General features: G+C 63.0%; 52 protein-coding genes and 1 pseudogene (2 of these 53 cut by a window edge). 29 read left to right on the top strand and 24 right to left on the bottom strand.

Going from position 1 to position 56,987, the window contains the following annotated elements; translation table 11 throughout:
- The 8 genes from phaZ to L9B60_RS09575 form a co-directional block, all read right to left on the bottom strand.
- Positions 1–361: the beginning of a poly(3-hydroxyalkanoate) depolymerase gene (gene phaZ, locus L9B60_RS09610; RefSeq protein WP_249678255.1), read on the bottom strand. It extends 497 nt beyond the left edge of the window; 361 of the gene's 858 nt are visible here — the first part of the coding sequence; its start codon is at positions 359–361; its stop codon lies beyond the left edge, outside the window.
- Positions 362–415: 54 nt separating this feature from the next.
- On the bottom strand, positions 416–2,095 hold the full coding sequence (gene phaC / locus L9B60_RS09605; protein WP_249678254.1) for a class II poly(R)-hydroxyalkanoic acid synthase: 1,680 nt from the start codon (positions 2,093–2,095) through the stop codon (positions 416–418).
- 248 nt (positions 2,096–2,343) lie between these two features.
- Entirely contained in the window at positions 2,344–2,721 is a 378-nt protein-coding gene (locus L9B60_RS09600) for a gamma-butyrobetaine hydroxylase family protein (RefSeq protein WP_249678252.1), read from the bottom strand.
- Positions 2,722–2,858: 137 nt separating this feature from the next.
- On the bottom strand, positions 2,859–4,190 hold the full coding sequence (gene hslU / locus L9B60_RS09595) for an ATP-dependent protease ATPase subunit HslU (RefSeq protein WP_249678251.1): 1,332 nt from the start codon (positions 4,188–4,190) through the stop codon (positions 2,859–2,861).
- Positions 4,191–4,262: 72 nt separating this feature from the next.
- Positions 4,263–4,793 carry an ATP-dependent protease subunit HslV gene (gene hslV / locus L9B60_RS09590; protein WP_249678250.1) on the bottom strand — a complete coding sequence of 177 codons (531 nt, stop codon included), beginning with the start codon at positions 4,791–4,793 and terminating at the stop codon, positions 4,263–4,265.
- A gap of 172 nt (positions 4,794–4,965) precedes the next feature.
- Positions 4,966–5,661 (bottom strand): SPOR domain-containing protein, encoded by a 696-nt coding sequence (locus tag L9B60_RS09585; protein WP_249678249.1) that lies wholly within the window; start codon positions 5,659–5,661, stop codon positions 4,966–4,968.
- Between the two features lies 1 nt (position 5,662).
- A complete protein-coding gene (gene argS / locus L9B60_RS09580; protein ID WP_249678248.1) occupies positions 5,663–7,399 on the bottom strand; it encodes an arginine--tRNA ligase in 1,737 nt (578 codons plus the stop codon).
- A 201-nt stretch (positions 7,400–7,600) separates the two neighbouring features.
- Positions 7,601–9,820, bottom strand: coding sequence for a primosomal protein N' (locus tag L9B60_RS09575; protein WP_249678247.1), 2,220 nt, complete (start codon positions 9,818–9,820; stop codon positions 7,601–7,603).
- A gap of 177 nt (positions 9,821–9,997) precedes the next feature.
- On the opposite strand from L9B60_RS09575, the gene rpmE reads away from it, so the two are divergent.
- Entirely contained in the window at positions 9,998–10,216 is a 219-nt protein-coding gene (rpmE, locus tag L9B60_RS09570; RefSeq protein WP_249678246.1) for a 50S ribosomal protein L31, read from the top strand.
- Between the two features lie 239 nt (positions 10,217–10,455).
- Positions 10,456–11,724, top strand: coding sequence for a malic enzyme-like NAD(P)-binding protein (locus tag L9B60_RS09565; RefSeq protein ID WP_249678245.1), 1,269 nt, complete (start codon positions 10,456–10,458; stop codon positions 11,722–11,724).
- A 155-nt stretch (positions 11,725–11,879) separates the two neighbouring features.
- Here the strand turns inward: L9B60_RS09565 and L9B60_RS09560 are convergent, their stop codons facing one another.
- Complete coding sequence (locus L9B60_RS09560) at positions 11,880–14,306, bottom strand: penicillin-binding protein 1A (protein ID WP_438866135.1); 2,427 nt, start codon at positions 14,304–14,306, stop codon at positions 11,880–11,882.
- A gap of 184 nt (positions 14,307–14,490) precedes the next feature.
- Between L9B60_RS09560 and L9B60_RS09555 the strand changes: the two genes are divergently transcribed.
- The 24 genes from L9B60_RS09555 to L9B60_RS09440 all read left to right on the top strand — a co-directional run bounded on the left by L9B60_RS09555 (position 14,491) and on the right by L9B60_RS09440 (position 41,673).
- Entirely contained in the window at positions 14,491–15,555 is a 1,065-nt protein-coding gene (locus L9B60_RS09555; RefSeq protein WP_249678243.1) for a pilus assembly protein PilM, read from the top strand.
- Positions 15,555–16,121 carry a PilN domain-containing protein gene (locus tag L9B60_RS09550; protein WP_249678242.1) on the top strand — a complete coding sequence of 189 codons (567 nt, stop codon included), beginning with the start codon at positions 15,555–15,557 and terminating at the stop codon, positions 16,119–16,121. The genes L9B60_RS09555 and L9B60_RS09550 overlap by 1 nt, the downstream gene beginning before the upstream one ends.
- Positions 16,118–16,741, top strand: a complete 624-nt coding sequence (gene pilO / locus L9B60_RS09545; protein ID WP_249678241.1) for a type 4a pilus biogenesis protein PilO — start codon at positions 16,118–16,120, stop codon at positions 16,739–16,741. The genes L9B60_RS09550 and pilO overlap by 4 nt, the downstream gene beginning before the upstream one ends.
- Positions 16,738–17,265 carry a pilus assembly protein PilP gene (locus L9B60_RS09540; protein WP_249678240.1) on the top strand — a complete coding sequence of 176 codons (528 nt, stop codon included), beginning with the start codon at positions 16,738–16,740 and terminating at the stop codon, positions 17,263–17,265. The genes pilO and L9B60_RS09540 overlap by 4 nt, the downstream gene beginning before the upstream one ends.
- Before the next feature lie 34 nt (positions 17,266–17,299).
- Entirely contained in the window at positions 17,300–19,384 is a 2,085-nt protein-coding gene (locus L9B60_RS09535; protein ID WP_249678239.1) for a type IV pilus secretin PilQ, read from the top strand.
- Positions 19,385–19,388: 4 nt separating this feature from the next.
- Positions 19,389–19,907, top strand: a complete 519-nt coding sequence (gene aroK, locus L9B60_RS09530; RefSeq protein ID WP_249678238.1) for a shikimate kinase AroK — start codon at positions 19,389–19,391, stop codon at positions 19,905–19,907.
- Between the two features lie 59 nt (positions 19,908–19,966).
- On the top strand, positions 19,967–21,064 hold the full coding sequence (gene aroB, locus L9B60_RS09525; RefSeq protein WP_249678237.1) for a 3-dehydroquinate synthase: 1,098 nt from the start codon (positions 19,967–19,969) through the stop codon (positions 21,062–21,064).
- 16 nt (positions 21,065–21,080) lie between these two features.
- Positions 21,081–22,685 carry an AAA family ATPase gene (locus tag L9B60_RS09520; RefSeq protein ID WP_249678236.1) on the top strand — a complete coding sequence of 535 codons (1,605 nt, stop codon included), beginning with the start codon at positions 21,081–21,083 and terminating at the stop codon, positions 22,683–22,685.
- Positions 22,686–23,047: 362 nt separating this feature from the next.
- A complete protein-coding gene (gene gltB, locus L9B60_RS09515; protein ID WP_249678235.1) occupies positions 23,048–27,496 on the top strand; it encodes a glutamate synthase large subunit in 4,449 nt (1,482 codons plus the stop codon).
- Positions 27,497–27,607: 111 nt separating this feature from the next.
- A complete protein-coding gene (locus L9B60_RS09510) occupies positions 27,608–29,026 on the top strand; it encodes an FAD-dependent oxidoreductase (RefSeq protein WP_249678234.1) in 1,419 nt (472 codons plus the stop codon).
- Positions 29,027–29,247: 221 nt separating this feature from the next.
- Positions 29,248–30,699 (top strand): lytic polysaccharide monooxygenase, encoded by a 1,452-nt coding sequence (locus L9B60_RS09505; protein WP_249678233.1) that lies wholly within the window; start codon positions 29,248–29,250, stop codon positions 30,697–30,699.
- A gap of 6 nt (positions 30,700–30,705) precedes the next feature.
- Positions 30,706–31,119, top strand: coding sequence for a type II secretion system protein N (locus L9B60_RS09500; RefSeq protein ID WP_249678232.1), 414 nt, complete (start codon positions 30,706–30,708; stop codon positions 31,117–31,119).
- 111 nt (positions 31,120–31,230) lie between these two features.
- The gene (gspD, locus tag L9B60_RS09495) at positions 31,231–33,057 is read left to right on the top strand and encodes a type II secretion system secretin GspD (RefSeq protein WP_438866083.1); all 1,827 of its coding nucleotides are present in this window, start codon (positions 31,231–31,233) and stop codon (positions 33,055–33,057) included.
- Complete coding sequence (gene gspE, locus L9B60_RS09490; protein WP_249678231.1) at positions 33,054–34,508, top strand: type II secretion system ATPase GspE; 1,455 nt, start codon at positions 33,054–33,056, stop codon at positions 34,506–34,508. The genes gspD and gspE overlap by 4 nt, the downstream gene beginning before the upstream one ends.
- A gap of 2 nt (positions 34,509–34,510) precedes the next feature.
- Complete coding sequence (gene gspF / locus L9B60_RS09485) at positions 34,511–35,707, top strand: type II secretion system inner membrane protein GspF (protein ID WP_249678230.1); 1,197 nt, start codon at positions 34,511–34,513, stop codon at positions 35,705–35,707.
- Positions 35,708–36,145, top strand: coding sequence for a type II secretion system major pseudopilin GspG (gene gspG / locus L9B60_RS09480; protein WP_249678229.1), 438 nt, complete (start codon positions 35,708–35,710; stop codon positions 36,143–36,145).
- A gap of 2 nt (positions 36,146–36,147) precedes the next feature.
- Complete coding sequence (gspH, locus tag L9B60_RS09475; protein ID WP_249678228.1) at positions 36,148–36,615, top strand: type II secretion system minor pseudopilin GspH; 468 nt, start codon at positions 36,148–36,150, stop codon at positions 36,613–36,615.
- Positions 36,605–36,928: a type II secretion system minor pseudopilin GspI gene (gene gspI, locus L9B60_RS09470; RefSeq protein WP_249678227.1), complete on the top strand. Its 324-nt coding sequence runs from the start codon at positions 36,605–36,607 to the stop codon at positions 36,926–36,928. Before gspH ends, gspI begins: the two co-directional genes overlap by 11 nt.
- Entirely contained in the window at positions 36,925–37,458 is a 534-nt protein-coding gene (locus L9B60_RS09465; RefSeq protein ID WP_249678226.1) for a type II secretion system protein GspJ, read from the top strand. Before gspI ends, L9B60_RS09465 begins: the two co-directional genes overlap by 4 nt.
- Entirely contained in the window at positions 37,455–38,234 is a 780-nt protein-coding gene (locus L9B60_RS09460; protein ID WP_249678225.1) for a type II secretion system minor pseudopilin, read from the top strand. Before L9B60_RS09465 ends, L9B60_RS09460 begins: the two co-directional genes overlap by 4 nt.
- Positions 38,231–39,298, top strand: a complete 1,068-nt coding sequence (locus L9B60_RS09455) for a type II secretion system protein GspL (RefSeq protein ID WP_249678224.1) — start codon at positions 38,231–38,233, stop codon at positions 39,296–39,298. The genes L9B60_RS09460 and L9B60_RS09455 overlap by 4 nt, the downstream gene beginning before the upstream one ends.
- The gene (locus L9B60_RS09450) at positions 39,295–39,723 is read left to right on the top strand and encodes a type II secretion system protein M (protein ID WP_249678223.1); all 429 of its coding nucleotides are present in this window, start codon (positions 39,295–39,297) and stop codon (positions 39,721–39,723) included. The genes L9B60_RS09455 and L9B60_RS09450 overlap by 4 nt, the downstream gene beginning before the upstream one ends.
- Positions 39,724–39,796: 73 nt before the next feature.
- Entirely contained in the window at positions 39,797–40,861 is a 1,065-nt protein-coding gene (gene hemE / locus L9B60_RS09445) for a uroporphyrinogen decarboxylase (protein ID WP_249678222.1), read from the top strand.
- Between the two features lie 305 nt (positions 40,862–41,166).
- Entirely contained in the window at positions 41,167–41,673 is a 507-nt protein-coding gene (locus L9B60_RS09440; protein WP_249678221.1) for a cytochrome b, read from the top strand.
- Between the two features lie 6 nt (positions 41,674–41,679).
- On the opposite strand, the gene L9B60_RS09435 is transcribed toward L9B60_RS09440, so the two are convergent.
- On the bottom strand, positions 41,680–41,955 hold the full coding sequence (locus L9B60_RS09435) for a hypothetical protein (protein ID WP_249678220.1): 276 nt from the start codon (positions 41,953–41,955) through the stop codon (positions 41,680–41,682).
- Positions 41,956–42,442: 487 nt separating this feature from the next.
- Positions 42,443–43,720, bottom strand: a complete 1,278-nt coding sequence (locus L9B60_RS09430; protein ID WP_249678219.1) for an MFS transporter — start codon at positions 43,718–43,720, stop codon at positions 42,443–42,445.
- A gap of 123 nt (positions 43,721–43,843) precedes the next feature.
- On the opposite strand from L9B60_RS09430, the gene L9B60_RS09425 reads away from it, so the two are divergent.
- The 3 genes and pseudogenes from L9B60_RS09425 to L9B60_RS30680 all read left to right on the top strand — a co-directional run bounded on the left by L9B60_RS09425 (position 43,844) and on the right by L9B60_RS30680 (position 46,461).
- Positions 43,844–44,743 carry a LysR family transcriptional regulator gene (locus tag L9B60_RS09425; protein WP_249678218.1) on the top strand — a complete coding sequence of 300 codons (900 nt, stop codon included), beginning with the start codon at positions 43,844–43,846 and terminating at the stop codon, positions 44,741–44,743.
- Positions 44,744–44,838: 95 nt separating this feature from the next.
- Positions 44,839–45,603: pseudogene (locus L9B60_RS30685) on the top strand (MCP four helix bundle domain-containing protein); the annotation flags it as partial.
- Positions 45,598–46,461 carry a methyl-accepting chemotaxis protein gene (locus L9B60_RS30680; protein WP_438866134.1) on the top strand — a complete coding sequence of 288 codons (864 nt, stop codon included), beginning with the start codon at positions 45,598–45,600 and terminating at the stop codon, positions 46,459–46,461. The pseudogene L9B60_RS30685 and the gene L9B60_RS30680, both read left to right, overlap by 6 nt.
- An 86-nt stretch (positions 46,462–46,547) precedes the next feature.
- Here the strand turns inward: L9B60_RS30680 and L9B60_RS09415 are convergent, their stop codons facing one another.
- The 13 genes in view from L9B60_RS09415 to L9B60_RS09355 are tightly spaced (at most 24 nt apart) and all read right to left on the bottom strand, a layout consistent with a single transcriptional unit that may run on beyond the window.
- A complete protein-coding gene (locus L9B60_RS09415) occupies positions 46,548–46,994 on the bottom strand; it encodes an excinuclease (protein WP_249678216.1) in 447 nt (148 codons plus the stop codon).
- A gap of 24 nt (positions 46,995–47,018) precedes the next feature.
- Complete coding sequence (locus L9B60_RS09410; protein ID WP_249678215.1) at positions 47,019–48,245, bottom strand: beta-ketoacyl-ACP synthase; 1,227 nt, start codon at positions 48,243–48,245, stop codon at positions 47,019–47,021.
- Positions 48,245–48,973: a 3-oxoacyl-ACP reductase FabG gene (gene fabG / locus L9B60_RS09405; RefSeq protein WP_249678214.1), complete on the bottom strand. Its 729-nt coding sequence runs from the start codon at positions 48,971–48,973 to the stop codon at positions 48,245–48,247. Before fabG ends, L9B60_RS09410 begins: the two co-directional genes overlap by 1 nt.
- On the bottom strand, positions 48,966–49,436 hold the full coding sequence (locus tag L9B60_RS09400) for a hotdog family protein (RefSeq protein ID WP_249678213.1): 471 nt from the start codon (positions 49,434–49,436) through the stop codon (positions 48,966–48,968). The genes fabG and L9B60_RS09400 overlap by 8 nt, the downstream gene beginning before the upstream one ends.
- Positions 49,433–50,629: a beta-ketoacyl-[acyl-carrier-protein] synthase family protein gene (locus L9B60_RS09395; RefSeq protein WP_249678212.1), complete on the bottom strand. Its 1,197-nt coding sequence runs from the start codon at positions 50,627–50,629 to the stop codon at positions 49,433–49,435. The genes L9B60_RS09400 and L9B60_RS09395 overlap by 4 nt, the downstream gene beginning before the upstream one ends.
- Positions 50,626–51,111: a hypothetical protein gene (locus tag L9B60_RS09390; RefSeq protein WP_249678211.1), complete on the bottom strand. Its 486-nt coding sequence runs from the start codon at positions 51,109–51,111 to the stop codon at positions 50,626–50,628. The genes L9B60_RS09395 and L9B60_RS09390 overlap by 4 nt, the downstream gene beginning before the upstream one ends.
- Positions 51,108–51,848, bottom strand: a complete 741-nt coding sequence (locus L9B60_RS09385; protein WP_249678210.1) for a methyltransferase domain-containing protein — start codon at positions 51,846–51,848, stop codon at positions 51,108–51,110. Before L9B60_RS09385 ends, L9B60_RS09390 begins: the two co-directional genes overlap by 4 nt.
- Complete coding sequence (locus L9B60_RS09380) at positions 51,845–53,089, bottom strand: NAD(P)/FAD-dependent oxidoreductase (RefSeq protein WP_249678209.1); 1,245 nt, start codon at positions 53,087–53,089, stop codon at positions 51,845–51,847. The genes L9B60_RS09385 and L9B60_RS09380 overlap by 4 nt, the downstream gene beginning before the upstream one ends.
- On the bottom strand, positions 53,076–53,243 hold the full coding sequence (locus L9B60_RS09375; RefSeq protein WP_249678208.1) for a hypothetical protein: 168 nt from the start codon (positions 53,241–53,243) through the stop codon (positions 53,076–53,078). Before L9B60_RS09375 ends, L9B60_RS09380 begins: the two co-directional genes overlap by 14 nt.
- Positions 53,240–55,564 (bottom strand): MMPL family transporter, encoded by a 2,325-nt coding sequence (locus tag L9B60_RS09370; protein ID WP_249678207.1) that lies wholly within the window; start codon positions 55,562–55,564, stop codon positions 53,240–53,242. Before L9B60_RS09370 ends, L9B60_RS09375 begins: the two co-directional genes overlap by 4 nt.
- Positions 55,554–56,144 (bottom strand): outer membrane lipoprotein carrier protein LolA, encoded by a 591-nt coding sequence (locus tag L9B60_RS09365; RefSeq protein WP_249678206.1) that lies wholly within the window; start codon positions 56,142–56,144, stop codon positions 55,554–55,556. Before L9B60_RS09365 ends, L9B60_RS09370 begins: the two co-directional genes overlap by 11 nt.
- Entirely contained in the window at positions 56,141–56,566 is a 426-nt protein-coding gene (locus L9B60_RS09360) for an acyl-CoA thioesterase (protein WP_249678205.1), read from the bottom strand. The genes L9B60_RS09365 and L9B60_RS09360 overlap by 4 nt, the downstream gene beginning before the upstream one ends.
- Positions 56,559–56,987: the 3' portion of an HAL/PAL/TAL family ammonia-lyase gene (locus L9B60_RS09355; RefSeq protein ID WP_249678204.1), read on the bottom strand. Its footprint extends 1,116 nt past the window's final position; only the last 429 of its 1,545 coding nucleotides appear in the window; its start codon lies beyond the right edge, outside the window; the stop codon is at positions 56,559–56,561. Before L9B60_RS09355 ends, L9B60_RS09360 begins: the two co-directional genes overlap by 8 nt.

The raw sequence follows: 56,987 nt of genomic DNA, 5'->3' as shown, positions 1-56,987 counted from the left end.
TTTTGCAGCGCTCGGGGTGGTCGTAGGCAAACTGCTGGGCCAACGCGCCGCCCCAGGACACGCCGATCACGTTGACCTGCCCGTAGTTCAGGTAGTCCAGCATCCGTGCCGTCAGCCGCGCCAACCCGGGAAACCGGTACGGCGTGCGCGGCGTGGACGAGCCGCCCACGCCCGGTACGTCGAAGGCAATCACTTCCAGGTCCGGGTCCAATGCCTGGACAAACGGGAACACCAACTCCAGGTTGGCGCCGATCCCGTTGAACACCAGCAATGGCGTCAGGTGCGGTTTGCCGGGGCGTACCGCGGTGCGGATCATCTGACCGTCGATGTTCACGGTTCTGAAGACGTACGGTAGCGGCATGCACGAAGCCCTATTAATAATCGTGTGATGGGCCGCAGCCCAGGGCCCTATGCATCAACGCTCATGCACGTAGGTCCCGGGTGCAGCCTCGCCTGCGGTAAACGTCTTGTCGCCCAGCGTGGTGGGTGCCTTTTTCAGCTTGCCCGAGCGCTCGGTCAACCAGCCGGCCCAATGCAACCACCAGGAATCGGTGTGCTTGTTGGAGTTTTCCTGCCAGTCCTTGGGGGTTGAACTCATTTCGGAGTTGGTCATGAAACGCGCCTTGGGGTTGCCCGGCGGGTTCAGGATGCTCTGGATATGGCCACTGTTGGATAGCACGAACTCGACTTTGCCACCAAACAGCTGTGCCGACTTGTAGCACGAAGTCCACGGGGTGATGTGGTCGTTGGTGCCGGCCAGGGAAAAGATATCGCAGGTGACTTTTTTAAGGTCGATTGGCGTGCCGCACACTTCCAGTGCGTCGGCACGGGTCAGTGGGTTGTTCTTGAACATCTCGATCAGGTCGCCATGGAAGGCGGCGGGCAGGCGCGTGGTGTCGTTGTTCCAGAACAGGATGTCGAAGACCGGCGGCTCGTTGCCCAGCAGGTAGTTGTTGACCCAGTAGTTCCAGATCAGGTCGTTGGGGCGCATCCAGGCGAACACCTTGGCCATGTCGCTGCCTTCCAGCACGCCGGCCTGATAGGAGTGGCGCTTGGCCGCCTCCAGGGTCTGCTCGTCGACGAACAGCGCCACCTGGGTATCCATGGTGGTGTCCAGCACGCTCACCAGCAGGGTCAGGGCGTGGACCTTTTTCTCGCCCAAGGCGGCGTAGTGGCCCAGCAGCGCGGTGCAGGTGATACCGCCCGAGCAGGCGCCGAGCATGTTCACATCCTTGCTGCCGGTGATGGCGATCACCGCATCCACCGCTTCTTTCAAGGCGTCGATGTAGGTCGACAGGCCCCATTCGCGTTGCGCCTTGGTGGGGTTGCGCCAGCTGACGATAAAGGTCTGCACGTTGTTGCGCAGGCAGAAGCGCGCCAGGCTTTTTTCCGGGCTCAGGTCGAACACGTAGAATTTATTGATCTGCGGCGGCACCACCAGCATCGGCCGCTCCAGCACCTGCTCGGTGATCGGCCGGTACTGGATCAGCTCCAGCACGTCGTTGCGGTACACCACCGAGCCCTCGCTGGTGCCCAGGTTCTTGCCCACTTCAAAGGCGTCCATGTTGACCTGGCTGGGCATGCCACCGTTGTTGACGATGTCCTTGGCCAGGTGCGAAAGGCCGTCGAGCAGGCTCTTGCCGCCGGTTTCGAAGAAGCGTTTGACCGCCGCCGGGTTGGCCGCGCTGTTGGTGGGGGCCATGGCCTCGGTCATCAGGTTGATGACAAAGTGCCCGCGGGCGACATCCTGTGGCGACAGGCTGCTTTCATCGATCCAGGAATGCAGCTCTTTGCGCCACGCCAGGTACGTTTGCAGGTAGCGGCGGTACAGCGGGTTTTGGCTCCAGGCGGGGTCTGCGAAGCGGCGGTCATCACCCTCCGGTTGCAGGGCCGACTTGCCGAAGATCACATTCTTCAGTTCCACGCCAAAATGGGCGACGTGCTTGGCGCTGTGCAGCGGTTGCTTGAGCGCCTGACGCAACACCATCCTGGCCGAGGTCAGCAGGTCTTTGCGACGCAAGCCGATAATAGGGTTCATGCCCAGGGTGTTTTCCGAGGCTTGATGCTTCAGCTCATCGCTGTTCTTGTTGCTCATCTACGACGCTCCGTTGTCCTGAGACGAGTACTGCCATGTGCTCTGCACTGTCACATGCCCAGTACTACTGCTCGGGTGACCAGTGATAGCGAACAGTTGTGTAGCTCTCCTGTGATGCAGAGAGCTTGCCACTTGCATTGGTTACCCGACTTTCTTGCAAACCGCAAGGAAGCCCATGGCGGCTCCCTTGCCAAGGCATTCAAGCAAATAGAATTAGAAAATGCCCTCTAGAAAATAAGGGGTGCGGGCTAGAGCATCAGCTTGACGATGGATTCGGCAGGATCGCGGGATTTTCCGGCGCTTCTCAACTCTTCCAAATAATCCGCCCACAGGGATTCCTGACGAACAGCCAACTGATAGAGGTAGTCCCACGTGAACAATCCTGAGTCATGGCCGTCATCGAAGGTCAATTTCAGTGCGTATTGCCCGGCGGGTTCGATCTTGCTCAGGCCGACATTGAGCTTGCCGTATTGCAGGATGGGTTTGCCGTGGCCTTGGACCTCGGCGGAAGGCGAGTGCACGCGCAGCAGTTCGGCGGGCAAGTCATAGACTTCGTCAGGCCCGTAGGTGAGCGTGAGGGTTTTCGAGGCTTTGTGCAGGTTGATCGCGGTGGGGAGTTTGGTCATGGCAGGCATCTCTGTAACAACGCCCTACCTTACTGTAGGAGCGGATTGATCCGCGAAAAGGCCGCTGCGGTTTTACTGACGCAGTGCGGCGATCCCTTCGCAGATGAATCCGCTCCTACACGGGAGCGGGCTGAGGCTTACAGAATATAACGAGACAGGTCTTCGTTCTCGGCCAATTCGCCCAGGTGGCTGTTGACGTACTCGGCGTCGATGCGGATCGGCGCTTCGCTGTGGGCGCTGGCCAGGTCGCCGGCGCTGAACGAGACTTCTTCCAGCAGGCGCTCAAGCAGCGTGTGCAGGCGACGGGCACCGATGTTCTCGGTTTTCTCGTTCACCTGCCAGGCGATTTCGGCCAGGCGCTTGATGCCTTCCGGAGCGAACTCGATCTGCAGGCCTTCGGTCTTCAGCAGCTCGCGGTATTGCTCGGTCAACGAGGCGTGCGGTTCGCTGAGGATGCGTTCGAAGTCTTCCGGGCTCAGGGCCTTGAGTTCCACGCGGATCGGCAGGCGCCCTTGCAGTTCGGGCACCAGGTCGCTGGGCTTGCTCAGGTGGAAGGCGCCAGAGGCAATGAACAGGATGTGGTCGGTTTTGACCATGCCCAGCTTGGTGTTCACCGTGCAGCCCTCGATCAGTGGCAGCAGGTCGCGCTGCACGCCTTCGCGGGACACATCGACGCCGCCGGAATTGCCGCGCTTGGCCACTTTGTCGATTTCGTCGATGAACACAATGCCGTGTTGCTCGACAGCTTCCAGCGCTTTGGCCTTGAGCTCTTCGTCATTGACCAGGCGGCTGGCCTCTTCGTCGCGCACCAGCTTGAGCGCTTCCTTGACCTTGATCTTGCGGCTTTTGCGCTTGCCCTTGCCCATGTTGGCAAACAGGTTTTGCAGCTGGTTGGTCATTTCTTCCATGCCCGGCGGCGCAGAGATATCGACCCCGGCGACGTCAGCCACTTCGATCTCGATTTCCTTGTCGTCCAACTGGCCTTCGCGCAGGCGCTTGCGGAACAGCTGACGGGTATTGGAGTCGCTGGGCGCCGCTTCTTCGCTGAAGCCGCGTGCCGGTGGCAGCAGGGCGTCGAGGATGCGCTCTTCGGCGGCGTCTTCGGCGCGATGCTTGACCTTGACGATCTCTTGCTCGCGCAGCAGCTTGATGGCAGCGTCGGCCAGGTCGCGAATGATCGATTCGACGTCACGGCCCACGTAGCCCACTTCAGTGAACTTGGTGGCTTCGACCTTGATGAACGGCGCGTTGGCCAGCTTGGCCAGGCGGCGGGCGATCTCGGTTTTGCCGACACCAGTCGGGCCGATCATCAGGATGTTCTTGGGGGTCACTTCCACGCGCAGCTCTTCGGGCAACTGCATGCGGCGCCAGCGGTTGCGCAGGGCGATGGCGACGGCGCGCTTGGCATCGTCCTGGCCGATGATGTGGCGGTTGAGTTCGTGGACGATTTCGCGGGGGGTCATGGACATGGTGTATGCGGCCTCTAGCAGATCAACAAGCGTGGGAAAGCCCGCAGTGGCTGCGGGCGCCAGAACAGCTCGTTATTCGGCGAGGTCCTGCTCCTCGATGGTGACGTTGTGGTTGGTGAATACGCAGATGTCGCCGGCAATGCCCAGCGCGGTTTCGGCAATTTCGCGGGCCGAGAGGTCGGTCTTCATCAGCAGGGCGCGCGCGGCGGCCTGGGCGAAGGCGCCACCGGAGCCCATGGCGATCAGGCCGTCTTCAGGCTCGACCACGTCGCCGTTGCCGGTGATGATCAGCGAGGCATCTTTGTTGGCCACGGCCAACATGGCTTCCAGGCGGCTGAGGGAGCGGTCGGTACGCCACTCCTTGGCCAGTTCCACGGCGGCACGCACCAGGTGGCCCTGATGTTTCTCAAGTTGGCCTTCAAAGCGCTCGAACAGGGTGAAGGCGTCGGCAGTGGCGCCGGCGAAACCGGCAATCACCTGGCCGTGGTACAGGCGGCGCACTTTTTTGGCGTTGCCTTTCATCACGGTATTACCGAGGGAAACCTGGCCGTCGCCGCCCATGACGACTTTGCCGTGGCGACGAACTGAAACGATGGTGGTCAAGGGAGAATCTCCACGCAGCGAGGCGAAAATGCCTGTATGGAAACTCATATGGGGGTGGGGAGGGGGATTTCAAGCGCTGCGGATGGACGGCGAAACCGAGTCGGCCTTTCCCGGGCACGCCTGGTCCCACAAAATAATGGGGGACCGGGCGTGCCCGGGAAACAGGCGCCGCTTACTGGCGGGTCTGGCGTTGTTGTAACAGCAGGTTGCTGAAGCCGCTGCCAGCCAGTTGCTTCTGGGCGGTGCTCAACTGTTCGCGGTTGCTGAACGGGCCGACCAGCACGCGGTACCAGGTTTCATCTTTCACCGTGCCCGACTCCACTGCCACGGCTTGGCCCAGCAGGATGATCTGCGCGCGCACCTTGTCGGCGTCGGTTTGCTTGCGGAACGAGCCGGCCTGCAGGAAGAACTGCGTGGTCGCGGCCGGCTTGATCACCGCCGGCGGCGGCGGCGGGGTCTGGCCGCTCAGGGCTGCCTGGGCTCTGGCCGTGTCGATCTTCGCCGCTTCCGCCGGGGTCACTGGCGGTTGCGCCGGGATCGGCGGGGTTTTCTCAGGCACCGCTTCCGGTGGCACGATCACCTCGGACTCCGGCAGCAGGGTGTAGAAGTCGTATTTGGGCTTCACCGGTTGCTGCGGGCTTGGCGGCGTCTTGTTGGCCTCGGCGATACGGTCAGCCTTTTGCTGGGCCTCGGGCTTGACGCGCTTGATGTCGTCACCTTTGCCAGGGTCCAGCTTCATCAGGAACACGATGAAGGCGCCGACCGTGAGGCCGACCGCCATCCATACCCATCCCGGGATCGGCTGTTTTGCAGGAGCTTGGTAACGGCTGGCGCCACGCTTGGGAGCAGGTTTTTTCTTGGCAACCAACTTACATACGCTCCAATGTTTCCAGGCCCAGCAACTCCAGGCCTTGCTTGAGGGTACGACCCGTCAGGGCAGCCAGGCGCAGGCGGCTCTGCTGCTGCTCGGGCGAGTCGGCGGAGAGGATCGGGCAGTTCTCGTAGAAACTCGAGAACAACCCGGCCACATCGTACAGGTAGCTGCACAGCACGTGGGGGGTACCTTTCTCGGCGACGTTGTTCAGGGTTTCGCCAAACTGCGCCAGGCGCGCGGCCAGGTCCTGCTCTTGCGCGGCCTCCAGGATGATCTGGCCTTGCACCTCGCTGAAATCCTTGCCCAGCTTGCGGAAAATGCCGGCCACGCGGGTGAAGGCGTAAAGCAGGTACGGCGCGGTGTTGCCTTCGAAGTTGAGCATCAGGTCGAAGTTGAAGCTGTAGTCACTGGTGCGGTGCTTGGACAGGTCGGCGTATTTCACCGAGCCGATGCCCACCACCTTGGCGATGTTGCGCAACTCATCTTCGGCCAGGGTCGGGTTCTTGTCTTTTACCAGCGTGTAGGCGCGTTCCTGCGCTTCGACCAGCAGGTCGATCAGCTTCACGGTGCCGCCATCACGGGTTTTGAATGGGCGCCCGTCAGCGCCGTTCATGGTGCCGAAGCCCATGTGTTCCATTTCCATGGGGTGGGTCACGAAGCCGGCCTTGCGGGCCACGGCGAACACCTGCTGGAAGTGCAGCGCCTGGCGCTGGTCGACGAAATACAGGGCGCGGTCGGCTTTGAGCTTGCCGCTGCGGTAGCGCACGGCGGCAAGGTCGGTGGTAGCGTACAGGTAGCCGCCGTCGGCCTTGACGATGATCACCGGCAGCGGGTCGCCATCGGCGTTCTTGAACTCATCCAGGAACACGCACTGTGCGCCGTTGCTCTCGACCAGCATGCCGGCGGCCTTCAGGTCGTTGACCACGTTGATCAGGTCATCGTTGTAGGCGCTTTCGCCCATCACGTCGGCCATGGTCAGCTTGACGTTCAACAGCTCGTAGATCTTCTGGCAGTGCGACAGCGAGATGTCCTTGAACTTGGTCCACAGCGCCAGGCATTCCGGGTCGCCGGCCTGCAGCTTGACGACCAGGCCACGGGCACGGTCGGCGAATGCTTCGGACTCGTCGAAACGCTGCTTGGCCGCGCGGTAGAAGTTTTCCAGGTCAGACAGCTCGTCGCTGGTGATCGGGTTTTCCTGCAGGTACGCCATCAACATGCCGAACTGGGTGCCCCAGTCGCCCACGTGGTTCTGGCGGATCACCGTGTCACCCAAAAACTCCAGTACGCGTGCCACGCCATCACCAATGATGGTGGAGCGCAAATGGCCCACGTGCATCTCTTTGGCCAGGTTGGGTGCCGACAGGTCGACCACCACGCGCTGGGCGCTACCGGCCTTTTGTACGCCGACACGGGCGTCGGCCAGGGCGGCGTCCAGGCGCTGCGCCAGGGCCTGGGTGTTCTGGAAGAAATTCAGAAAGCCGGGGCCGGCGATCTCGACCTTGCTGATCTGCTCGTCAGCCGGCAGTGCGGCGATGAGTTTCTCTGCCAGGTCGCGGGGTTTCATGCCTGCAGGCTTGGCCAGCATCATGGCGATGTTGCTGGCGAAGTCGCCGTTTTTCTTGTCCCGGGCGTTTTCCACCTGGATCGCCGGCGTCAGGCCTTCAGGCAACACACCTTCTTTGACGAGATGGGCGAGGGCTTGTTGAATCAGCTGGCGAATGGTGTCTTTCATGGGGCTCTCTTTCGACCGCAAGCGCGGCGGCGCCTGGAAGCGCGGGTGGAAAAACGGGGTATTATCCGTGGCTATGTCCGGGTTGCCAACCGGTGATGCGCCCAATGGCCGGATCGCGTCGCCTGGCTCGCGGATAAATCCGCTCCTACGGGGGTTGCAGCGCACCTTTAGGCGCTGATTGATCTGCGAAAAAACACCGCGTCAATAAAGGTCTACCGGATCGACATCCAACGACCAGCGTACTTGCCGCCCCGCAGGCATCTGCTCCAGGTGCAGCAACCAACTGCTGAGCAGCCGATGCAGCGGTGCGCGGGCACCGGCTTGCAAGAGTAGCTGGGCGCGATAGCGGCCGGCGCGGCGTTCCATGGGGGCCGGGACCGGGCCGAGAAGTTCGATGCCGCCCAGCTTCAGGTCGTTCAATAGTTGCTCGGCGGCGCTGCAGGCTTCGTCCAGGAATGCTTCGGCTTGCCCCGGCTTATGGGCTTCGGCGCGCAGCAGCGCCAGGTGCGCGAACGGCGGCAGGCCGGCGGCGCGGCGCTCGCTCAGGGCTTGCTCGGCAAAGGCGAAGTAACCTTGTTCGGTCAGTTGCACCAGCAGCGGGTGGTCGGCCAGGTGGGTCTGGATGATCACCTTGCCCGGCTCTTCGGCGCGCCCGGCGCGGCCAGCCACCTGCACGATCAGTTGGGCCATGCGCTCGCTGGCGCGGAAATCGCCGGAAAACAGCCCGCCGTCGGCGTCCAGGATCGAGACCAGGGTCACTCGCGGGAAGTGATGGCCTTTGGCAAGCATCTGTGTGCCGACCAGAATGCACGGCTGGCCCTTCTGGATGGTGGCGAACAACTGATTCATCGCATCCTTGCGCGAGGTGCTGTCGCGGTCGACGCGCAACACTGGGTAATCCGGGAACAAGATGCTCAGGCGCTCTTCGGCGCGCTCGGTGCCTGCGCCCACCGGGCGCAGGTCCACGGTGTTGCACTTGGGGCACTGGCGCGGCACCGGTTCGACGTAACCGCAGTGGTGGCAGCGCAGCTCGCGCGAACGCTGGTGCACCGTGGTGCGCGCGTCGCAGCGCGGGCACTCGGACAACCAGCCGCAGTCATGGCACAACAGCGTCGGCGCAAAGCCGCGGCGGTTCAGGAACACCAATACCTGTTGGCCCTTGGCCAGTGTCTGGCCGATGGCTTGTTGCATCGGGCCGCTGATGCCGCTGTCCAATGGCCGGCTCTTGACGTCCAGGCGCATGAATTTTGGTGGCTGTGCGCCGCCGGCGCGGTGTTCCATTTTCAGCAGGCCGTAGCGCCCGGTGTAGGCGTTGTGCAGGCTTTCCAACGAGGGCGTGGCCGAGCCCAGCACAATCGGAATGTTTTCTTGGCGGGCGCGTACCAAAGCCAGGTCGCGGGCGTGGTAACGCAGGCCTTCCTGCTGCTTATAAGAGCCGTCGTGCTCTTCGTCGATGATGATCAGGCCGGGGTTCTTCATGGGCGTGAACAGTGCCGAGCGCGTACCGATGATGATGTCTGCCTCGCCGTCGCGGGCCGCCAGCCAGGCGTCCAGGCGCTCGCGGTCGTTGACCGCCGAGTGCAGCAGGGCGATGCGGGCGTTGAATCGCTGCTCGAAGCGCGCCAGGGTTTGCGGGCCCAGGTTGATTTCCGGGATCAGCACCAGCGCCTGCTTGCCGGCTTCCAGGGTTTCGCGAATCAGCTGCAGGTAGACTTCGGTCTTGCCACTGCCCGTGACCCCGGCCAGCAAAAAGGCATGAAAGGTGTCAAAGCCGGCGCGCACTGCTTCAAAGGCTGCGCGCTGCTCTGGGTTCAGCGGCAGCTCGGGCTGGGCCAGCCAACGTTCGTGGCGCGCCCCGGGGGCGTGCCGGCGTACTTGGATCTCGACCATGTGCTTGTCCAGCAACAGATCCAGGCTGGTCTTGTTCAGCCCCAACTTGCTTAATAGCTGATGCGGCACGCCGTGCGGGTGCTGGGCCAGGGTGGCCATGGCTTCACGCTGTTTGGGGGCGTTTTTGATGCGTGCATCGTCCATGCGTGCGCCGGGCGCCACCTGCCAGAAGCGTTCCTGGCGCGCCTCGGCCGGCTCGCCCTGGCGTAGCAGCACCGGCAGCGCCCAGCTCAAGGTATCGCCCAGGCTGTGCTGATAATACTGCGCGGTCCACAGGCACAACTTGAACAGCGCCGGCGGCAACGGGGTGACCGGGTCGAGCAGGGCGATGGCCGGCTTGAGCTTGTCGGCCGGCACTTCGCTATGGTCGGCCACTTCCACCAGCATGCCAATCATTTCGCGGCGGCCAAACGGCACTCGCAGGCGCATGCCTGGGGCGAAATCGGCGGCTTTCATGCCTGCCGGTGCCCGGTAGTCGAACAGCCGGCGCAGCGGTGAGGGCAGGGCGAGGCGCAGGATGACGTCGGGCACGCGGGGGTTCTCGAGTGGGGCAAAAGGCAGTGTGTGGCAGGGGCGAATCCTAGCAGACGACAGTCGGTACAAGTGAAAACTTGCGTCATTGACAGTGTCTGGTATGATTTGCGGCCTAATTACGTGCGGTATTCAACAATGGTGTTGAGTGGCGGCACGCAGCCTGAGGAAGTAATCATGAAAGCTGATATCCATCCAGTATACGAAGCCATTGACGCCACCTGCAGCTGCGGCAATGTCATCAAAACCCGTTCGACTCTGGCCAAGCCACTGAGCCTCGACGTTTGCTCCGAGTGCCACCCGTTCTACACCGGCAAACAGAAGACTCTGGATGTTGGCGGCCGTGTTGACCGCTTCAAGACTCGTTTCGGCAGCTTCGGTGCCAAAAAGGCCTGATCTTCCTGATCGAGTTGTACGAAAAGGCGCCCTCCGGGGCGTTTTTTTGTGCCCGGAAAATAAATTGTAGACATTATTTGTTTTGATTGTGAACAGTCTAGCCCGCGCCAGCCGTGGGCCTTGGCAGAAAGTCTAACGGTGCGGCCCTTGACACCAGTGACCGACCAGTCTTGTCGGGTCTTGGCTCTGCGAGTATCCTCGGCGCTCCGAAAAGTCCATAGCAAAAGCGGAACGCCACCATGTCAGATTTGAAAACTGCCGCTCTCGAATACCATGCCCAGCCTCGCCCTGGGAAACTGAGTGTCGAGCTCACCAAACCTACCGCCACCGCCCGCGACCTGTCGCTGGCCTACAGCCCGGGCGTCGCCGAGCCGGTCCGCGAAATCGCGCGTGACCCGGAACTGGCCTACAAGTACACCGGCAAAGGCAACCTGGTTGCAGTAATCTCAGACGGCACCGCCATCCTCGGCCTGGGTAACCTGGGCCCATTGGCTTCCAAGCCTGTGATGGAAGGTAAAGGCGTTCTGTTCAAGCGTTTCGCCGGTATCGACGTGTTCGACATCGAAGTCGATTCCGAAAGCCCGCAAGCGTTCATCGATACCGTGAAGCGCATCTCCATCACCTTCGGCGGCATCAACCTGGAAGACATCAAGGCACCTGAGTGCTTCGAGATCGAGCGCGCCCTGATCGAGCAGTGCGACATCCCGGTATTCCACGATGACCAGCACGGCACCGCTATCGTGACCGCCGCCGGCATGATCAACGCCCTGGAAATCGCTGGCAAAACCCTGGAAGACGCAAAAATCGTCTGCCTGGGCGCCGGTGCGGCCGCTATCTCCTGCATGAAGTTGCTGGTGAGCATGGGTGCCAAGATCGAAAACATCTTCATGGTCGACCGTACCGGCGTGATCCACGCTGGCCGTGACGACCTGAACCAGTACAAGGCCGTGTTCGCCCACGCCACCGAGAAGCGCAGCCTGGCTGACGCGATGGAAGGCGCTGACGTGTTTGTCGGCCTGTCCGGCCCGAACCTGCTGAGCCCGGAAAACCTGAACCGCATGGCGCCGAACCCGATCGTGTTCGCCTGCTCCAACCCAGACCCGGAAATCTCGCCAGAGCTGGCTCACGCCACTCGCAACGACGTGATCATGGCCACCGGCCGTTCGGACTACCCGAACCAGGTCAACAACGTGTTGGGCTTCCCGTTCATCTTCCGTGGTGCCCTGGACGTTCGCGCCAAGCGCATCAACGAAGAAATGAAAATCGCCGCGGCCAACGCCCTGCGTGAACTGGCCAAGTTGCCGGTGCCACAGGAAGTGTGCGACGCCTATGGCGGCATCTCCCTGGAATTCGGGCGTGAGTACATCATTCCGAAGCCAATGGACGCCCGCTTGATCACCGTGATCTCCGACGCCGTGGCCAAGGCCGCGATCGAGACCGGTGTGGCGACCCTGCCGTACCCAAGCAACTACCCGCTCAAAAGCGTGGACGACGTGTTCAACGGCTAAGCCGTTGTAGCGCTCAATAAAAAGCCCCGGCTCGTGAGAGTCGGGGCTTTTTTTGTTTTAAGCCGAACCGTGTGGGGGGGGGGGGCTTCGCGGATAAATCCGCTCCTACAGTGCCAGTAGGAGCGGATTTGTCCGCGAAAGAGCACCGCGCTACATCAGAACAAATCGATCGGCGCCGACTCGTCCGCCGGCAGCGGGCTGCCTGGCGCAGAGCCGTTGCCCAGTTCGTTGACCGACGGCGGCGTGTCTTCGCTCTTGAACAGCTCGAAGTAGGCGTTCGGCGTGCTCGGGCTGGCGGCGCGTCCGCTGACCGGGTCTACCCGCAGGCTGACGATGCCTTCGGGTTCCGCTTGGGTGTGCGCTGGCTTGTCCTTGAGCGCCGCGCCCATGTAGCTCATCCAGATCGGCAGTGCCACGGTGCCGCCAAACTCCTTGTGGCCCAGGGTCTCCGGCTGGTCGAAACCGGTCCACACGGTGGTCATGTAGTCGGCGTTGTAGCCCGAGAACCAAGCATCCTTGGAATCGTTGGTGGTACCGGTCTTGCCCGCCAGGTCGCTGCGGCCCAGGGCCATGGCGCGGCGGCCGGTACCTTTCTTGATCACGTCCTCGAGCATGCTGTTGAGGATAAACGTGGTCCGCCCGTCAACGATGCGCTCGGCCACCGCTGGCGCCTGGATGGCATTGGGGTTGCCCGAGTCGGTGATCGCCGGTGTTTCTGGCGCGGCCACCGGTACGCTGCTGGCCTTGGTTTCGTCGGCTGGCACGCGCGCCGGGTTGGCGACGAACAGGGTGTCGCCGCTGCGGCTTTCGATGCGTTCGATCAGGTAAGGGCTCACCTTGTAGCCGCCGTTGGCGAAGGTGCTCCAGCCGGTGGCGATTTCCATTGGCGTCAGCGTCGCGGTACCCAGTGCCAGCGACAGGTTGCGTGGCAGGTCCTGCTTGTTGAAGCCAAAGCGGGTGATGTAGTCGATGGTGCGATCCACGCCCAAGGCTTGCAGCAAGCGGATCGAGACCAGGTTGCGCGACTTGTACAGCGCTTCGCGCAGGCGGATGGGGCCCAGAAAGGTGTTGGTGTCGTTTTTCGGCCGCCAGACCTTGTCCAGGTACTCGTCGACGAACACGATCGGTGCGTCGTTGACCAGGCTGGCCGGCGTGTAACCGTTGTCCAGGGCGGTGGCGTAGATGAACGGCTTGAAGCTCGAACCCGGCTGGCGCTTGGCCTGCATGGCGCGGTTGTAGTTGCTCTGCTCGAAGGCGAAGCCGCCGACCAGTGCACGGATGGCGCCATTTTGCGGGTCCAGGGACACCAGCGCGCTCTGTGCGGTAGGTGCCTGGCTGAATTTCAGGCTGTCATCGGCTTGACGCTGCACGCGGATCAGGTCGCCCACTTGTGCCACGTCCGAAGGTTGTGTCGGCATCCGGCCCATGCTGTTGGTATTCAGGAATGGGCGGGCCCATTTCATGGTGTCCCAAGCCACGTGCTCCTGCTTGCCGTCGCGATTGATCACGCTCAGCCCGCCACGGTCCACCTGGGTGACGATGACCGGCTCCAGGCCGTTGAGGGGGCGCTGCTTGCCAAGCTCGGTGATCCACGCTTCGCGGGTTTTGCCCGGCAGGCGCGATTCCGGGCCACGGTAGCCGTGGCGCTGGTCGTAGGCGATCAGCCCGTCGGAGACCGCCTTGTTGGCGTCGTCCTGCAGGTTGCTCGGCACGGTGGTGGTTACCCGGAAGCCTTCGGTATAGGCCTCGGCGCCATAGCGCCCGACCATTTCGGCGCGAGCCATCTCGGCGATCCACGGTGCGTTCAGCTCAGGCGTCGGCACGTGGTAGCTGGCATTGATAGGCTCGGCCAGGGCGGCCTGGTAGTCCGCATCGGTGATCTTGCCAAGCTTGAACATACGGCCCAGGATCCAGTCGCGGCGCTCTTTGGCGCGCACGGGGTTGGCCAACGGGTTGAAGCGTGACGGGGCCTTGGGCAGGCCGGCGATCATCGCCATCTGCGCCAGGCTCACATCCCGAATCGATTTACCGTAGTACACCTGGGCGGCAGCTTCGATACCGTAGGCACGGTTACCCAGGTAGATCTTGTTCACGTACAGCTCGAGGATCTCGTCCTTGGTCAACTGACGCTCGATCTGCAAGGCCAACAGGATTTCATTGGTTTTGCGCGAGAAGCTACGCTCGCTGCTGAGGAAGTAGTTTTTCGCCACCTGCATGGTGATGGTGCTACCGCCGGTCTGAATGTGCCCGCTTTTGAACAGCTGGGCAGCGGCGCGCACCAGGCTGCTGGGGTCGACGCCATAGTGGTTTTCGAAATTGTCGTCTTCGGCCGAGAGCAGGGCCTGGATGAAGTGCGGCGGGATGTCGGCGAACTTAATCGGCGAACGGCGCATTTCACCGAACTCTGCTATGAGTTTGCCATCACTGCTGTAGACCCGAAGCGGGATTTGCAGTTGCACGCTCTTGAGCGTCTCAACAGACGGCAGACCAGGGCTAAGATAGAGGTAGGCACCGCTCAGACCGAGCGCCAGCGCGCAGAAAACAGCGAGGAAAGACCACCCGAAAAACTTCAGCAAACGTATCAAGGCTTTTGGATTTCCAGATAAAAGAATGGGTTAGGCGCACAGCCGGCGACAGGGAAAAAAGCGCTGGGCATTATAAGCATTTTTCGGTACGAAGCGTCATTTGCGCTTCTGTCAAGACTGCTATTAAATGCCCTCTACTATAAAGATTCCGTAAGTCACGGATAGTAATAGGGAATCGGTTGTGCTTGGACTCTTCAGCAAGAAAGCGAATTCGCTTTTGGGGATCGACATCAGCTCCACCTCGGTGAAGCTGCTGGAACTCAGCCGTACCGGTAACCGCTACAAGGTCGAGGCCTACGCCGTCGAACCGTTGCCGGCCAATGCCGTGGTTGAAAAAAACATTGCTGAACTCGAAGGGGTCGGGCAGGCGATCAGTCGCGTGCTGGTCAAGGCCCACTCGTCCTGCAAAAGCGCAGCCGTGGCCGTGGCTGGCTCCGCGGTGATCACCAAGATCATCGAAATGGACGCCACCTTGTCCGAAGACGACATGGAAAACCAGCTCAAGGTCGAGGCCGACCAGTACATCCCCTATCCGCTTGAAGAGGTGGCCATCGACTTCGAGGTGCAGGGCTATTCGGCCCGCAACCCCGAGCGCGTCGACGTGCTGCTGGCGGCCTGCCGCAAGGAAAACGTCGAGGTGCGCGAAGCCGCCCTGGCGTTGGCCGGGCTCAGTGCGCGAGTGGTCGATGTCGAGGCCTATGCCCTGGAGCGCGCGTTTGGCCTGCTGACCGAGCAACTGGTGGACGGCGACAAGCCGCTCACCGTGGCGGTGGTCGACATCGGCGCCACCATGACCACCCTCAGCGTGCTGCACAACGGCCGCATCATCTATACCCGCGAGCAACTGTTCGGCGGCCGCCAGCTGACCGAAGAAATCCAGCGCCGCTACGGCTTGTCGATGGAAGAAGCGGGGCTTGCGAAGAAGCAGGGCGGCCTGCCGGACGACTACAACGCCGAAGTGTTGCAGCCGTTCAAGGATGCCGTGGTGCAGCAGGTATCGCGCTCCCTGCAGTTTTTCTTCGCGGCCGGCCAGTTCAATGCGGTCGACTACATCATGCTGGCCGGCGGCACCGCGTCCATCTCCGGGCTCGATCACCTGATTCAGCTGCGCCTGGGCACCCCGGCCATGGTTGCCAACCCCTTCGCCGACATGGCCTTGAGCAGCAAGGTCAATGCCGGTGCGCTGGCCAGCGATGCGCCGGCCCTGATGATTGCCTGCGGCCTGGCGCTGAGGAGCTTTGACTGATGGCAAGGATCAACCTGCTGCCGTGGCGCGAGCAGCTGCGCGAAGAACGCAAGAAACGCTTCCTCACGGCATTGGCCGGCGTGGTCGTGGCGGGTGTGGGCATCATTTTGCTCACCGACCAGTACTACGACAGCCAGATCGACCGGCAGACGGCGCGCAACGAGTTCGTGCAAAAGGAAATCACCGTGCTCGATGGCCGCATCAAGCAGATCAGCGAGCTCAAGGTACGCCGCCAGCAATTGCTGGAGCGCATGAAGATCATCGAAGACCTGCAAGGTAACCGGCCGGTCATCGGGCGGATCTTCGATCAGTTGGCGCGCACCCTGCCGGACGGGGTGTATTTTTCCGATGTGAAGATGGTCGACAAGAACATTGCCATCGCTGGCACCGCCGAATCCAACAATCGTGTATCCGACTTGATGCGCAACCTGGAAGCGTCGCCCTGGCTCGAGGCGCCGACACTGGCCGAGGTCAAGGCCAAGCCCAACGGTGAAGTGGCGCAAAACAACAATTTCCAGTTGTCGGTACGCCAGACTCGCCCACCACTGGAGGGCGACGCCAAATGAATATCTCGCAATGGCTGGAAGACCTGCGCAAGGTCGAACTCAGTGATCTGGACCTGAACAACCTGGGCTCGTGGCCCGTGGCGGTCAAGACGATTGCCGGGGTACTGGTGATGGCCTTGATCCTGGGCCTTGGGTACAACTTCCATATCAGTGATCTGGATGCCCAGTTGGACCAGAAGCGTGCCGAAGAGGCCACGCTGAAAGATCAGTACACGAAAAAGGCCTTCCTGGCGGCCAATCTGGAAACCTACACCGAACAGATGAAGGAGATGGAAACCTCCTTTGGCGCCATGCTGCGCCAACTGCCCAGCGACACCGAGGTGCCGGGGCTGCTCGAAGACATCACGCGCACCGGCTTGGGCGCCGGGCTTGAGTTCGAAGAGATCAAGCTGCTGCCCGAAGTCACCCAGCAGTTTTATATCGAGCTGCCGATACAGATCACAGTGACCGGCAGCTATCACGACCTGGCGACGTTCGTCAGCGGCGTCGCCAGTTTGCCGCGCATCGTGACCCTGCATGACTTTGAAGTTAAGCCTGTGGCCGATACCAACCCCAACCAGTTGCGCATGAGCATCCTGGCCAAGACCTACCGCTACAACGACAAGGGGCTGCAGAAATGAAAGCGCTCCTCAGTGGTGTATTGGTGGCCTGGGTGTTGCTGTTGAGCGGTTGCGGCGACAGTGGTGACTTTGCCGACCTCAAGGCCTTCATGGCCGAGGTCAAGGCGCGGCCCAAGGGTGTGATCGAACCGATCCCGCAGTTCCCGCCGTACCAGGCCTTTACCTATGAAGCCGCCAACCTGCGCAGCCCGTTCCAGCCACCGATCAAGATCGACCTGGCAAGCCGGCAGAAGGGGGCCAGGCAGGTCAAGCCGGACCCGACGCGGGTCAAGCAGTTTCTCGAAGGCTTCAATATCGAGCAGTTCGAGATGGTCGGCACGCTGGCCAACGACACCGGCAAATTCGCCCTTATCAAGGGTGCCGGCGGGGTTTATCGGATCAAAGTAGGTGATTATCTGGGGCGCAACGAAGGCCGCATCGTTACCATCACCGACTCGCAGGTCGATGTCGTCGAAATTGTTCCTGACGGGGAAGGGGGCTGGCTGGAGCGGCCACGCTCCATTCCCCTCAAAGAGCGTTCATGAGAACCGGGTCAAGCATGCATAGTGGAAATCGATAATGAACAGGATTCTTTCAGCCTTCGGCATTTCGCTATGGATAGCGCTGGTTTCGCCGATTGTCGCGGCGACGACGCTCAAGACCCTGGACGTCGCGGCGCTGCCCGGTGATCGGGTCGAGCTCAAGCTGGGCTTTGACGGCCCGGCCATCGCGCCGCGTGGCTACACCACCGAGCAGCCGGCGCGTATTGCCCTGGACATGCCCGGCGTGGTCAACCGCCTGGCCAGCAAGACCCGTGACCTGGGCGTGGGCAATGCCCGCGGCCTGGTGGTGGTCGAGGCCAAGGATCGTACCCGGCTGATCATTAACCTGACCAACCTTGCGCCCTATAGCTCGCGGGTCGATGGCAACAACCTCTATGTGATGATCGGCCAAGGTGCCAAGGAACTGCAGGGTGCCACTGCGGCCCCGGCTCGCACTTTGCCTGCTGCGTCAGCGCCCGTTGCGTTCAAGGCGCCCGTGCCGCCTGGCCGGGCCATCCGCAATGTCGACTTCCAGCGGGGCGAACTGGGCGAGGGCAACGTCGTCATCGACCTGACCGACCCGTCCATCAGTCCGGATATCCAGGAGCAGGGCGGGCAGATCCGCGTCAACTTCAACAAGACCCAACTGCCGGAAGCGCTGCGCGTGCGGCTGGATGTGAAGGATTTCGCCACGCCGGTGCAGTTCGTCAACTCCAGCGCATCGGGTGACAACGCCAGCATCGTCATCGAGCCGGTGGGCGCGTTCGACTACTCCGCCTACCAGACTGAGAACAAGCTGACCATCAGCGTGCGCCCGCTGACCAACGAAGACGTGACCCGCCGCAATGCCGAGCATTTCGTGTACACCGGCGAGAAGCTGTCGCTGAACTTCCAGGACATCGACGTGCGCTCGGTGCTGCAACTGATCGCCGACTTCACCCACTTGAACCTGGTGGCCAGTGACACCGTGCAGGGTGGCATCACTTTACGCCTGCAAAACGTGCCTTGGGACCAGGCGCTGGACCTGATCTTGAAAACCAAGGGGCTGGACAAGCGCAAGGTTGGCAACGTGTTGTTGGTGGCGCCGGCTGAAGAGATCGCCGCGCGCGAACGCCAGGAGCTGGAGTCGCAAAAGCAGATCCAGGAGCTGGCGCCGCTGCGTCGGGAATTGCTGCAGGTGAACTACGCTAAGGCGGCCGACATCGCCAAGCTGTTCCAGTCGGTGACCAATTCCGGCAAGGCGGGTAAAACCGAGGAGCGTGGGTCGATCACCGTCGATGATCGCACCAACAGCATCATCGCCTATCAAACCCAGGAAAGCCTGGACGAACTGCGCCGCATCGTCGCCCAACTGGACATCCCGGTGCGCCAGGTGATGATCGAGGCGCGTATCGTGGAGGCCAACGTCGATTACGACAAGAGCCTGGGCGTGCGTTGGGGCGGCCAGAGCAATACCTCCGGCAACAGTAATTTCACTGCGTACGGTGGCAGCAGCACCACGAGCACCACCACCGCAGCCGGTACCACCACGCCGTTCGTCGACCTGGGGGCTTCCAATGCTACCTCCGGCATTGGCCTGGGCTTCGTGACCAACAACGTATTGCTGGACCTTGAACTGACGGCCATGGAAAAAACCGGTAACGGCGAGGTGGTGTCGCAACCCAAGGTGGTGACCTCCGACAAAGAGACCGCCAAGATCCTCAAGGGCACCGAAGTGCCGTACCAGGAGTCCAGCTCCAGCGGCGCCACGTCGGTGATGTTCAAGGAGGCTGCGCTGTCGCTGGAGGTGACCCCGCAGATCACCCCGGACAACCGCATCATCATGGAAGTGAAGGTCACCAAGGATGAGCCTGACTACCTGAATGAAGTGCTTGGGCAGCCGCCGATCAAAAAGAACGAGGTGAACGCCAAAGTCCTGATCAATGACGGTGAAACCATAGTGATTGGTGGGGTATTCTCCAACACCCAAACAAAAACTGTAGAAAAGGTGCCATTTTTGGGCGATGTGCCTTATGTTGGCCGCCTTTTCCGCAACGATACTGTGTCGGAAGCAAAATCCGAGCTGTTGGTATTCTTGACACCGCGTATCATGAATAACCAGGCGATTGCTGTGAGTCGTTGATTCTGTGCGAAATTTGATACTTGTTGGACCGATGGGTGCTGGCAAAAGCACCATCGGTCGATTGCTGGCCAAAGAGCTTCGGTTGCCGTTCAAGGATTCCGACAAGGAAATCGAACAGCGCACGGGCGCCAATATTCCATGGATCTTCGATCAAGAGGGTGAAGTGGGTTTTCGTGACCGCGAACAGGCCATGCTGATCGAACTATGCGAACACGACGGCCTGGTCCTTGCGACCGGCGGTGGTGCGGTGATGCGCGATAAAAATCGCGAGGCGCTGCATGCCGGCGGTCGCGTGGTGTATCTGCATGCCTCGGTCGAACAGCAGGTCGGCCGTACCGCACGCGATCGCAATCGCCCGTTGCTGCGTACCGCCAACCCCGAGGCCACGTTGCGCGCCTTGCTGGAAATCCGCGACCCGCTGTACCGCGAGATCGCGGACCTGGTGGTCGAAACCGACGAACGCCCGCCGCGCATGGTGGTATTGGATATTCTGGAGCGCCTGCAGCAGTTGCCGCCACGGTAACGCCCGGGCCTTTCTATTCTGAGACAGGGCGCTAGCGCCCGGCTTCACTGTGGGGACACATGCAGACAATCAAGGTTGAACTGGGCGAGCGCAGCTACCCCATCCATATCGGCGAAGGCCTGCTGGGCCAGGCGCAGTTGCTGGCGCCGCATATTCGTGGCCGCCAGGTGGCCATCGTTTCCAACGAGACGGTCGCGCCCCTCTACCTTGAAACACTGACCGGCTCCCTGGGAGCCTACTCGGTGGTGCCGGTGGTGTTGCCCGATGGTGAGGCGCACAAGAATTGGGAAACCCTGCAGACCATTTTCGACGCGCTGCTGACCGCACGCCTGGACCGTCGCGCCACCATTATTGCCCTGGGTGGCGGTGTGATCGGTGACATGGCCGGTTTTGCCGCGGCCTGCTATCAGCGCGGCATCGACTTTATCCAGATCCCGACTACCCTGTTGTCCCAAGTCGATTCGTCGGTGGGCGGCAAGACCGGCATCAACCACCCGCTGGGCAAGAATATGGTCGGCGCCTTCTATCAGCCGCAAGCCGTGCTGATCGATACCGGCACCTTGAAAACCCTGCCGCCGCGTGAACTGTCCGCGGGCCTGGCCGAGGTGATCAAGTACGGGCTGATTTGCGACGAGCCTTTCCTGGCCTGGCTGGAGGACAATGTCGAGGCCCTGCGCGCGGTTGACCAGGCGGCCCTGACGGTCGCCATCAAGCGCTCCTGCGAGGCCAAGGCCGCCGTGGTGAATGCCGATGAGCGCGAGACTGGCGTGCGCGCCACCCTGAATTTGGGCCACACCTTCGGCCACGCCATCGAGACCCAGATGGGGTATGGTGTGTGGCTGCATGGTGAGGCAGTTGCCGCCGGCACGGCCATGGCGCTGGAAATGTCCATGCGCCTGGGCTGGATCAGCCAGCAGGCGCGCGACCGCGGTATCCGTTTGATGAAGCGCGCCGGCTTGCCGGTGGTACCGCCGCAGGAAATGACACCTGCCGATTTTCTGCAGCACATGGCCATCGACAAGAAAGTGATCGACGGCCGTATGCGCCTGGTGTTGTTGCGTCACATCGGCGAGGCCGTGGTGACCGACGACTATCCGCAAGAGGTTCTTCAAGCCACGCTGGCGGCGGATTACCACGCCATCGCGGCTCCGCTTTGAGGTTAATGAGAGCTCCATGACAAGTCTGCATGCCGATGAGGCCTTCCTGGGCCACTTCCAGTTGGATCATGACCCCTTCGCTGCGCGGGTGCCTGGCTTCAAGTTCTTCCCGGCCCAGCGCAAACCGGTACTGGGGCAGTTGCACCACCTGGCGCGCTACAGCCAGTTGCTGCTGGTGGTCACCGGGCCTCAGGGCAGCGGCAAGACCCTGCTGCGCCAGGCCCTGGTCGCCAGCACCAACAAGCAGTCGGTGCAAAGCGTGGTCATTTCCGCACGTGGTGCGGGTGATGCCGGCAGCGTCCTGGGCCAGATCGCCCAGGCGTTGAACGTACAGCAGGCCGATACCACGCAAATCCTCTCGCAGGTGGTGCAACTGGCACTCACTGGCCAGGAAGTGTATTTGCTGGTGGACGATGCGGAACAACTTGAGCATTCCGCACTCGAAGCCCTGCTGACGTTGGCAGCCGGTACGCCGGAAGGTCGCCCGCACGTGTTCCTGTTTGGCGAGGCCACGGTCATCGACGGCCTGGAAACCCTGGCAGGCGAGCAGGAACGCTTCCATGTTATCGAGCTGCAACCGTATAGCGTCGATGAAACCCGCGAGTACCTGGCCCAGCGTCTGGAAGGGGCCGGTCAAGGGATTCAGTTGTTCACCAATGATCAGATTGCCGATATTCATGAGAATTCCGAAGGCTGGCCTGGCGCAATCAACCAGGTCGCCCGCGATGCAATGATCGAGGCCATGATCGCAAGCCGCTCGGCGGTGAAGCGTCCATCTATGGGGTTCAAAATGCCAAAAAAACACGTACTGGCACTGACTGCGGTCGTTGTCGTCGCAGTGGCCGCGGCTGCTTTGCTTCCGGGTCGCAACAAGGCGCCCACTACCCCGGCCGCGCCCGCTACCGAGCAGGCACAGTTGCCGCTGGGCCAAGGCACGCCGGGTAACGCCCAGGCTAATCAGGACGGCGGCCCGGCGATCGAATTCGCGGGTTCCTCCAAGCCCATGCCACTGCCGTTGGTCGGCCAGTCGCAACCCGTCATGCGCGGCCCGCTGGCCGATGCCACCGGCTCCGGTGATGGCGAAGAAAACACCCTTGCGGCCAATACTGCGCTGCAGCCACCCACGGTGACCACCACCGCTCCACCACCTGGCGTGCAGGCAGGCCCTGCGCCAACGCCAGTGCCGCTGCCAACCCCGGCGCCGCGCCCAGCAGCGCCTGTGGCCGCCGCCAAGCCCGCACCCGCCCCGGCCGCCAAGCCTGCGCACGTTGCCGCTGCAGAGAAGCCTGCGCCAGCCAAGGCCGCCGAGAAGCCAGTGGCCAAAGCCGTGGCCGGCGGTGGGTGGTACACCGCCCAGGCGCCGGGTAACTACGTGGTGCAGATCCTTGGCACAAGCTCCGAAGCCACGGCCCAAACCTACGTGCGCGAGCAGGGCGGCGAGTACCGTTACTTCAAGAAAACCCTGCAGGGCAAACCCCTGTACGTGATTACCTACGGCAGTTTTGCCAACCGCGATGCAGCGGTTGCGGCAATCAAGAACTTGCCAGCGAAGGTCCAGGCTGGTAAACCTTGGCCTCGGACAGTCGCCAGCGTTCAACAGGAACTGTCGGCGGCTCGCTAAATGTCGGTTGGCACCATCCCCGCCTACCGCTGAGCGTCTCCTGAAACGAACCAGAGCCTGCTGCGTAAACCGCGGCAGGCTTTTGCGTCCCAGACGGTTTATGGCTACCCGCTATTGCTGTCCAGGCTGATAAGCTTCAGACTCAAGCAAATGTCGCTATCACGACATGTCGCTTAAAAACATTCAGAAATGCGACATGAATTTACGCGGTTTCGTCGCTAAATTTGTGGGCGACCCTGTCGCTGTGTACAATGACCTCCCTTTTGCCCCTGCAAAGCTGGCGTACGTTCGGCGCGGTTGGTAAGCGGTTGAATTGAAAAGAAATTTGCCTCTAACGGAGGCAGCCTGGTGAGAAAGTGTCTATGAAAACAGGTCTGTACCAACCCGATGAATTCAAGGACAACTGTGGTTTCGGGCTGATTGCCCATATGACGGGCGAACCCAGTCACCACCTGTTGCAGACGGCCATTGAGGCCCTGACCTGCATGACCCACCGCGGTGGGATCAACGCCGACGGCAAGACCGGTGACGGTTGCGGTCTGCTCATGCAGAAACCTGACCTGTTCCTGCGCGCCACCGCCAAGGACGCGTTCGGCATTGAATTGCCCAAGCAATACGCCGTGGGCATGGTGTTCCTGAACAAGGGCGACGCCCGCGCCGACGCAGCCCGCGAAAACATGAACCGCGAGATCCTCGCCGCTGGCCTGACGTTGTTCGGCTGGCGCCAGGTGCCTATCGACACCAGCGTCCTGGGCCGCCTGGCCTTGGAGCGCCTGCCGAAAATCGAGCAGGTGTTCATTGGTGGCGAAGGCCTGAGCGATCAGGAATTCGCGATCAAGCTGTTCAGTGCCCGTCGTCGCTCGTCCGTGGCCAACGCCGCCGATACCGACCACTACATCTGCAGCTTTTCGCACAAGACCATCATCTACAAAGGCCTGATGATGCCGCGTGATTTCACGGCATTCTTCCCGGACCTGAGCGATGAGCGCCTGCAAACCGCGATTGCGGTCTTCCACCAGCGCTTCTCCACCAACACCCTGCCGAAGTGGCCGCTGGCCCAGCCCTTCCGCTTCCTCGCCCACAACGGCGAGATCAACACCATCACCGGCAACCGCAACTGGGCCCAGGCCCGTCGCACCAAGTTCGCCAACGATTTGATCCCGGACCTTGAAGAACTCGGCCCGCTGGTCAACCGCGTAGGCTCGGACTCCTCCAGCATGGACAACATGCTGGAACTGATGGTGACCGGTGGCATCGACCTGTTCCGCGGCGTGCGCATGCTGATTCCGCCAGCGTGGCAGAACGTGGAAACCATGGACCCCGACCTGCGGGCGTTCTATGAGTACAACTCCATGCACATGGAGCCGTGGGACGGCCCGGCCGGCGTCGTGCTGACCGAAGGTCGCCACGCCGTGTGCCTGCTCGACCGCAACGGCCTGCGACCGGCGCGCTGGGTGACTACCAAAAATGGCTACATCACCCTCGCCTCGGAAATCGGCGTGTGGAACTACAAGCCAGAAGACGTCATCGCCAAGGGCCGCGTAGGCCCGGGCCAGATCTTTGCCGTGGACACCGAAACCGGCCAGATCCTCGACACCGACGCCATCGACAACCGCTTGAAGTCGCGCCACCCGTACAAGCAATGGCTGCGCAAGAGTGCCCTGCGCATCCAGGCGACCATGGAAGACAACGACCACGGGTCGGCCTTCTACAATGGTGACCAGCTCAAGCAATACATGAAGATGTACCAGGTAACGTTCGAAGAGCGTGACCAGGTACTGCGCCCATTGGGCGAGCAGGGCTACGAAGCGGTCGGCTCCATGGGCGACGATACGCCAATGGCCGTGCTGTCGCGCCGTGTGCGCACGCCTTACGACTACTTCCGCCAGCAGTTCGCGCAGGTCACCAACCCGCCGATCGACCCGCTGCGCGAAGCGATCGTGATGTCGCTGGAAATCTGCCTGGGTGCCGAGCGCAACATCTTCCAGGAGTCGCCGGAGCATGCTTCGCGCGTAATCCTCAGCTCGCCGGTCATCTCCCCGGCCAAGTGGCGCTCGCTGATGAACCTGGACCTGCCAGGCTTCGAGCGGCAGATCATCGACCTGAACTACGACGAGAGCGTGGGCCTGGAAGCGGCCGTGCGCAACATCGCCGACCAGGCCGAAGAAGCCGTGCGCAGCGGTCGTACCCAGATCGTGCTGAGCGACCGGCACATTGCCCCGGGCAAGCTGCCGGTTCACGCATCCCTGGCCACCGGCGCGGTGCACCACCGCCTCACCGAAAAAGGCCTGCGCTGCGACAGCAACATCCTGGTCGAGACCGCCACCGCGCGTGACCCGCACCACTTTGCCGTGCTGATCGGCTTTGGCGCCTCGGCGGTGTACCCGTTCCTGGCCTACGAAGTGCTGGGCGACCTGATCCGTACCGGTGAAGTACTGGGCGACCTCTATGAGGTGTTCAAGAACTACCGCAAGGGCATCACCAAGGGCCTGCTCAAGATCCTCTCGAAAATGGGCATCTCGACCGTGGCCTCGTACCGCGGTGCGCAGCTGTTCGAGGCCATCGGCCTGTCCGAAGAAGTGTGCGAGCTGAGCTTCCGTGGCGTGCCGAGCCGCATCAAGGGTGCGCGTTTCGTCGACATCGAAGCCGAACAAAAAGCCCTGGCGGCCGAAGCCTGGAGCCCGCGCAAGCCGATCCAGCAAGGCGGCCTGCTGAAGTTTGTGTACGGCGGTGAATACCATGCCTACAACCCTGACGTGGTCAGCACCCTGCAAGCTGCCGTGCAGCAGGGTGACTACGCCAAGTTCAAGGAATACACCGCGCTGGTCGACACCCGCCCGGTGTCGATGATCCGCGACCTGTTCAAGGTCAAGGAGCTGGACACCCCGCTGGCCATCGACGAGATCGAGCCACTGGAAGCCATCCTCAAGCGTTTCGACTCGGCGGGTATCTCGCTGGGTGCGCTGTCGCCCGAGGCGCACGAAGCCTTGGCCGAAGCCATGAACCGCATGGGCGCACGCTCCAACTCCGGCGAGGGCGGTGAAGACCCTGCTCGCTACGGCACCATCAAAAGCTCCAAGATCAAGCAAGTGGCCACCGGCCGTTTCGGGGTCACCCCGGAATACCTGGTTAACGCTGAAGTACTGCAGATCAAGGTAGCCCAGGGCGCCAAGCCGGGCGAAGGCGGCCAGTTGCCAGGCGGCAAAGTCAATGGCCTGATCGCCAAGCTGCGTTACGCGGTGCCAGGCGTGACCCTGATCTCGCCACCGCCGCACCACGACATCTACTCGATCGAAGACTTGTCGCAGCTGATTTTTGACCTCAAGCAGGTCAACCCGCAGGCGCTGGTCTCGGTCAAGCTGGTTGCCGAAGCTGGCGTGGGCACCATCGCCGCCGGCGTGGCCAAGGCCTATGCCGACCTGATCACCATCTCCGGCTACGACGGCGGCACCGGTGCATCACCACTGACCTCCATCAAGTACGCGGGCGCCCCGTGGGAACTGGGCCTGGCGGAAACCCACCAGACCCTGCGCGGCAACGACCTGCGCGGCAAGGTCCGGGTACAGACCGATGGCGGCCTGAAAACCGGCCTGGACGTGATCAAGGCCGCTATTCTGGGCGCTGAAAGCTTCGGCTTCGGCACCGCGCCAATGATCGCCCTGGGTTGCAAATACTTGCGTATCTGCCACCTGAACAACTGCGCCACCGGTGTTGCCACTCAGAACGAGAAGCTGCGTAAAGACCACTACATCGGCACCGTCGACATGGTGATCAACTTCTTCACCTACGTGGCTGAAGAAACCCGTGAGTGGCTGGCCAAGCTGGGCGTGCGTTCCCTGGGCGAGCTGATCGGGCGTACCGACCTGCTCGAGATCCTGGAAGGCGAAACCGCCAAGCAGAACCACCTGGACCTGACGCCGTTGCTGGGCAGCTCGCACATCCCGGCCGACAAGCCGCAGTTCTGCGAAGTGGACCGCAACCCACCGTTCGACAAAGGCCTGCTGGCCGAAGAGATGGTGGAGCTGGCCAAGGGCGCTATCGCGGCCAAGTCTGGCGGCGACTACAGCCTGGACATCTGCAACTGCGACCGTTCGATCGGCGCGCGCATCTCCGGTGAAATCGCCCGGGCCCATGGCAACCAAGGCATGGCCAACGACCCGGTGACCTTCCGCTTCAACGGCACTGCAGGCCAGAGCTTCGGGGTGTGGAACGCCGGTGGCTTGAACATGTACCTGCAAGGCGATGCCAACGACTACGTCGGCAAAGGCATGACCGGCGGCAAGCTGGTAATCGTGCCGCCTAAAGGCAGCCCGTTCAAAACCCAGGACAGTGCCATCATCGGCAACACCTGCCTGTACGGCGCCACGGGCGGCAAGCTGTTTGCCGCTGGTACCGCGGGCGAGCGTTTCGCGGTGCGTAACTCCGGCGCCCACACGGTCGTGGAAGGCACGGGTGACCATTGCTGTGAATACATGACCGGTGGTTTTGTCTGCGTACTGGGCAAGACGGGTTACAACTTCGGCTCCGGCATGACCGGTGGTTTCGCCTACGTGCTGGACCTGGACAACTCTTTCGTTGACCGGGTAAACCACGAACTGGTTGAAATCCAGCGCATCAGCGGCGAGGCGATGGAAGCCTACCGCAGCCATATCCAGCGCGTCCTGGCTGAGTACGTCGAAGAAACCGACAGCGAGTGGGGCCGAAACGTCTGGGAAAACCTGGACGACTACCTGCGCCGCTTCTGGTTGGTCAAGCCTAAAGCAGCGAGCTTGAAATCTCTGCTGAGCAGCACTCGCGCAAACCCCCAGTAGCTGCAAGCTTTAAGCTGCAAGCTAGAAGCTGGGCAGTGTTGAGTGTTGCGGAATGTGATTTTCTTGTGGCCTCAAGCTCACGGCTTGAGGCTGCATACAAGAGGTTTTAACATGGCTGAACGTCTGAGTAATGACTTCCAGTTCATCGAGGTCGGGCGCAAGGATCCGAAGAAGAAACTGTTGCGTCAACGCAAGAAAGAGTTCGTAGAGATCTACGAACCCTTCAAACCCCAGCAGTCGGCCGACCAGGCCCACCGCTGCCTGGGTTGCGGTAACCCGTATTGCGAATGGAAGTGCCCGGTGCACAACTTCATTCCCAACTGGTTGAAGCTGGTGGCCGAGGGCAACATCCTCGCCGCCGCCGAGCTGTCGCACCAAACCAACACGCTGCCCGAAGTGTGCGGCCGCGTATGCCCGCAAGACCGCCTGTGCGAGGGTGCCTGCACCCTGAACGACGGTTTTGGCGCGGTGACCATCGGTTCGGTGGAGAAGTACATCACCGACACCGCGTTCGCCATGGGCTGGCGCCCGGACATGTCCAAGGTCAAACCAACCGGCAAGCGTGTCGCCATCATTGGCGCCGGGCCTGCCGGCCTGGGCTGCGCCGATGTGCTGGTGCGCGGCGGCGTGACCCCGGTGGTGTTCGACAAGAACCCGGAAATCGGTGGCCTGCTGACCTTCGGTATCCCGGAGTTCAAGCTGGAAAAAACCGTGCTCAGCCATCGCCGCGAAGTGTTCAGCGGCATGGGCATCGAGTTCCGCCTGAACACCGAGGTGGGCAAGGACGTGACCATGGAGCAACTGCTCGAAGAATACGATGCCGTATTCATGGGCATGGGCACCTACACCTACATGAAGGGCGGCTTTGCCGGTGAAGACCTGCCAGGCGTGCATGACGCGTTGGACTTCCTGATCGCCAACGTCAACCGCAACCTGGGCTTTGAAAAGTCGCCGGAAGATTTCGTCGACATGAAAGGCAAGCGCGTGGTGGTACTGGGCGGCGGTGACACGGCGATGGACTGCAACCGCACCTCCATCCGCCAAGGCGCCAAGGCCGTTACCTGTGCCTATCGTCGTGACGAAGCGAACATGCCGGGCTCGCGCAAAGAGGTGAAGAACGCCAAGGAAGAAGGCGTGAAGTTCCTCTACAACCGCCAGCCAATCGCCATCGTTGGCGAGGACAAGGTTGAAGGCGTGAAGGTGGTCGAGACCCGTCTCGGCGAGCCTGATGCCCGTGGCCGTCGCAGCCCCGAGCCGATCCCGGGTTCCGAAGAGATCATCCCGGCCGACGCCGTGGTCATCGCGTTCGGTTTCCGCCCAAGCCCGGCGCCGTGGTTCGAGCAGTTTGCGATCAGCACCGACAGCCAGGGCCGCGTGGTGGCCCCGGAGCAGGCGCAGTACAAGCACCAGACCAGCAACCCGAAGATCTTCGCGGGCGGCGACATGGTGCGCGGTTCTGACCTGGTGGTTACCGCGATCTTCGAAGGCCGCAACGCGGCTGAAGGGATCATGGATTACCTGGGCGTCTGAGACGCGCTTGACTCAAAACGGCCGCGCTTGCGGCCGTTTTGCTTGGTGGTCGCCGGTCTGGGCCATTCTCCTACGCTCCATTCAGAAGTTTCCTGTTTGTGGTCGGATCGGCCTGACTGATTGCCCGGCGCCCCCTCCCTAGAATCCCAGTGCATGCACTAACTTGAACGAGATCGCATGTTTCTGCGGTTACTGGTGGTGCATCATCAGGGAATCTCACGATGCCAACCACTTACCTACGCAAAGGCGCCGGCATTGCCGCGCTGGTTTCTCTCTCGGCCCTTTTGCTGGCCAGCCAGCAGGCAGCGGCCCATGGCTACATCAGCAGCCCGCCGTCGCGGGACTTCGCTTGTCGCGGTACGCCACCACTGAACAGCGGTTGTGGCGCGGCAGCCGACGAGCCGCAAAGCGTGGGTGAAACCACCAAGGGCTTTCCAAACTCGCCCATCAAGGATGGCGAGCTCGTCAGCGGCGGGGCCAACAATTTCGCCGCCATGAACATTCAGTCCTCCTCGCGCTGGCATCAGTTTGAAGTGCAGGACCGCGCGATCGAGTTCGACTGGTATTTCACCACTGCCCATAAAGCGACGCGCTTCGAGTATTTCATCACCAAGGTTGGTTGGAACCCCAATGTGCCGCTGGCGCGTGCTTCCTTCGACTTGGCGCCTTTCTGCAAAGTGGAGCTCAACGGTGCCATGCCCGCCAAGGACAATGGCAACCTCTTCGAAAAGCATCGCTGCCAACTACCCGGCGATCGCAATGGTTACCATGTGATCTACGGCGTGTGGACGGTGGACGACACGCCGATGGCCTTCCACAAGGCGGTTGACGTCAACATCCAGGCCGATGGTTTTGACGATGGCTGGAAGCAATTGGGCGCGCTGGGGCCACTGCGGCCCCTGATCGCGGGTGACGCAGTGGTCGCCAGGGCGTTTGTCGGCGGTGTCGAAAATGACCAGTACACGGTCACCCTGCCGATCCTGTCGGCGCAAGATGGCGTGGCCGATAACTGGAGCCTGGCCCTGGCCAACAAGGTCAACGACCAACATCCCCTGGTGCGTGCGGGCGTGCGGGACCAGCAGGGCAACATCGAACCCATTCGAGGGCTCAATGCCTTCTTTGCGAAGCCGGAAAGCGGCATCACCTCATACGCCACACGTTTTGACCTGGTGGGCGACCCCGATGCATTTGCTCGCCTGGAAAACCTGCAAGCGGAGTACGAACTGGTCAAGGGCCAGGTAGATATCGACTTCAGCGTGGCCACTAATCGCAAATTGCTGGTCGAGGTGACTGTTTTCGATCAGGACGCCAAGCAGGTCGGCAAGCAGAGCCAGGTGGTCGATGCCACCACCGCGAACCTGACCGTCAGGGTTGGCAGCCGGCCGGGTCTGCATAACATCAAGCTGGTGGCCACGAGCGAGGATGAGCGCATTAACCTGCAGGACCTGAAGACGGTGCAACTGACCGGCGAGGACAGCGCTTACGAGCATGTTTTCCCGCAGGGGCTTGGTACCTACAAGGGCGCAACCCTGGTACTGCAACCGAAGAATGGCAAGGTGTACGAGTGCAAGTCCGACCAACTGGCAAGTTGGTGCAATAGCTACAACGCCTCCGCCACTCAGTATGAACCAGGCATAGGGTTTGCCTGGACGCAGGCCTGGCTGGAGCGATAAGCGCCCATGCGGGTGATCGCCGCCCTGTATGCCCGTCGCTGTTGGCGGGCATTGCCCCGTGCCTTGTTGCTGATCTTGCCGATGGTGGTGTTGGGGCAGGCCGGTTGGCTGGCCTGGCAAGAAGGGGGGCGCCGCTCGGCCACGGCAATAGCGCCACCAGAGCCTGTGCCAGCCGCCGAGCCTGTCGCTTTTCAGGGGCAGGCCATCGCGGCGGTGCTGGGCCTGGCAGAGCAGGCCGAGGTGCAGGGTGGTGGTGTCGTCTTGAAAGCTACGGTTGCCTCGCACGGTGGCCAGCCTGCCGCGCTCATGGCCCATGCAGGTACCGAGCAATGGTACCGGGTGGGCGATGCCTTGCCGGGTGGTGCCCGGCTGCGACGAGTGGAAGCCGGGCGTGTGGTGCTCTGGCAAGACAAGTCGTGAACAGCGCCTGGGGCTGCAACCGGCCACTGTATGGTTGAGCGCAGCCATGCCAGCAGTGAACAACCCTCCCGTCCATTTGTGGCCCACTGCCGCGCCTGTATCGAGCCCCCCATGAACATGCCCCGCGGGTACCTGTTGGCCTTGCTGATGTTTGTCGGCCTGGCATCTGCCGATGACCGCCGTTGGCAGCTGTCAATGAAGGATGCCGAGTTGCGCGACGTGGTCCATGAGGTCTCGGCGATCCTTGGCGTTACCGTTGTGCTGGATCCGCGGGTGAAAGGCCGCATTACCGTGATGTCCGAGCAGCAGCTGGACCGTGAAGGCGTGCGCCAACTGTTCCACTCGGTACTGGAGGCCAATGGCTTTGCCGCTATCGATGAGGGTGATCGCCTGCTGGTCATTCCGGCGGGCGAAGCCAAGGGGTGGGGCGGCGTGCAGCCCGCCAGCGCGCATTTCACCACCCGGGTGATACCGCTGCATACCGCCGTGGCGGCAGACATCGCCAGCCTGCTGCGGCCCCTGGTTTCGGCCAACGGCTACATCGGCTCGCTGCCGTCGGCCAATGCCTTGGTCATGACCGACAGCGCAAGCAATGTCAGGCGCCTCGAAGCCTTGGTGCGCCAACTCGACTCGGGCGCCAACCTGTCCCATGAAGTGCTGGAGCTGCGCCATGGCCTGGCCAGCGAGGTGGCCAAGTTGCTCGAACCTTCACCCGGCAAGGCGGTTGGCGAAGGCATGGGCCAAGTGATTGCCGACACCCGCGGCAATCGCCTGCTGGTCATTGGCAGTGATCAGGCGCGTCGCCGCCTGGTCGGCCTGGCTCGCTCGCTGGACACCCCGGCCAACGACAAGGCAGACAACTCGCTGGTGCTGCGCTTGCGTCACGGCGATGCCGGGCAGTTGGCCGAAGTGCTCGATTCAGTGGCGCAGCGCATGGGCCAGGTGGCTAACCCTGGCGTAGGCAAGGCGCCGCTGGCGGCCGCCAGCGAGGTGCTGGTACGCGCCGATGAAAGCCAGAACGCCCTGGTGCTGATTGCCGAGCCAGCGCAACTGCGAACCCTGGCGCGGATCGTCCAGCAACTTGACCAGCCGCGCGCTCAGGTGCTGATCCAGGCGGCGATCGTCGAGGTGTCCGGTGACGTCAGTGAGGCGTTAGGCGTGCAGTGGGGCTTGAACCGTGGTGATGTCAGCGGCGGTATCAACTTTCCAGGCGCTGGCATAAGCCCTGGCAACCTGTTCGGCAAGGGCGAGCTCATATGGCCGCAAGGGGCGGTGTTGGGCGTGGGCAGCGACCGTTTTGGCGTGCTGGTCAGCGCCCTGGCCAGCAACAGCCACAGCAATCTACTCTCCACCCCGAGCCTGTTGACCCTGGATAACCAGCAGGCAGAGATTTTGGTGGGGCAGAACGTGCCGTTTCAAACGGGCAGTTACACCACCTCCAGCAGCGGTGCCGACAACCCCTTCACTACCGTGGAGCGCAAGGACGTCGGCATCAGCCTGAAGATCCGCCCGCACATCAACCAAGGCGCGACCCTGCGGTTGGAGGTGGAGCAAGAGAGCTCGGAAATCGCCCCTGGCAGCACCGCCTCCGACTTGATCACCAACAAGCGGGCGTTGAAAAGCACCATCCTGGCCGATGATGGCGAGATCATCGTGATCGGCGGCCTGATGAAAGACAGCGTGCGCCAACAGGAAACCGGCGTGCCTTTGTTGCGCCATATTCCCTGGGCCGGCCGGCTGTTCAGCTGGAACCGCGACGAGCAGGTCAAGACCAACCTGATGGTATTCCTGCGGCCCACCATCGTGCGTGGCAAACAGGACATCGGGCGCTTCAGCGAAGGCAGCTACCAGCAGTTGCGCGGCTCGCAGCGTGGCAACGATCCAGTGCTGCTGCCCAACGAGCTCAAGGATGTGTTCGGCCAAGGGCAAGCGCAATGAGCGGCCTGCCGTTTGCCTTCGCTCGCCGCCAGGGCGTGTGCCTGGCCGACCAAGGCCAGCGCTACCTGTTGCGCCAGGGCGCACCGCTCACTGCCTTGGCCGAAGCCATGCGTAGCTGTGGCGCACCCGTCCAGGTGCAAGTGGTGGATGGCGAGGCCTATGCCGAACAATTGGCCCAGGCGTATCGGGATGGGCGCAGCGCCGCCGAGCAAGTGGCCGGGGACTTGGACAGCGACCTGGACCTGGTCAGCGTGGCCGACCAACTGCCACAGACCGCCGATCTGCTGGAGCAAGAGGGCGATGCGCCGATCATCCGTTTGATCAATGCATTGCTCGCCGAGGCCGTGCGCGCGCAGGCCTCGGATGTGCACCTGGAAACCTACGAGCATCACCTGAGCGTGCGCCTGCGCATCGACGGTCAGTTGCGCGAAATCCTGCGCCCGCGCCGTGAGCTGGCCAATCTGCTGGTGTCGCGGCTCAAGGTCATGGCCCGTCTGGATATTGCCGAACGCCGCGTGCCCCAGGACGGGCGCATGGCGCTACGCCTGGCCGGGCATGAAGTGGATGTGCGGGTATCGACCCTGCCATCGGCTCACGGCGAGCGCGTGGTGTTGCGCCTGCTCGACAAGCAGGCCGGGCGCTTCAACCTCGAAGGGTTGGGTTTGCCCGCGGCTACTCTGGCGCGCCTGCGCGAGGTGCTGGCGCGGCCGCATGGCATCGTACTGGCCACCGGGCCTACCGGTTCGGGCAAGACCACCAGCTTGTACGCGGCACTGATGGCCCTCAACGACCAAACCCGCAACATCCTCACCGTCGAAGACCCGGTGGAATACCACCTGCCCGGCATCGGCCAAACGCCGGTCAACCCAAAGGTCGACATGACGTTTGCCCGTGGTTTGCGTGCCATCCTGCGCCAAGACCCCGACGTGGTGATGGTGGGTGAGATCCGCGACCGCGAAACGGCCGAGATCGCCGTGCAGGCCTCGCTGACCGGCCATCTGGTGCTGTCGACGCTGCATACAAACAGCGCCGTGAGCGCGGTCACGCGGTTGATGGACATGGGCGTGGATGCCTATCTGCTGGCGTCTTCACTGGTGGCGGTGCTGGCCCAGCGGCTGGTTCGGGTGTTGTGCGCGCACTGCAAGGTCGCCTGCCCGTTGGCGCCCGCCGAACAGCAGCGCCTTGGGCTGTCGGGCGATTGCGCCGCCCAGGTCTATGCCGCAAAGGGGTGCCAACACTGCCAGCAGGGTTACCACGGCCGCCAGGGGATCTACGAATTGCTGGTAGTCGATGCAACGCTTGCCCGGCTGATCCACGCGGCGGCCAGCGAGGGCGACCTGCAGGCGGCGGCTCGCCTGGCCGGGCCAGGGCTGTTCCAGGATGGCGTACGCCTGGTGCTGGACGGCGTGACCAGTGTCGATGAGTTGTTACGCGTGAGCCGGGACACCTGAACATGGGCCAGTTTCGTTACCGTGCCCAAGCCTCTGATGGGCGGCGCCACACCGGCCAGCAGCAGGCCGACACGCCGCGTCAGGCACGCCAACTGCTGCGCGACAAGGGCCTGCGGGTGCTGAGCCTGGCACCGGTGCGCTCATGGCTGCTGGGTTGGCCAGCAGTGCTGGGCAAGGCAGACCTGGCGTTGCTGACCCGTCAGTTGGCCACGCTGATACAGGCCGCCATGCCGCTGGAAGAGGCCCTGGCCGCAGTGGCGGCGCATGCTGCAAAGCCTCGCTTGGTCGGCCTGGTGCACGCTTTGCGCAAGCATATCCTGGAAGGGCACAGCCTGGCCCAGGCATTGGCGCTTTACCCGCGTGCCTTCCCGGAACTGTTCCGCGCCACGGTGGCGGCCGGCGAGCGCAGCGGGCACCTGGGGGCAGTGCTCGAACAACTGGCCGACTACACCCAGGCCCGCCAGGCTGCGGCGCAACGGCTGCAGATGGCGCTGGTGTACCCGCTGATTCTGCTGCTGGCGTCGGTGGCCATCGTTACTTTCCTGCTGGGGTACGTGGTGCCGGACGTGGTGGCGATGTTCGTCGACAGCGGCCAGGCCCTGCCTTTACTCACCGAGGCGCTGATCGCCGTCAGCGGCGCGCTGCGCCGGCATGGCTGGCTGTTGCCGATCGTGGCGGGCTTGGCGGTACTGGCCAGTGCCGCCGCCTTGCGCAAGCCCCGGGTACGCCAGGGGTGGCACGCCTGGCTGTTGCGCCTGCCGGTGCTCGGCAGCACCGTGCGGGCGGTGGAGGCGGCGCGCTTTGCCAGCACCCTTTCAATCATGGGCCGCAGCGCAGTGCCGCTGTTGGACGCACTGCACATCGCCGCCAGCGTGGTCGGCAACCTGGCCATTCGTGCGCGCCTGCACCGCGTGGCCCAAGCGGTGAGCGAGGGCGCCAGCTTGACCCAGGCACTGACGAGCAGCGGCGACATCCCGCCGATGATGCTGCACATGATCGCCAGTGGTGAGCGGGTGGGCGAACTGGACCACATGCTGCAGCGCGCCGCCGACCAGCAGGAGAAAACCCTCGCCGCGCAGATCGCCTTGCTGGTCAGCCTGTTCGAGCCACTCATGCTGGTGGTGATGGGCGGCGTGGTGCTGTTGATCGTCATGGCCATCCTGCTGCCCATCCTCAGTCTCAACCAATTGGTGAATTGAATGAACAACAAACGCGGTCAGCGCGGCTTCACTCTGATCGAAATCATGGTCGTGGTGGTGATCATCGGTGTGCTCGGCGCCCTGGTGGTGCCACAGTTCATGAACCGCCCCGACCAGGCCAAGGTCACCGCTGCGCGCAGCGACCTGCAGGCCCTGGCCACGGCACTGGAAATGTACCGGCTGGACAACTTCGCCTACCCCACCACGCAACAGGGCTTGCAGGCGCTGGTCAAACGCCCCTCCGACCCGCCGCTACCACGCAACTGGAGCGCCCAGGGTTACTTGCGCAGCCTGCCCCGCGACCCCTGGGGCAACGTGTACCAATACCTGAACCCGGGGCAGCGGGCCACGGTGCCCTACGACCTCTACAGCCTGGGTGCCGATGGCGTGCCCGGCGGCGAGGCGCTGGCCGCGGATATTGGCAACTGGGATGAGTGACGATGGTCGACGTGCGTGGTTTCACCCTGTTGGAAGTGTTGGTGGTGCTGGTGCTGATCGCCGTGGTGGCCGGCATGGTCAACCTGGCCGCCGGTCCCAACCTGGGTCGCGATGCACGGTATCAGGCGCAGGGCCTGGTGGCCTTGCTGGACGCCAGTCGCCAGCAGGCGGTTCTGGAGGGTCGCCAGCTTGGCATCGCGTTCACGCACCACGGTTATCAACTTTGGCAATGGCAGGGCCAGCGTTGGCAGCCGCTGCAACGCCAGGAAGCCCTGACGCCCGGGTTGGCCTGGCACCTGGAGCAGGACGGCTTGAGTGTGCCATTGGCTGCGGAGCCGACGGTGCCGCACGTGCTGATACTGAGCAACGATGAATACACCGCGTTCAATCTTTACCTGGAGTCTGCGCAACGCCGGCTGCTGCACATCGCTGGCGATGGGATTGATGAGTTGCAAATCGATGAAGGCTGAGCGCGGTTTTACCTTGCTGGAAATGCTCGTGGCCCTGGCCGTATTTGCCATCTTGGCCGCAGCCGTGCTTGGCGCCAGCCAGTACGCGGTCAACCAATCGGCCGGGCTGGAGCGCCGGGTGCTTGCTGCGTGGCTGTTGGACAACCGTCTCACCGAGCTGCGACTGGGCCCACGCCCGCCGTTCGGTGAACAGTGGTATACCCCTGTTTTTGCTGGCCGGCACTGGCAACTCAGGCAGCGCGTGGACGGTGATGCGGTAGTGCTCACGCTTGACGATACCTACCGTTTGCACGGTTGGTTGCCGGCCCGATGAAGCGCGAGCAAGGCTTTACTTTGCTTGAGGTGCTGATCGCGCTGGCAATGTTTGCCGTGCTGGGCGCGGCCACCTCGCGCCTGTTCGACACGGTCGTGCGTGCCGAGCGACAGGTGTCAGCCCACGCCAATGAATTGCGCGCCTTGCAGCGGGCTTTGGCGTTGATCGAGCGCGACGTGTTGCACAGCGTGTCGGGGCTCGGGCTTGAGGCCGGCGTACTGAACGTATGGCGAGGCCACTGGGCCAATCCCCTGGCGTTGCCCCGCAGCGAGTTTCAGGCAGTGACCTACCGCTACGAACGCGCGACCTTGTGGCGGCTCAGTCACGGCGACCACGGCCAACAGCAAACCCAGGCGCTGCTGGCGGGCCGGTTGCTAGGCGTGCAATGGCGCCTGCTGGACAGCCAGGGCAACTGGCACGCGAGCTTGAAAACTCCGCGCGCTGCCATGGTTGCGCTGGAAGTCAGCCTGAGCACCGAGCGTTTCGGCGCCATCCGGCGCATCTGGGCCGTGCCCGGTGCCGGCACATGAAAGCACAGCAAGGCATCGCGTTGATCAGTGTATTGCTGATCATGGCCCTGGCGCTGCTGTTGACCGCCAGCCTGCTTCGCAACCATCGCCTGTTGCTGCATAGCAGCGGGCAACAGATCCAGTACCTGGAATTGCGCCAATGGGCACTGGCTGGCGAGCACTGGGCCCGTCAACAGTTGCCGTTGGGGCTGTTCGTGCCGGTGAACCTGAGCCAGCCCTGGGCCACGGCGCGGGTGCCATTCGTGCCGCCGGGGGGCACGCTTGCGGTCGAAATCGAAGACCTGGCCGGGCGCTACAACCTCAACGCGGCGATTGTCTCAGGGCTTCGCTTGCCCGGGCTGGAGTTGCCCAAGCAACCGTTGAGCCGAGGCTTGAGCGGTCTCAGTGAGTGGTCGGGGCTGGAGCCAAGCGTAGCGCAGGCCTGGCAATCGCGGCTGGCCTTGCTACCGACCCATGCCGGTTTGAACCTCAATACCGCGAGCCAGGCCGCGCTGCAGTTGCACGGGCTACCGCCAGCGACAGCCGCGACGCTGTTGGCCCAACGCCCCGTTGAAGGTTATCGCAGTGTCCAGGCGTTCCTGGCCCAACCGTTGGCCCAGGGGCTGGGCTTGACTGCCCAAGGCTTGAGCCTCAGCAGCCTGTGGTTCCAGGTGCGGGTGCGGGTGGTGCTGGGCCAGCGCCAGTTGCTGCTGGCCAGCGATTTCGAACTGGACCGCAAGACTCGCCAGGCCAGGTTGGTGCAACGGCGCTTGTGGCCGGGGGAGGCATTGCCATGACCCACTGCTTGTATCTGTTGCCCGCCGGCTTGGCCCTGCGCGACGAACAGTGGCCCTGCCAACTGCTGGCCCCGGCATCTGCCACCCTCACGCTGGCCGACGCCTCGGCGCAGTTAGGTGGCCTGCCAGTCACGCTGCTGTTGCCCATGGAGATGTTCAGTTGGTTGCTCAGCGAACCCTGGGCCGGGCGCGTGCCAGGCGTGCAGGCCTTGGCCTACTCGCTGGAAGAGCAGTTGGCCAGCGATCCGGATACCTTGCAGCTGTTTGCCAGTGCCGCCGATGCCCAGCAGCGCTACGGCCTGTGGGTCACCGAGCGCGAGCCGTTTGAAGCGCTGTTGCACTTGATTAACGCCTTGGGCATCAACGCCACGGCGGTTTACGTGGATGCCGACCTGCTGGCAACCGACCGGCCGCGTGCCGTCTGGGCCGCCGGGCGTTGGCTGCTGGGGGGCGGCCTGCCCGCGCGGTTGGCGTTGCCTGATAACTGCCTGGCATCGTTGCAGGCGCAGTTGCCGGCGGCCTTGCGCTCGTTGAAAGCCCCCCGGGAGGACGGCCTGGCCGGCTTGCTGGGCACCCACGCGGCGCTGAACTTGCTGGGGCCCGCGCCACCCGCCTGGCCCTGGCGGACCCTGGCTTTGAGCCTGGCACTGATGGGCTTGATGGGCGTGGCCAGCCTCTGGCTACAAACCGCAGGCCTGGCGCAGCAGGCCAATGACCTGGCCCTTGCAAACCAGCAGCGCTTCAGCCAACTCTACCCCGCCCATACCCAACAGGCAGACCTGGCGGCGCAACTCAGTGCGCTGCAACGTTTGGCGCAGCAACCGGCCATTGGGCCGATGGCCAGCTTGCAGGCGCTGGCCCACGCCTTGGTGGCCAATGGCGATGTACACGTCAGCCAGATGACCTGGAGCGCCGGGCAGGGCTGGACGCTGCAAGTGCGCGCCAGCGATCTTGCGACCCTGCAACGCTTAAGCGAGCGCGACGATCTGCCCTTGCGCCTTGGCAGCGCAAGCCAGGGCAAGGCCCATGTCGATGCGGTGCTGTTATGGGAGCCTGCCCTATGAAGCCCTTGCGCCCATCCGAGCGCCGTGCGTTGTGGGGGCTGGCAGCCTTCGTGCTGGGCACGCTGATGGTGGTCGGCGTGTGGCAGCCTGCACGGCAGAATTTGGCGCAGGCCACGCTGCGCGTCGAGCAACAGCTTGAACTGGCGAACCGGCTGGCCCAGGCGCAACCCGTTCGGCAAACCGGCCCGCAACAACCACTGGCCCCGTTTATCAGTGAAAGTGCCCAGCGCGCCAACCTTGAACTGCAACAACTGGACATCGCCGGGCCCATGCTGAATGTGGCCGTGGCGGGCGATGCGCTGGCGGTATTGGCCTGGTTGCAGGGCCTGGAAGCGGCTGGCGCGCACCTGCACAGCCTGGCATTGCAACCAAAGGGGGCGCTGTTGCAAGCGCGGGCAGGCGTGACAAATCGCCCCGATAGATAAAAGGCAAGGCTGGTTCCGTGCCTTTTGCTTCCCGGTCTGAGAAAATGCCGGCACTTATCTGCCGGATGACGACATGACTGCCCTGAAGAACGACCGATTCCTTCGCGCCTTGCTCAAGCAACCCGTTGACGTGACCCCCGTGTGGATGATGCGTCAGGCCGGTCGCTACCTGCCGGAATACCGCGCCAGTCGCGCCAAGGCCGGCGATTTCATGAGCCTGTGCATGAACCCGGAGTTCGCTTGCGAAGTCACCCTGCAACCGCTTGAGCGTTACCCGTTGGACGCGGCCATCCTGTTCTCCGACATCCTCACCATCCCCGATGCCATGGGCCAAGGCCTGTACTTCGAGACCGGCGAAGGCCCGCGCTTCAAGAAGGTGATCAGCAGCCTGGCCGACATCGAAGCCTTGCCGATCCCTGATCCGCAGAAGGATCTGGGCTACGTGATGGACGCCGTCAGCACAATCCGCCGCGAGCTGAACGGCCGCGTGCCGCTGATCGGCTTTTCGGGCAGCCCCTGGACCCTGGCCACCTACATGGTCGAAGGCGGCTCGTCGAAAGACTTCCGCAAGACCAAGGCCATGCTCTACGACAACCCGCAGGCCATGCACCTGCTGCTGGACAAACTGGCCCAATCGGTCACCAGCTACCTCAACGGGCAGATCCTGGCCGGCGCCCAGGCCGTGCAAATCTTCGACACCTGGGGCGGCAACCTGTCGGCGGCGGCCTACCAGGAATTCTCGCTGGCCTACATGCGCAAGATCGTCAGCGGCCTGATCCGCGAACATGACGGGCGCAAGGTTCCTGTCATCCTGTTCACCAAGAATGGCGGCCTGTGGTTGGAAAGCATCGCCGATGCTGGCGCCGACGCCCTGGGCCTGGACTGGACCTGCGATATCGGTGAAGCACGCCGGCGCGTCGGCAGCAAAGTCGCCCTGCAAGGCAACATGGACCCCACCGTGCTCTACGCCAAGCCTGCGGCCATTCGCGCTGAAGTTGCGCGCATCCTGGCCAGCTACGGCACCGGCACCGGCCACGTGTTCAACCTGGGCCACGGCATTACCCCGGAAGTCGACCCGGAGCACGCCGGCGCGTTTATCAACGCGGTGCACGAGTTCTCGGCGCAGTACCACCATTAAGCGAGTTGCGGCCGCCCGCCTTTAGCGGCCGTAGGCTTTTTCCTAACGAGCACTTCGTGTTTCCTGCGAACGTTGTGCAACCTGTCCTAGTTACTGCCCGGGCCCACCCGCTTATCGTTTACAGCGAGGTGGCCTGGCGCGGCAAAGATGAAATTTCGTTCGCGAGCGATTCCTATTCGCTTTGATGGTGTAGCATCGTTTCGCCATCAGTTTCAATAACAAGCCCAGTCATCGGCCCCTCATGGCAGCGTGCGGCACGTGCACGCATTTTTCTTGAGCCGCAGGTTTATGGCAGGGGCTATCGCATGCGCACTTCACATTACACTTGGGGCCAGATAGCCCTGCATTGGCTATCGGCGCTGTTTATCATCTGGGCATTGGTGATGGGCAGCTACGTGGCGTTATTCAACGTGTCAGCGACGTTCAAGGCAATGATCGCGGCACTGAACGTCTCCCTCTCCATGTTGTTCATTCCTTTCTTCGCCGTGCGCACCTGGTTGCGCATTCGCCACTTGCGCGCCCACGGCCACAGCCCTGGCGAGCGCCTGGCCGGCTGGGTACACAACCTGATCTACAGCGTCACGGGCCTGGTGCTGGCCACCGGCGTGCTGATGATGAACCGCCCAATCGAAATCTTCAGTTGGCTGACCTTGCCGCAACCTTTGCTTGACCCGCTGTGGCTGCAGCGCTTTCACGTTCTGCACGTGGGGCTGAACGTGCTGCTGGCGGCGTTGGTGGTGCTGCATGTGCTGGCGGTGGTAAAGCATGAGTGGGCGGGGGTAAGGGTGTTGCGAAGGATGAAGTGGGGATAGTGCCCGTCAGCGAATCGCCTCACCGGCATGGGTACGTTGGTCGATGATCTCGAACGCATTGCAGCACGGCTCCAGCAACAAGTACGCCACGGTGGCGAAGCGGGCCAGGTCGGCATCGTCGCCGCTGCGGATGCTCATGCTGGCTAGGCTCTTGACCATGTCCCGCACGGCGCGCACGCCGGTATCGGCGAATTCGTAGAGGTCGGCCAACGGGGCCTGGGCGTTGATGTAGAGCACTGGGGTGGGTGTGGTGTTGCTGGTGACGGCTTGGAAAGTGGTCATGGGCAAAGCCTCGTAGAGTCCATTACGCCGCCCCTAGTATTTAGGGTGGCAATTGCGTACGGGTTAGCAGACCAGTCAACCCAGCAAAACCGGCGCATCCGAAGATGCCCCGTACGCAATCGCCATAGCATTAAAATCGAGGCGATAAAGCACGAATCGCTTAATAAGCGAGTTTCACTGGGATGATGACAGGACTGCTAAATCCGGGTCGCAGACAGTGCGACGGCGGAAACTATAGAGAGATATTTCCCTAGCAAACACCCCAAAAAAGCGACTCGGAAATTTCCTTCAAGGCTTTCGGATTGTATGAAGTTTGATGGGAGTCGAGGCGGGAAATAAGTCAGGAAACGTTACGGCCGGCGGTGCCCTCTTCGCGGATGAATCCGCTCCTACAAGGGGGGGTAACCTCACCCTGTAGAGCGGATTCATCCGCCAAGCAGTCACTACAAATATTGGCCTAAACCGCCAGCGGCTGCGTCGGGCGGACTCAAGCCTTCACATTCCCCCCCAGCGGCGCAAGTTTGGCCAACTTGGCCGCCACCACCAACGCCACCACCAACAGCCCGCTGATAAACCAGCCGATCCCGTTCCAGCCGCCGTAGTTCCAGGCCACGCCGCCCAGGGTGCCGGCCACGCTGGAGCCCACGTAATAGCTGAACAGGTACAAGGAACTGGCCTGGCCCTTGGCCTTGGTGGCGCGGCGGCCGATCCAGCTGCTGGCCACCGAGTGGGCACCGAAAAAGCCGAAGGTGAACATCAGCATGCCCAGCACGATCGCCGGCAGCGGGGTGAGCAGGGTCACCAGCAGGCCTGCGAACATTAGCACCAGGCTCATCCAGAACACTTTGCGGCGGCCGTGCTTGTCGGCCAGCGAGCCGATTTTCGCCGAGCTGTAGATGCCGGCCAGGTACACCACCGACAGCAGGCCGACCAGGGCTTGGCTCATGTGGTATGGGCTTGCCAGCAGGCGGTAGCCGATGTAGTTGAACAGGGTGACGAAGCTGCCCATCAACAGGAAGCCTTCGAGGAACAGCCAGGGCAGGCCGGCATCCTTGAAGTGCATGGTGAAGCCTTCCAGCAGCCCGCGCGGGTTCATCTTGCGGGGGCGGAAGTTGCGCGACTCGGGCAGGATCTTGAGGAAAATGATCGCCGCCAGCAGCGCCAGGCCGCCGATCACCAGCATCGCGGTGTGCCAGCTGACAAAGTCGATCAGCACGCCGGTGATCAACCGCCCGCTCATGCCACCAATGGCGTTGCCGCCGATGTACAAGCCCATGGCCAGGCCGATGTGCTGGGGGTGAATCTCTTCGCTCAGATAGGTCATGGCCACGGCCGCCAGCCCGCTCAAGGACAAGCCGGTGAGCGCGCGCATCACCAGGATGCCTTGCCAGGTGGGCATCATGGCACTGGCGATGGTGCACAAAGCGGCCGCAAACAGGGCAAACACCATCACCGGCTTACGGCCAATGGCGTCGGAGATCGGCCCGGTGATCAGCAGGCCGATGGCGAGCATGCCGGTGGACACCGACAGGATCAGGCTGCTCTGGGCGGCATTGATGGAAAATTCGTGGGACAGGATCGGCATCATCGGCTGCACGCAGTACAGCAGCGCGAAGGTGGCGAAACCACCGGAGAACAGCGCCAGTACCGTGCGCATGAACAGCGGGGTGCCTTTCTCGATGTAGGCTTCGCTCAGCACGGCAGCGACATCGGCCAGGGAGGTGTCGGGTATTTCTTGAGCCTGTGGAACAACGGCAGTTTTCACGCAAAACCTCTGCAAGGGCGCAGTGGGAGGAAGGAATGTGAAAAAGCATATAGCTGGCTAATCATTCTTTCCAATATATTGTTCCACCTGTTTGATAGGTTAAACGTCTTAATCGAGGTTGATATGGAATTGCGTCACCTGCGCTACTTCATCGCTGTGGCCGAAGAGCTGCATTTCGGCCGCGCGGCAGAGCGCCTGGGCATTTCCCAGCCGCCTCTGAGCCAGCAGATCCAAGCGTTGGAGCAGGAATTGGGGGCACGCTTGTTCGACCGTACCAATCGTCGGGTTGCGTTGAGTGAGGCCGGCCGGCTGTTCCTGGAAGAAGCGCGGTTGGTGCTCGCGCAAATGGACAAGGCCGCCGACGTGGCACGGCGCGCGCAATTGGGCGAACTGGGCGAGATGAAAATCGGCTTCACCTCGTCGGCGCCGTTCAATTCCAGTATCCCCAAATCCATTTCGGTGTTCCGCCAGAGCTACCCGGCGGTACACCTGAACCTTGAGGAGATGAGCAGCCAGGCGGTGACCGATGCGCTGCTGGAAGGCTCTATCGAGGTGGGCTTGATTCGCCCGCTGGTGCTGTCCGATCACTTGACCCATGTGGAACTGCTGCGCGAACCGTTGGTGGTGGTGCTCAGCGCCGAGCACCCGTTGGCGGCCGGCACCGAGGCAGGGCTGCACATGAAGGCGCTGGCCGACGAGCCCTTCGTGTTTTTCCCACGTAACTACGGCAGTGGGCTGTACGCGCAATTGCTCAGCCTTGCGCGCAGCGCCGGGTTCAGCCCACACATCGCCCAGGAGGCGGGCGAGGCCATGACCATCATCGGGCTGGTGGCGGCAGGCCTTGGGGTGTCGGTGTTGCCCGCCTCCTACCAGCGCATGCGCATCGATGGCGTGGTGTACCGGCGCTTGCTCGACCCCGAGGCCATGACCGCCGTGTGGTTGGTGCAGCGCAGGGAGGTACCTTCGGCAATGGCCAAGGCTTTCGTCGATTTGCTGACCCGGCACGCCGCCAAACAGGTGTGACCGGTCAGTATTTCGATAAATGGTCTAACCGGTGCGTTCAAGTTGCCGAGCGGCGGGCCGATGAGCTTCACAGCCAGTCATCACATGGAGCCTGTATGAACGTTCGTCAGCTGCGTATTTCTACCCGTGCTTTCCTCAGTTTCGGCCTGATCAGTGTGTTGGTGTTGGGCTTTGGTATTTTCTCGATGAACCAGATCACCCACATGCGTGAAGCGGTGATCCATACCGAGGAAGTGTCCCACGCAGGTACGCGCTGGCTGGGCAGCATCCGCGACAACTCGCTGGGCATCCGCGTGCTGACCTTCCGCCTGTTGATCAACCGCGACCCTGCGGTGCTGGCGCCGTCGATCCAGCGCATGGTGTTTCTGCGTGGCGAACTGGACAAGGCCATCGCTGGTTACAGCCAGGTGGCGCCCGAAGTCGCGCGTTCATCCTTTAGCCAGATGCAAGGAGTGGTGACGCGCTATCAGGACATCCTGGGCCGCTACCAGAGCCTGTCCGACCAAGGTGACGTGGCGGCCATGCAGGCCTTGCTCAACGGTCCCATCCAGGACCTGTCGAACCAGACCGGCGACTTGTTCAACGAGTTGGTGACGATCAACGTCAAGGAGTCCGGCCTTTACACGCAAGCGGCCAAGGCCAGCTATGACACGGCCATACGCACTACGGTGGGCGTGCTGGCGCTGGTGTTTATCCTGACCGTGCTGCTGGCCTGGGCGCTGACCCGCAGCATCGTCCACCCCCTTGCCAGGGCTATCGAACTGGCCAAGCGTATTGCCCAGGGTAACCTGACCGGACGCATCGAAGTGGAGGGCGCCGACGAGGTGGCCGACCTGCAGCGCTCGCTGGCGGACATGCAACAAAGCCTGATCGATACCTTGCGCCTGATTGGCGACTCATCGCACCAGTTGGCGGCGGCGGCCGAAGAAATGACGGCCATCACCAACCAGACCTCGGGCGACCTGAACAACCAGAACGCCGAAATTCAACAGGCGGCCACGGCGGTCAATGAGATGACTGCCGCGGTGGAGGAAGTGGCGCGTAACGCGGTGTCCACCGCCGACGCCTCAAGCGCCTCGACCACCACCACGCAACTGGGCCGCGAGCGGGTCGATACCACCATCCGCGCCATCCAGCGCATGGGCGAACGGGTGGAAGACGCTTCCGAGCAGGTCAAGGAGCTGGCCGCGCATTCCCAGGACATCGGTAAGATCCTCGACGTGATCCGTGGCGTGGCCGAACAGACCAACTTGTTGGCGCTGAACGCCGCCATCGAAGCGGCCCGCGCCGGTGAAGCCGGGCGTGGCTTTGCGGTGGTGGCCGATGAGGTGCGCGCGCTGGCCGGGCGTACCCAAACCTCCACCCAGGAAATCGAGCAGATGGTCGCGGCCATCCAGTCGGGTACTTCCAAGGTGGTGGCGACCATGCAGGCCAACAACGATCAGGCCTTGGCCACCCTCGACACCGCCAAGACCGCAGGCACCGCACTGGACGAGATCGGCCAGGCCATCTCGCTGATCCACGAACGCAACCTGGTGATCGCCAGCGCCTCGGAAGAACAGGCGCAGGTAGCCCGTGAGATTGACCGTAACTTGGTCAATATTCGTGATTTGTCGTTGCAGACGTCGGAAGGCGCAAGCCAGATCGACAGTGCCAGCCAGGCGTTGTCGGGGTTGTCCCATGACCTCAAAGGCATGGTCGGGAAGTTCCAGCTTTAAGGGTTAAAGCTTCAGGCTGCAAGCCTCAAGAGGCAGCATGGCGCACATCGCCGCTGACTCTTGCCGCTTGCAGCTTGCAGATGAACCTACTTCACCGTGGAAAGGTCGCCCTTCAACGCCACACCCGCCATGATCGCGCCGGCATGGCACTCATAGGTGCTGGCATCCTTGCGCACGTTGCTCTTGTAGAAGCTGACGATGTTGGTCACCGCATTGGCACCGGCATTCTTCGCTGCGCTGTTGAGCGACAAAATAGCCGATTGCAGGGCCCACTCGCAGGCGGCTTGGTCGGTCTTGTTGAAGGCGTTGGTTTTCTTGTTGGTCACGGCGCCTGGGCTGATAACGCTCACTGGGCCCTTGGGCTGCACGCCCGCCAGGTAGAACTTCACGCTGCCATCGAGCTTGCCGGCGCTGGTCATTTCGCTGATGACCTTCTCGAACGGCAAAAACAATTGGGTATCGCGGGCCTGGCTGATGCCCGGCAGGGCGCACAGGGTGAAGGCGGCCGCAGTGGCCCAAGTCTTGATTTGCATGGTTTCTCTCCTTGAAGGTTTCACTTAATTCCAGCGGCGGAAAATCAACGAGGTGTTGACGCCACCAAAGGCAAAATTGTTGTTCATCACGTACTGGTTGCTCATCTGCCGGAACTCGCCGCGCAGGTAATCCAGCTCGCCACACAGCGGGTCGATCTCGTCCAGGTTGAGCGTGTGCACGTAGCTGTCGCGGTTCATCATCTCGATGCTGAACCAGGACTCCAGCGCGCCGCAGGCCCCCAGGGTGTGGCCCAGGAAGCTCTTTTGCGAACTGATGGGCATGCGCGGGCCGAACAGGCTGCTGGTGGCCAGGGTCTCGGCGATGTCGCCTTGCTCGGTGGCGGTGCCGTGGCCGTTCACATAGCCGATGGCAGCGGGTGCGAGGTGGGCATCTTCCAACGCCAGCTCCATGGCCCGGCGCATGGTGGCCTGCTCTGGGCGGGTGGTATGTTGCCCGTCGGCGTTGCTGCCAAAACCAACGATTTCGGCGTGGATGTGTGCCCCGCGTGCCACTGCATGTTCCAGCTCTTCGAGCACCAGCATGCCGCCGCCTTCACCGATCACCAGGCCGTCGCGGCCGCTGTCGTAGGGCCGTGGGCTAGTGTGTGGCGCGTCGTTTTTCAGGCTGGTGGCGTACAGCGCGTCGAACACCATGGCTTCGGTGGGGCACAGCTCTTCGGCGCCACCGGCGAGCATCAGTGGCAGGCGGCCGAACTTGATGGCCTCGTACGCATAGCCAATGCCCTGGCTGCCGCTGGTGCAGGCGCTGGAAGTGGGGATCAGACGCCCGGTCAGGCCGAAAAAGATGCTGATGTTGGCCGCCGTGGTGTGCGGCATCATGCGCACGTAGGAGTTGGCGTTCAGGCCCTCGGCCACCGAGTTGAGCAGCATGTTGCCGAAGGCCTTGATCTCGTCGGTGCTGCCGGTGGACGAGCCACAGGCCACGCCCATGCGCCCGTCACGGATGATCGGGTCGCCCAGCAGGCCTGCGTCCAACAGCGCCCGCTCTGCGGCAGCTACCGCCAGGCGCGACACGCGGCCCATGCTGCGCAACTGCTTGCGAGTCCAGGCAGCGGGTACCTTGAAGTCATCGATGGGCCCGGCCAGGCGGGTGTTCAGTTCTTCGAACCGGTCCCATTCGTCCATGCGCCGGATGCCGCTGCGGTTGCCGGCGAAATGCCCGGCGATGGTCGCCCAGTCGTTGCCCAGCGAAGTGATGCCGGCCATGCCGGTGACGACGACGCGCTTCATCAGCACAACCCTCCGTTGACTGCCAGCACTTGGCGGGTGATGTACGAGGCTTCTGCCGACATCAAAAAATTGACCGCGCCGGCGACTTCTTCCGGGGTGCCCATGCGCTGCGCCGGGATCATTTTCATCAGCTCTTCGACGGGCACGTGTTCGTCGAGCATGGCCGTGTCGATCAAGCCGGGTGCCACGCAGTTGACGGTGATCTTGCGCTTGCCCAGCTCAATGGCCAGCGCTTTCGCCGCACCGATGATGCCGGCCTTGGAAGCGCTGTAGTTCACCTGGCCGCGGTTGCCAATCAAGCCCGACACCGAGGTGATGCAGACGATGCGGCCTGGCGCGCGACGGCGGATCATCGGCATCATCACCGGGTGCAGCACGTTGTAGAAACCGTCCAGGTTGGTACGCATCACCAGGTCCCAGTCCTCCTCGCTCAGGGCCGGGAAGGCGCCGTCGCGGGTCAGGCCGGCATTGCACACCACGCCGTAGTAGGCACCGTGCGTCTGGACGTCATCGAGCAGAATGTGTGCACACGCGGCACGGTCGGCCACGTCGAACTGCAGCACGCGGGCGTTGCGGCCCAAAGCCTTGACTTCGGCCTGCACGGCGTTTGCCTCGGCGCGGCCGCTGCGGCAATGCAGCACCAGGTCGAAGCCTGCCTGCGCCAGGCGCAGGGCGATGGCGCGGCCGATGCCACGGCTGGAGCCGGTGACCAGTATGGATTCAGTCATGGGAAGACTCCTGTGCGGGCGCAGCAGCCAGGTACTCGGCGGCCTGCGGCGGGCGATAAACGTTGAGGCGGGCCTGGGCGTGGATGCCGGGGCCTGTGAGGTGGCACTCGAACACGCCCATGCCGCTGTCGTCTTGCAGCGAGCGCAGGCCGTGGATGGTCAGTTCGGTGCCGGCTGGAAAGTGTTCAACATTGCATTCGAACTTGCGCGTGCCGAGCAAAAAGCCCAACTCCACCGGCTGCCCGCGCAGGCGCGCCTGGCATCCGGCAAACGCGGCCACGCTCTGGGCCATCAGCTCGATGCCGATCCAGGCCGGCAGGCTGCCGTCTTCGCGGTTGAACAGGCCGCCAGGGCGCACCACCAGTTGGGTATGGATGCTGTCGTCGTCGAACGCCAGCACCTGGTCGACCAGGATCATGTCGCCGGCATGGGGTATCAGGTCGGCGATGGGCCAGGCAATCATCGAGGGTCTCCCAGAATAAGGCTGACATTGTTGCCGCCAAAGGCGAAGGAATTGCTCATCAGCCGACGAGAGGGGCTGGCGGCCATGGTTTGGCCCGGTGTCACCCACTGCAAGGCGGGCAGCTCGGGATCGGCCTGGGCATCCCATACATGGGGCGCCAGCAAGCCTTGCGCGTTGCCAAGGCTGAGCCAGCAGAACGCCGCTTCCAACGCACCGGCGGCGCCCAGGGTGTGGCCGGTCATCGGTTTGGTCGACGAGCAAGGCACGCCACCTGGGAACAGGCTGTTCACGGCGATGCTTTCCATGGCGTCGTTGTGGGCCGTGGCGGTGCCGTGCAGGTTCAGGTAATCGATTTGCCCCGGGGCAAGCCTGGCTTGCTGCAAGGCCTTGTTCATGGCTTGTAGTGCGCCTCGGCCGGCGGGTTCGGGCGCGGAAATATGATGGGCGTCGCAGCTGGCCCCGGCGCCGAGCAGGGCGACCGGCCTGGCGTTGCCTGCGAGGTGTTCGCGGGTCATCAGGAACAACACCGCGGCTTCGCCGATATTGATGCCGTCGCGGTTGCGCGAAAACGGATTGCAGCGTTTCGAGGACACCGCTTCCAGTGCGCTGAAGCCGTTGAGGGTGAGCTTGCACAGGCTGTCCACGCCACCGCACAGCACCGCATCGCACAGGCCCAGGTCCAACAGGCGCCGGGCACTCATCAACGCGCGGGCGCTGGAGGTGCAGGCCGTGGAGATCACGTATGCCGGGCCGCTCAACTGCAGCCACTGGGCAAGAAAATTGGCCGGTGCGCTGAGTTCCTGCTGGGCATAGGCATACCCGGTCGGAAACTGCCGGTCGCGCAGGTAGGCGGCGATGTCGCGGCTGGCCTCGTCGATGCCCGAGGTGCTGGTGCCCAGGACGACCCCGATGCGCCCGGGGCCATAGCTCTGGATGGCCTGTTGGATATCGCCTTCTATCTGCCGCGCGGCCTGCAGCAACAGCTGGTTGTTGCGGCTGCCTTGCTGCGCAAGGTGCTTGGGCATATCGGCCAGGGGGCCGGGCACGGCGGCCACCGGCAAGGTTTTGTCCGGTACCCAGCCGGCTTGCAGCTGCATGCCGCTGCAGTCACCGGCGAACAGGCGGCGGGCGACCTCGGCCTTGTCCCGGCCCAGGGCGCAAACCAGCCCCAGCGCATTGAGGTAGGCCGTCACGGCGACACCTCGTCGGGCAGTGGGCTGACCTGGTAGCTCAAGCCTTGGCTCAACTGCACGGTGAAGTCTTGCGGGCCGCGGTAGGTAACCTGCCAGCGCTCGCCCAGGTGGCGCTGGTTACCCTGTTGTTCGGCCTTGGGGTAGCTGGCGGGCAAGCGCGCAGGTTCGGTAAAGGCAAACAGCAGGGCGCCGAACAGCTCGCGTGCCTGCGGGTTGGGCGGCAGCAGGCCGTCAGCCTGCCACTTGCCGTCGATCAAGCGTTGGCGGGCCTGGGGGATGCCGAGGAAATCCATCATCGACCAGCGCAAGCCGCCGTCCTCGGCCTGGATCACCAGCAACCAGTCCTGGCGCTGACCGGCTTGCAGGCGCACCACATGCAGCTGCATCGGCAGCGCCAGGTTAGGCGTTTGCTCGGGCAGCGGCGGCCTGCCGCTGCAGGCGCTCAGCAGCAGCAGACAACCGAGCAGCAGTGCGCGGATCATGCCGTGGCCCCGCTGGCCAGTGGTTTGCGCGCCACCACGTTGACCAGGGTTTCTTGCCGTTGGCCAAAGGGTTTTGGCCGGCGCAGGCCAGCACGCTCCAGCAGGCCGAAATCCTTGGCGCGGCTCCACCACAAGTAGGGGTACGAGATGTTCTGCGGGCCAAATTCGAAGCCCTGTTCACGGAGCATTTGCAGGTAACCTTCAGCGCTTTTTTGCACGTGCATGGGGTGGCGGAACAGCCAGCGTATCACCCAGGTGTCGATGTAGGCTTCGGTGGATTCGGCGAACAGCAGGTAGCCACCGGGCTTGAGCACCCGGTAGAACTCGGCCAGGGCTTTTTCCTGTTCCACCAGGTGATGGAAGGTTTGGTGGCAGAACAGCAGGTCGACGCTGGCATCGGGCATCTGCAGCTTGGCGCAGTCATTGGCTTGCAACTGCACCTCCAGGTTCAGGCGCTTGGCTTCCTGGGAACTCAGCTCGATGCTGTGCAAGTCGGCATCCAGGCCCATCAGCCGGGCCGGCTTGAATACCTGCTGCAAATACTGGAACGACTTGCCTTGGCCGCAGCCGGCATCCAGCAGCACGGCCTGGGCCGGTGGCGCCTCGCTGAACAGCCCGCGCAGGTCGTTGATCGCCACACGCAGCACGTGGTGCTGCCAGGTGTGGCTGCGCAGGAACCAGAAGCCGAAGCGGGTTTCTTCGACGTAGGTGTCGCTCAGGTACTGTGGGCCGCTCATGCTGGCGTACTCGCGCACACTTCGGCGAGCATGCGCAGGCGGCGCACGGGTTCGGCCACGAAGGGGTTGCGTTGGTCCCAGGCGTAGCCGGCCAGGATCGAGCTGATCATGCGGCGGATCTCGGCCGAGCTGCCAGGGTGGTAGATCACGTCCTGGAAGCTGCCGTTGTACCAACCTTCGACATACGCGCGGAAGGTATCGACGCCGCGCTTGAGGGGCACGGCGAACTCATTTTGCCAGTCCACCGCCACGCCGCTCAGCTGGCGGTGCAGCAAACCTGCGGCCATGCTGGCCGAGCGCATGGCGATGGTCACGCCCGAGGAGAACACCGGGTCGAGGAATTCCGCGGCATTGCCGAGCAAGGCGAAACCGGGCCCGTGCAGAGCCTTGACGTTGGCCGAGTAGCCGCCGATGGTCCGTGCCGGGGTGTCCCATTGAGCATTTTGCAGCACCTTTGCAAGGCTTGGAGTCGCTTGCACGAAGCCTTTCAGGCAGGCGTCCAGGTCGGTTGCGCCTTGCAAGTGCTCGGCCGCCGCCACCACGCCTACCGAGCAACGGCCGTTGCTGAACGGGATGGTCCAGAACCAGATATCGCGCTGGGTGGGGTGGGTGGTCACCAGGATCTTCTCGCGGTCGAAGGTATGGCAGTCAATGCGGTCTTCGACGTGGGTGAAGATGGCCTGGCGCAGCGGGAAATTCGAGGGCGCTTCCAGCTCCAATAGACGCGGTAGCACGCGGCCATAGCCGCTGGCGTCGAGCACGAACTCGCTCTGCACGACGTACTCGCTGCCATCGGCGCGCTGCACCGTCAACTGCGGTTGCGCGGCGTTGAAGTCGGCAGCCGTGATGGTTTCTTCGTAGCGGATTTCCACGCCCTGCAACTCGGCCTGGTCGGCCAGCAGCTTGTCGAAGTCGGCGCGCTGCACTTGGAAGGTGGTGGGTTTGCCGTTGCTGAACGTGTCGCCAAAGTCGAACGCACTGTAGCGTTCGCCCCAGGCAAATGCCGCGCCCTTCTTGACCTGGAAACCCGCCGCCTGGACCGCTTCAAGCATGCCGGCTTCTTCGATGAAGTCGATGCAGTGCGACAGCAGGCTTTCGCCGATGGAAAAGCGTGGGAAGCGCTGGCGCTCGATGATCAGCACGTCGTGGCCGTTGCGCTTGAGCAACGCGGCGGCGATGGCGCCGGAAGGCCCGGCGCCGATCACCACGACCTGGCGCTGTTCCCTTTCAATGTTTGGCATGTGGCCTCCTTGCCGCGTGTGCGGTGTTCAATGGGGTTGGGTTGAGCCCGGCCAGTGCAGGTAGCAGCGTGGCGGCCAGGCCCAGGCGTTTGCCCAGGTCGCTCGCCAGGCCAAACAGGCCAAGGGCCCCTAGCCAGAACAGCAGGACTGTCATGGGCTCACCTGCGCGCTGTGTTTGGCTTCACCGGACCAGGGCGCCAGCAAAAAGCTGAAGGCCAGGCCCAGGCTGACCGACAGGCCGAAGTTGCTGACCGCAGGCGTGCTGGACACCGCCAGCAGGCCAAACGACAACCAGGTGGTGGTGGCGGCAAGCAGGGTGCCCAGCAGGCTCACGGCAGCGCCGCCGATGCGTTCGCGCATCAGGATCGCGTAATCGACGCTGATGGCCGTGACCAGCAGCAGGCCGAACAGGCTGAACAGTGTCAGCGGCTGGCCCAGCCAACCCAGGCTGGCCAGGCTGCACAGGGCGGCCAGCAGGGGCAGGGCGACAATACGCAGTGCGCCGCCCAGGCCGAACGGCAAGATCAGCAACAACACGATCAGGCCACACGACAGCAGCTTGAGCTCTGCGGCGCTGACCTGGGTGGCGGCGAACACCTGGTTGAGGTCGCCCAGGCGGTCTACCAGTTGTACGCCAGGCAGGCCTTGGGCTGCCGACTTCAACAGCGAGCTGTTGGTCATGCCCTGCAGGCTGATCATCGAGGCCACACCTTGGCCGCTGTTGCCTAGCCACAGCAAGCGCCACGGTTCGCTCAAGGGGCCGGCCAGGGCTTGGTCGATGGTTTGCCCCGGCAGGGCCTTGAGCTGGGCAAGCTCGGTTTGCAAGGCGCTGATCGGAACGCCCAGGGCCACCAGCGGTTGCCAGTGGGCTGGCAATGCGTCCAGCGCAGTGCGCAGTTGTTGCTGCTGCGCCGAGGTCGCCAGCAGTTGGTTCAGCGCCAGGTAACCCTTGAGTTTGTCTTGGTGCACCAATACCTGCAGCCGTTCGGTGAGGGCGCTTTCACGCTCCAGCAATTGCTGCGCGTTGGCCGCGCGCAACAGGAAGAACTGGCTGGTGGGCTGGTAGCCGGTGATGCGTGCGATGGCCTGGGCCTCTTGAAGCAGTTGCGGTGGCGCCCCAACCCATTGGCGGATGTCATTCTTGACGCTCAGGTGCCACAGGCCGCCTGCGCAAAACAGCATCAGCAAGGCCAGCAGCCAAGGGCTGGGTAGGCGCTTGAGCAGCGCCAGGCGCAGGTTGATCAGGGCGTTGGCCAGGTTCAGAGGCCAGGCCGCAGGGGCCAGTTGCACGTTATTCAACAGCGCCGGCAGCAGGCATACGGCGGCGAGGTAGGCGCCTACCAGCCCGGCTGCCGAGAATGCGGCGATCTGGGTCAGGGCCGGGAACGGCGTGAAGGCCAGCGCCAAATAGCCGATGCAACTGGTGGCCAGGCTCAGGCTCAGGCCCGGCAGCGTCAGGCGCAAGGCCGGCCAACTACGCCAGGGCTTCAGGCTCCAGGATTTGGACAAATAGTGCAGTGGGTAGTCAACCGCCACGCCGATCAAGCTTGAGCCCAGCACCAAGGTCATCACGTGCAGGTGGCCGAACAGCCCCACGCACGCCACTGCGCCAAACAGCATGCCGACCAGCACCGGGATAAATGCCAGCAGCACCCGCCAGCGGCGAAAGGCCAACAACAGCAGCAGGAGAATGCCCAAGGTTGCGCCGCCACCTACCCAGGTGATTTCCCGGGTGGCGTCACGCTGGCCGTTGGCGGCGTACAGCAGGCCGCTGGCCGCCAGCAGTTGCCCGCCGGCGGCTTGAGCTTGTTGGCGAGCCTGGCCGAGCAGGTCGTCGACCTTGAGCGGTAGCCGCAGGTCAAAGGCGTTGCCTTCGGTACGGGCGCGCAGCAGCACCCAGCTCTTGCCGTCGGCGGTGGCGATCAGCGCGCCGCTGCCCAGGTCCATTTGCACCGAGCCATGCTTGGGTTGGCCTTGGAGGATACGCCCGGTCAGGCCCAGCCAATCGTCTTGGCTGGCGACCAGGCTGAAACCGGCGAAGGGGTCGAACAGGCTTTGCACGCGCTGCTGGATAAACGCGTCGGGATGGTCGACCAGGGCGCTGCGGTCGGCTGTCGGCAGCATCGCCAGGCGCCCTTGCAGCAGTTGCGTGCGCAAGGCCGGCAGGTCGGCCTGCAGGTTCCACTGGACCTTTTCGAACAGGCCGCTGGCCTGCCATTGCGTAGCCAGGGTTTGGGCCAGGGCGATGGCCTTATCCTTGTCGTTGTGGCCCACCAGCACCAGCATTTCGCGGTTCAGCGGTTCTTGCATGCGTTGTTCGGCGCGCTGCTCGAGCGGGTCGGGCGTGGCGCCGGGCACAAGCTCCATCAGGTTGGCCGACAGCGGCGCGCCGGCGTGCCATTGCCAGCCAGCCAGGGCCATGACAGCCACCAGCAAGGTCAGGAACAGCCGCGGTAACAGGCGCTCACTCGGCAAAATCGAGGCGCTCCGCGTCGTTCAAATCCGGGGCGCCGGTGCTTTGCGACATGCGCAGCACGGTGCTGTCGCCCTGGGTTTCGAGCAGTTCGATGCGCTCGACGTACTGGCCGCCTGCGATGTTGATCTGCGTGAAGATCTGCTTGAGCAGCAGCGAGCGTGGGGTCAGGTGCACCTGCCAGTGTTGCGCGTCGCCTTGCAGTGCCAGCTCGAAGTCGCGTTCAAGCGCCGAACTGTCGCCTTGCAGCACGGCGAAGAACAGTTTGTTTTGCTGGGCACCGGCGCTCTGGCTCGGCAACGTTTGCCAGCCACCGGCATCGCGCCGGGCGATGCCCTGAGCGTTGATACGGTAGTCCTGCTTCACGGGGCTGGCGAGTAACCACAGCAAGCCGTGGTCCTTGGCCAGTACGAAGCGGCCCTGGCTGACCAACGGTTGGGGCAGGGCGCGCAGGTGTTTTTCCTGCACGAAGGGGCCGCGCACCACGCCGGGTTTGCCCAGTTGCGCGCTCAGGTCTTGCAGGCCGAAGGCCTGGGCCAGGCCCGAGAGCATCAGCAGGCCCAACACAATCAACGCTCTCATGGCAGGTGCCTCGTGACGGCATCAATGAACACTTGGGGCGAGGCCAGTTGCATTTCGCGGCTGGCAATGTCCACCGCCACCTGCACGGAACTGGCGCGGGTCAGGCGCTCGCCGGTTACCGCGTCGCTGATCAGGTAGTTGATCTTCAGGCGGTTCTCCCACTCCACCAGGCTGGCGCGCACATTGATGCGTTGGCCAAAGGTGGCGCCACGCACGTAGCGCAGTTGCAGGTCGATCACCGGCCACGCGTAGCCTGCATCGCGCATGTGGTTGTAGTTGTGGCCAATCTGGTCGAGCAGCGTACAGCGGGCCACTTCCAGGTACTTGACGTAATGGCCGTGCCAGACGACGTGCATCGTATCGATGTCGAAAAACGGCACCAGGATTTCGGTGTCGGCGTGGATCACACCCGGGCTACGCATGCAGCCTCCAGTGTTGCTCGGCGATACGTTTCAGGCACAGGCGCAGTTCGGCGTCCAGGGCTCGGTCTTCGATGACCGGCGCGAAGTCTTCGGCCAGGTGCCGGTGCATGGCGGCCAGCGCCGGTGGCAGGGGCCGCGCATTGGTATCAAGGCTGCGTAGCCATACGCCTTGCTGGGCGGCCAGCAGCGTGGCCGCCGCTACCTGTTCGGTCAACTCCAGCACCCGCAGGGCGTCGCGGGCAGCGATGGTGCCCATGCTCACTTTGTCCTGGTTGTGGCACTCGGTGGAGCGCGAGAACACGCTGGCCGGCATGGTGTTTTTCAGCGCTTCGGCGGTCCAGGCGCTGGCGCCGATCTGCACGGCCTTGAAACCGTGGTTGAGCATCGCCCGTTCGGCACTTGCGCCCGACAGGTTGCTGGG

It is taken from the genome of Pseudomonas abieticivorans (genome assembly GCF_023509015.1).
GTDB lineage: Bacteria > Pseudomonadota > Gammaproteobacteria > Pseudomonadales > Pseudomonadaceae > Aquipseudomonas > Aquipseudomonas abieticivorans.
This window is presented reverse-complemented; position numbering and strand designations above follow the sequence as displayed.

Excerpts from the sequence above, each read along its gene's own strand:
- phaC (WP_249678254.1), bottom strand. The coding sequence starts at position 2,095 with ATGAGCAACAAGAACAGCGATGAGCTGAAGCATCAAGCCTCGGAAAAC.
- L9B60_RS09600 (WP_249678252.1), bottom strand. The coding sequence starts at position 2,721 with ATGACCAAACTCCCCACCGCGATCAACCTGCACAAAGCCTCGAAAACC.
- hslU (WP_249678251.1), bottom strand. The coding sequence starts at position 4,190 with ATGTCCATGACCCCCCGCGAAATCGTCCACGAACTCAACCGCCACATC.
- argS (WP_249678248.1), bottom strand. The coding sequence starts at position 7,399 with ATGAAAGACACCATTCGCCAGCTGATTCAACAAGCCCTCGCCCATCTC.
- rpmE (WP_249678246.1), top strand. The coding sequence starts at position 9,998 with ATGAAAGCTGATATCCATCCAGTATACGAAGCCATTGACGCCACCTGC.
- L9B60_RS09565 (WP_249678245.1), top strand. The coding sequence starts at position 10,456 with ATGTCAGATTTGAAAACTGCCGCTCTCGAATACCATGCCCAGCCTCGC.
- L9B60_RS09550 (WP_249678242.1), top strand. The coding sequence starts at position 15,555 with ATGGCAAGGATCAACCTGCTGCCGTGGCGCGAGCAGCTGCGCGAAGAA.
- pilO (WP_249678241.1), top strand. The coding sequence starts at position 16,118 with ATGAATATCTCGCAATGGCTGGAAGACCTGCGCAAGGTCGAACTCAGT.
- L9B60_RS09540 (WP_249678240.1), top strand. The coding sequence starts at position 16,738 with ATGAAAGCGCTCCTCAGTGGTGTATTGGTGGCCTGGGTGTTGCTGTTG.
- L9B60_RS09535 (WP_249678239.1), top strand. The coding sequence starts at position 17,300 with ATGAACAGGATTCTTTCAGCCTTCGGCATTTCGCTATGGATAGCGCTG.
- aroB (WP_249678237.1), top strand. The coding sequence starts at position 19,967 with ATGCAGACAATCAAGGTTGAACTGGGCGAGCGCAGCTACCCCATCCAT.
- L9B60_RS09520 (WP_249678236.1), top strand. The coding sequence starts at position 21,081 with ATGACAAGTCTGCATGCCGATGAGGCCTTCCTGGGCCACTTCCAGTTG.
- gltB (WP_249678235.1), top strand. The coding sequence starts at position 23,048 with ATGAAAACAGGTCTGTACCAACCCGATGAATTCAAGGACAACTGTGGT.
- L9B60_RS09510 (WP_249678234.1), top strand. The coding sequence starts at position 27,608 with ATGGCTGAACGTCTGAGTAATGACTTCCAGTTCATCGAGGTCGGGCGC.
- L9B60_RS09505 (WP_249678233.1), top strand. The coding sequence starts at position 29,248 with ATGCCAACCACTTACCTACGCAAAGGCGCCGGCATTGCCGCGCTGGTT.
- L9B60_RS09500 (WP_249678232.1), top strand. The coding sequence starts at position 30,706 with ATGCGGGTGATCGCCGCCCTGTATGCCCGTCGCTGTTGGCGGGCATTG.
- gspD (WP_438866083.1), top strand. The coding sequence starts at position 31,231 with ATGAACATGCCCCGCGGGTACCTGTTGGCCTTGCTGATGTTTGTCGGC.
- gspE (WP_249678231.1), top strand. The coding sequence starts at position 33,054 with ATGAGCGGCCTGCCGTTTGCCTTCGCTCGCCGCCAGGGCGTGTGCCTG.
- gspF (WP_249678230.1), top strand. The coding sequence starts at position 34,511 with ATGGGCCAGTTTCGTTACCGTGCCCAAGCCTCTGATGGGCGGCGCCAC.
- gspG (WP_249678229.1), top strand. The coding sequence starts at position 35,708 with ATGAACAACAAACGCGGTCAGCGCGGCTTCACTCTGATCGAAATCATG.
- gspH (WP_249678228.1), top strand. The coding sequence starts at position 36,148 with ATGGTCGACGTGCGTGGTTTCACCCTGTTGGAAGTGTTGGTGGTGCTG.
- gspI (WP_249678227.1), top strand. The coding sequence starts at position 36,605 with ATGAAGGCTGAGCGCGGTTTTACCTTGCTGGAAATGCTCGTGGCCCTG.
- L9B60_RS09465 (WP_249678226.1), top strand. The coding sequence starts at position 36,925 with ATGAAGCGCGAGCAAGGCTTTACTTTGCTTGAGGTGCTGATCGCGCTG.
- L9B60_RS09460 (WP_249678225.1), top strand. The coding sequence starts at position 37,455 with ATGAAAGCACAGCAAGGCATCGCGTTGATCAGTGTATTGCTGATCATG.
- L9B60_RS09455 (WP_249678224.1), top strand. The coding sequence starts at position 38,231 with ATGACCCACTGCTTGTATCTGTTGCCCGCCGGCTTGGCCCTGCGCGAC.
- L9B60_RS09450 (WP_249678223.1), top strand. The coding sequence starts at position 39,295 with ATGAAGCCCTTGCGCCCATCCGAGCGCCGTGCGTTGTGGGGGCTGGCA.
- hemE (WP_249678222.1), top strand. The coding sequence starts at position 39,797 with ATGACTGCCCTGAAGAACGACCGATTCCTTCGCGCCTTGCTCAAGCAA.
- L9B60_RS09440 (WP_249678221.1), top strand. The coding sequence starts at position 41,167 with ATGCGCACTTCACATTACACTTGGGGCCAGATAGCCCTGCATTGGCTA.
- L9B60_RS09435 (WP_249678220.1), bottom strand. The coding sequence starts at position 41,955 with ATGACCACTTTCCAAGCCGTCACCAGCAACACCACACCCACCCCAGTG.
- L9B60_RS09425 (WP_249678218.1), top strand. The coding sequence starts at position 43,844 with ATGGAATTGCGTCACCTGCGCTACTTCATCGCTGTGGCCGAAGAGCTG.
- L9B60_RS30680 (WP_438866134.1), top strand. The coding sequence starts at position 45,598 with ATGCAACAAAGCCTGATCGATACCTTGCGCCTGATTGGCGACTCATCG.
- L9B60_RS09415 (WP_249678216.1), bottom strand. The coding sequence starts at position 46,994 with ATGCAAATCAAGACTTGGGCCACTGCGGCCGCCTTCACCCTGTGCGCC.
- L9B60_RS09410 (WP_249678215.1), bottom strand. The coding sequence starts at position 48,245 with ATGAAGCGCGTCGTCGTCACCGGCATGGCCGGCATCACTTCGCTGGGC.
- fabG (WP_249678214.1), bottom strand. The coding sequence starts at position 48,973 with ATGACTGAATCCATACTGGTCACCGGCTCCAGCCGTGGCATCGGCCGC.
- L9B60_RS09400 (WP_249678213.1), bottom strand. The coding sequence starts at position 49,436 with ATGATTGCCTGGCCCATCGCCGACCTGATACCCCATGCCGGCGACATG.
- L9B60_RS09390 (WP_249678211.1), bottom strand. The coding sequence starts at position 51,111 with ATGATCCGCGCACTGCTGCTCGGTTGTCTGCTGCTGCTGAGCGCCTGC.
- L9B60_RS09385 (WP_249678210.1), bottom strand. The coding sequence starts at position 51,848 with ATGAGCGGCCCACAGTACCTGAGCGACACCTACGTCGAAGAAACCCGC.
- L9B60_RS09380 (WP_249678209.1), bottom strand. The coding sequence starts at position 53,089 with ATGCCAAACATTGAAAGGGAACAGCGCCAGGTCGTGGTGATCGGCGCC.
- L9B60_RS09375 (WP_249678208.1), bottom strand. The coding sequence starts at position 53,243 with ATGACAGTCCTGCTGTTCTGGCTAGGGGCCCTTGGCCTGTTTGGCCTG.
- L9B60_RS09365 (WP_249678206.1), bottom strand. The coding sequence starts at position 56,144 with ATGAGAGCGTTGATTGTGTTGGGCCTGCTGATGCTCTCGGGCCTGGCC.
- L9B60_RS09360 (WP_249678205.1), bottom strand. The coding sequence starts at position 56,566 with ATGCGTAGCCCGGGTGTGATCCACGCCGACACCGAAATCCTGGTGCCG.